Below are 56,766 nucleotides of genomic sequence, written 5' to 3'. Positions count from 1 at the left end.
TCTACGGCGCGCCGCGCGGCGATGCCAAGCTTGCCGACATCGAGGCCGCGGTCGACGCCGAGATCGCCCGCATCGCGAAGGACGGCGTCACCAGCGACGAGCTGGAAAAATCCAAGGACCGTTTCGTACGCTCGATGATCTTTGCCCGCGACAAACAGGAGGACATGGCCAACATCTACGGCTCGACGCTCGCCACTGGCGGTAACGTCCAGAACGTCCAGCAATGGCCGGACCGCATCCGCAAGGTCACCGCCGACCAGGTCAAGGCGGTCGCTGCCCGCTATCTCAATCTCGACCACGCAACGACCGGCTATCTTCTGCCGCAAACTCAAGCTGGGAATTGATTTGATGATGAGCCAGCATGGTCCCGCTCTGCCTTCTCCCCTCGTGGGCTCCTCCCCTTCTCCCCTTGTGGGAGAAGGTGGCCGAGCGAAGCTCGGTCGGATGAGGGGTGTTCCAGCTTGGCACCAACGGCACTCCGTCCAACACCCCTCAACCGTCTCGGCGCTTCGCGCCGATCCACCTTCTCCCACAAGGGGAGAAGGGAAGCGCCAGCACGCCCGCCCTCCTCTAGCAACCCTGTTCCTCTCCCTCGTCTTCCTCCTCCTGCCGGCGCTTTCCGCTCGCGCCGCCGTGAATATCCAGGAGGTGACCTCGTCGAAGGGCATCACCGCCTGGCTGGTGGAGGATTATTCGGTGCCGATCGTCGCCATCCGCTTCGTCTTCGATGGCGGCGCGACGCAGGATCCGCCCGGCAAGGAAGGGCTTGCCAATCTGATGAGCGGCCTGTTCGACGAAGGTGCCGGCAACCTCGACAGCGAGGCCTTCCAGATCAAGCTTGACGATGTCGGCGCCGAGATGAGCTTCGATGCGCAGCGCGACGGCATCTACGGCTCGATGCGCATGCTGGCCGAGCAGCGCGACGGCGCCTTCGACCTGTTGCGCGTGGCGATCAACCAGCCGCGCTTCGACCAGGCGCCGATCGACCGCATCCGCTCGCAAATCCTGTCCGGCATCATCGCCAACGAGCGCGATCCCGATACGCTCGCCCAACGCAAATGGCTGGACGCGATCTACGGCAGGCATCCCTATGCGCGGCCCGACCAGGGCACCAGGGAAAGCATCGCGACGATCACGCCTGCCGATCTCAGCGCCTTCCACAAGGCGAATTTCGCCCGTGACGGCCTGCATATCGCAGTGGTCGGCGCCATCGACGCCGAGACGCTGAAGCAGAAGCTCGACCTAGTGTTCGGCAGCCTGCCGGAAAAGCAGGCGCTCACGCCCGTTCCCGACATCGACCTGAAGCTCGGCCAGCAGCTCGAGGTCGTTTACGACCAGCCGCAGGCCTCGCTGCAACTCGCCTATCCCGGCGTGAAGCGGAATGCGCCGGATTTCTTCGCCGCCGTGCTGATGAACGAGATCCTCGGCGGCGGCACCTTCACCTCGCGGCTGTTCGACGAGGTGCGCGAGAAGCGCGGCCTGGCCTACAGCGTCAGCTCCGACCTCGTCGACCACCAGCATTCCGAGGCGCTGTCCATCACCACCTCGACCCGCGCCGATAGGGCGGCCGAGACGCTGGCCGTGGTGCGCGACGTGGTCAAGCGCATGGCCGATGAGGGGCCGACCGAAGCCGAGCTGGCGGCGACCAAGAAATACATGATCGGCGCCTATGCCATCAACAATCTGAATTCCTCCGGCGCGATCGCCTCAACGCTGCTCGAGATCCAGCTCGGCAAGCTCGGCATCGACTACATGCAGCGCCGCGCCGCCCTGATAAACGCGGTGACGCTGGACCAGGTGAAAGCGGTGGCGAAAAAGCTGCTGTCCGCCGAGCCGGCCGTCATGGTGGTCGGGCCGAAGCTCGGCGCGGCCAACAAGGGATGAGCCCTAGCTTCGGCATTGCCTTTGGCGGCGGCGGCGCGCGTGGGCTGGCGCATATCCATGTCATCGAGGCGCTGGACGAGCTGGGCATAAGGCCGGCAGCAATCGCCGGCTCGTCGATCGGCGCCATCATGGGCGCCGGCATGGCCTCGGGCATGACCGGCAAGGACATCCACGACTATACGCGCTCGATCCTCGGCCGCCGCGCCGAAGTGGCGACGCGCATGTGGCGGGCGCGGCCCGGCACTTTTGCCGAAGCGTTGCAGGGCGGCTTGCGGGTCAGCCAGTTCAATGTCGAGCGCATCCTCAAGGCGTTCCTGCCCGACGCCATTCCCGAAACCTTCGCCGAATTGAAGATACCGCTGAAGGTGACGGCAACGGACTTTTATGGCCACCAGCTCGCCGTGTTCGACGAAGGCGAGCTGCATTCGGCGCTGGCCGCTTCGGCAGCGATCCCGGCGGTGTTCCGCCCGGTGATGCGCGACGGCAGGCTGCTGATCGACGGCGGCATCTACAATCCCGTGCCGTTCGACCTGATCGAGCTCGACGCCGACATCATCATCGCTGTCGACGTGGTCGGCGCGCCGACCGAGGCGGGCCGCAAATTCCCGACCTCCGTCGACCTGATGTTCGGCGCCACGCAGCTGATGATGCAGTCGATCATCGCCAGCAAGCTGAACCAGAGCCGGCCCGACATTCTGATCCGGCCGGCCGTCTCGAAATACCGGGTGCTCGATTTCATGAAGGTCGAGGCGCTGATGGCAGAGACGGTGGCGATCAAGGACGAGCTGAAGCGCGAGATCGAAAAGGCGGTCGAGGCCCGCGCCAAAGCCGAAGCCAGCAAGCGCACCAACCGTCTCGGCGGATGACCGTAATCAAGCGTCCGGCGTCAGCGCCCGCTGGACCATGAGCGTATCCTTCGTAAGTGGCGCGGATCAGCTCGCGATTGGCGGCCATCTCAGCCCCACTTCATCTCGCCGGTGGCAACCTTGGAGCCGATGTCGAGCGCGACGCCCATGCCGAGGCCGGGGAAGCGGGCTTCCATGGCGCTCTTCAGTGCGGCCGCGTCCTTGGCCTTGGCCAGTTCTTCCTCGAAGGCGATGAGATAGGTCTTGGTGTGCTCGACGCCTGAAAGGTCCGTAGCGGCCTCAGGCGTCATGTGCCCGGGCACGACGATTGCCGGCTTGCGCGCCGCGATCTTTTCGAGATTGGCGAGCCAGGCGGCGCGCAGTTCCCTGGTCGGCGTGTCGGCGGTCCAGACATGCACGCCGGCAAAGATCATCACCCCGCCGAACACCGCATTCAGCGACGGCACGAAGAGATAGCGCCGGTTGGCGAGGCCTTCCGCGGCGACGATCTCGATGGTCTCGCCATCGACGCTGAGCGTCTTGCCGTCGAATGCTTCGGGGATGACGACGTCGGCCAGCGCCTGCGGGCCATTCTCCTTGAGCTGCGGCCCCCAGACGGCGAGCTTCTTTTCGACATTGCCGTTGATGGCGGCCACCGTCTCGGCTGCGGCGATCACCCGTGCCTGCGGGAACGCCTGCTTGATCGGCTTGAGGCCGAAATAATAGTCCGGGTCGGACTGGCTGACATAGATGGTGGTGAGCGTCTTGCCGGTCGCCTTGATCGCCTCGGCCACGGCCCGGCCGTCGGGGTAAGTGAAACCGCCATCGATCAGCACGGCTTCGGCGGCGCCGGAGACCAGCACCGGGGCGCGAAAGAAGCCGTTTTGCCCGGCGGGGAAATGTTTCCAGGAAAGCCCGCCTGCCGCATGGCCAAGCCCGGCGGGAGCAAAGACCGCGGCAGCGCCGGCGGCGAGGGTGGTTTTCATGATGCTTCTCCGTGTGAACATGGATGTCTCCTGGAATGCGGAACTCGGCGGCGGCCTCGATGCCCGCAAGATGGCAAAAGCGGAATGCGTATTGAAGGCCGACAAAATAGACGTAATGTATGCCATTGCCTGACAATGAGACTGCCTCCGCCATGAGCGAAGCATGAACCTGAACCGGCTGGCCTATTTCGCGGCGGTGGTCGACGCCGGCTCGTTCACGCGGGCCGCCGAGCGGCTGGGCATCACCAAGGCGGTGGTCAGCCAGCAGGTGGCGCGGCTGGAGCGCGATGTCGGAACGACGCTGCTGATCCGCACGACGCGGCGCGTCCATCCGACCGAGGCCGGCCGAACGTTCCATGCCCGCTGCCTGCAGGTCCTGCAGCAGGCCGAGGATGCATTCGACGAGCTCGCGTAGGCCGCCGCCGAGCCGACTGGCACGCTGCGCATCGCCGCGTCCAACGACTACGGCACATCGGCGGTGGTGCCGGTGGTCGCCGCCTTCAGCGCGCGCTATCCCGCCTGCCGGGTGGAGCTGACGCTGGGCGACGAGACGATCGACCTGGTTTCCGGCCACATCGACGTGGCCATCCGCGTCGGCTGGCTGGCCGATTCCAGCCTGCAGGCCCGGCGCATCGGCACCTTCCAACAATTCATGGTATGCGGCGCCGGCTTTGCAGGCCGGTTCACCGCCGGCGAACCGCAAGACCTCGCCGGGCTGCCCTTCGTCGCCAACATGGCGCTGCGCGAACCGCTGCTATGGCAATTTTCGCGCGGCGATGACGAGCAGCAGGCCGTGCGCATGCAGGCAACGATTTCGATCGACGCAACGCCGGCAGTCCTGGCAGCGGTCCGCGCCGGCGCCGGCCTGTCGGTGCTGCCGGACTTTTTGGTGCGGGACGAACTGGCCGCCGGGCGGCTGGTGCAGATCCTGCCCGAGTGGCGGCTGCCCTCCGGCGGCATCTACACAGTCTACCCCGCCGCCCGCTTCCGCCCGCCCAAGGTGACGAGGTTTGTCGAGATGCTGATCGCGGCCGAGCAGAAGCTGGAGGCAGGCGGGCGGGGGCGCTGATGGGCGAAGCTGCGATCTCCCCCTTGAGGGGGAGACGGCCGGCAGGCCAGAGGGGGTCGGTTCGACCGAGCGCGGCCTGCCTCTTGCGTCGGTGGGGGTTGGCGCATTACGCGAGACGCCCCCTCTGCCCTGCCGGGCATCTCCCCCTCAAGGGGGGAGATTGGCCGTCATCACGGCTTGCCCATCCCAGCCGCATACTCCAGCGCCACCACGCCGTTGCTGAATTGCGTGGCCGAAATCAGCTCGAGCGGCAATTGCGCGCCGGGCGGGAACAGCAGCTTGCCCTGGCCGACGGCACCGGGGTAGCTGAGCAGCCTGATGCGGTCGACCAGGCCGTGGCGCAGCAATTCCTGCGCGACGCTGAGGCTGCCATGCACATAGATGTTGCCGCCGCTGCCTTGCTTCAGCCCTCTGACGGCGTCCGGCAATGCGCCCTGCAGCAGCTCGGCCGGCTGCCAGTCGAGCGCCTGCAAGCTGGTCGAGGCGACATATTTCGGCAGCGCGTTGAACCGGTCGGCGAAGTCTCCGGTCTCCTTGGGCCACGAGCCGGCAAAGATCTCATAGGTCGTGCGCCCCAACAGCATGGCGCCACTGTCGGCAAGCTCGTCGTCCTTGAACTTTTGCATCTCATCGTTCCAGGCCACGCTCGGCAGCTTCTCGACCTCGGCAATGCCATCGACGCTGATGAATTCGGAGATGATGAGTTTTCTCATGGCGGGTTCCTTTCTGTCAGGGCCGAATGGCGCGGGCCTTATGCGACATGCGCAGTCAACTAGCGCGGCGCTTTTTCAGGGGGAGGGTTTTCCCTGTTCGCTTCCAAAGACCGATACCGTGGGAAAAGCTTCTCCGACCTGCCCATCGTTCGGTCATGCCACAAGGTCCGCATCGGAGGCCGGTCTTTTTTGCCGATTGGATCTGGGTCGTAGTCACGGGCTGGCTACAGGTGGGCAATACCGGCTTTCAGCAGTCCTTCGCGGACGTGCTGCACATCAGACTCCTGGGCAAAATGCAGGGTGGCGATAAATGAATCGAGGTCGAATTGGGGATCGAGCGTTCCGATCTTGCCTAGATGCGCCGCGGCCGCGATTTCGTCGCCGAGCCAGCCGTAGCAGGCAGCGGCGAAAGCGTGCTGAGCCGAGTCCATGGTTGACAGATGCATGAAAGCTTCGATCGCCTCGCCATACTGGCGCGCGGCGAAATGCGCCTTTCCCAGATGGCTCCAGAACCTCTCCGGGTGGTGCGGGTTCAACTGCATCGCCTTGCGGATCCATTCAATTCCCTCTTCCGGCCTCCCGAGCCACGTCAATAACTCGCCTTGCTGCACCACCACGAGGTCGTAATTGGGATTGAGGGCCAGCGCCCGCTCTTGATGGTAGCGCGCAGTGGTCAGCTCATTGTTGTTCACGTTCACTGCCGCGAGGATGCGATGGACATCGGCATCGTTGTTGTCCAGCGCCAGCGCCCTGTCCAGCGCTGCCATGATGTGGTTCCAGACGGCATCCCTGTCTTCGCACCAGTTATGGACCCAGGCCTGGCCAAGAATGCAGGCCCGCCAGGCATGGGCATGGGCATAATCGGGGTCGAGCGTGACGGCCCTTTCTATCAAGGTTTGCGCGCGTTCATTATCCGCAATCGTGCTTCGGTGATGCAGCACCTTGGCAGCAAGCACACATTCATACGCGGCCATGTTTGCGGGTTTCGCCCGCGCGAGCTGGTCCCGCTGAGCCGCCTCGACACGACCGGGCAGCGTGGCTGCGATCGCCGCGGTCACCTCATCCTGAATCGCGAATATGTCGTCCAGCTTCCGGTCATACTTGTCTGCCCAAATATGAGCGTCGTTCGCCGTGTCGATGAGCTGAACCGTCACGCGCACCCTGTCGCCGATCTTGCGGACGCTTCCCTCCACCAGGTATTGGACGGTGAGTTTCTCGGCCACCTCGCGCACATTCACGGCGCGGTTCTTGTAGACGAAGCTGGAATTGCGCGAGATGACGAACAGCTCATGGTGGCGGGACAGTTCGGTGATGATGTCCTCGGTCAGTCCGTCCGCGAAAAATTCCTGCTCAGGGTCGCCGCTCATGTTGGTGAACGGCAGCACCACTATCGAAGGTTTCGAGATGGATCGCTTTGCCTCGACTTCCGGCAGGGCAGGACTGTCAAACCCGACGCGATAGAGGCGAACCGGGCGGCTGATGTTCTTCAACGTCTTCTCGCCCAGGTCCTCCATGGCAATTTCGAGACGGTCGGCAATTTGGGTCGCCACCGCTGCGGTCACGCAGATACCGCCGACGTCGGCGAGTTGCTCGATGCGCGAGGCAATATTGACGCCGTCGCCGAAAATGTCCTCGTCGTCGAAAATGATATCGCCGAGATTTATGCCGATCCTGAATTCGATACGCCGTTCTTGCGGCACATCCGAATTGCGCCGTTTCATGCGCTGTTGGATTTCCACGGCGCATTTGACGGCATCGGTCACGCTCTGGAACTCAACGAGCATGCCGTCTCCGGTGGTCTTGATGATCCGGCCCTTGTTCTTCGCGATGGCGGGATCGACCAGTTCTATGCGATGGGTCCGAAGGCGTGCGAGCGTGCCGGATTCGTCGGCCTCCATTAGCCGACTGTAGCCCGCCATATCGGCAGCCAGAATTGCGGCTAGTCTCTGTTCCATCGCTTGAACCAAAAACCAAGCCTATCCTTCCTGGGCTGCCAAATCCAGCAATTTGGGCTTGTGGCTGAATCAAGACGTCTTCTACCGCAGCAGCAAGAAATGGCGGATCAGAACCTTCCGCCAGGTGGCTGCGAACTCGATCGCATCAATGGCGGGAGGGATCCGCGCGGCGTCAAGCTCGTCGAGGCGATATATTCAGCAGCGCGTTGAACCGGTCGGCGAACTCTCCGGTCTCCTTGGGCCATGAGCCGGCAAATATCTCATAGGTCGTGCGCCCCAAAAGCATGGCGCCGCTGTCGGCAAGCTCGTCGTCCTTGAATTTCTGCATCTCATCGTTCCAGGCAACGCTGGGCAGCTTCTCGACCTCGGCAATGCCGTCGACGCTGATGAATTCGGTGACGATGAGTTTTCTCATGGCGGGGCTCCTTTTGGCGGAGGGACGGGCCGAGCGGGGCTTCCGAGAACCGCGCCGTGAAAAACAAAATAGAGCAGCGCATTGTTGTTTTAAGGCGACGTCAGACACGAGCGTCGACCTTCGACGATCTGAGGCTTTGCGCCAACTCAAACCGGCAGCAGAAGCGCGAGGGCAAGCGGAAGCAATGTGGACGGCCGGTGCTTGTTTGTCCACGATGGCCGCTTTTGACCCGAAGCGGTCACCCGGATTTGCTCGCGCTACGGCGCAAGTTGGACCCAAACCCGTCCTTAGCATCGACACTACTAGCTTCACCGCATGCCATCATCTATAAGTTGAGTTGAACGGCATTTCAGGCTGAGTAAAATCCAACGGCAAAAGAGGCGAGGGGGATCCAACTATGGTTCTGCCGACAAGCATTCGAGTTGCGGCTAAGCCGGGCGAAACAGCAAATAAGACATTCTATTTAGGCGCGTTCCCAGGTCAAGTAACGTTAACCGCAAGAATCTCCGGCGGCGACTCCCTTATCCGGGTCGATGACTTCTACGCAAGCAAGAAAGTGTACATACCTTCTCCATATACGGACCCTTGGGACGATGGGCCTCCGACTGGAGGCGACGGCTCAGACCCCAGTGGTCACTACGAATTGCAGAGACTCGCGAGTGCTGGCGAGGGAGAGCCGCTTGTGGTAGAGGCGGGCGCCGATATTTCTGGAGGTATTCGGTTTATGGCGCCTGCCAACTCGCCGCACACCTGTCATTCAGCAACACTGGTCATCGAAGCTTCGGCCGACTCGCGCGTCGAGGTACCAATCCAGTTCATCATCGGCAGTATTATGGTGGAGGTCCTCGATACGCCGATCGAGGTCACGGTCGGCGAGAGCGTACCGTTCTCGGTTCGCGTGACTCCCTCTTGGCCCTTTGACGTCGAACTCACCCTCAGCGCTGATGCGCTCCACGTCGTCGTCCCGCCGCAATCACTCAAAGTCACCGACGGTAGTAGCGTCACGACGTCCCTGACGCTCCACGCGCGCAGGTTAATGGACCCGGGCCAATACACCGAGACCCTCTGGGTCAAGTGGTTCTCCGATATGGACTTCACTCTCCCCTTCGAAGTGCGGCTCAAGAAGCCGGTTCCGCCGCCGGAACTCGAGCCTGATCGCGCCATTGATCTGATACATCAGCACTACCTGCGCACGGGTGGTCGACTCGGGCCGCTTGGTTATCCGACATCTGAGGTGCGGGTTTCGAGTTATAAGGCAACTAGGCAGTATCGTGGCGGTCAAATTGAAGCTACATTGAACGCCCGCGATTCAATTGGGGTAATAACTCAGGCTCTCAAGACACAAGAGTCTCGGGTTACCTTCCTTGGCTTTAGATGCATCCGTGAATCGGAGCATGATGGACTATCGGGCACTGACGAACCTTACTTCGTGATTGCGGTTGACACCGGCAACGGTGTGCCACTAACGAAAAAATTCGGCCCCTTCGAAAATACTGAAACTGGAAGGGAGACTGGTGTTGGCGCTTTCCTAGTCAATGGCAACGCCCCCAACCCTCTGTCGATTAGGGTGGAAGCATACGAGCACGATCATGGCGATCCGGACGAGACCGCGAGAGCAATTCAAGAGCAGATGGTAGAATTGGCGCAGGCGGCGCAGTCCATCGCATCAGGGTCAGGTGCTGATGCGGCGGACGGACCCGGGATCGGGCCTGCCGCTACCGCAGGAGCCGTAGGACTTCTTGCTGGACCATTGGGAGCGCTATTGGCGGTCGGAGTCGTTTCTGTGCTTGGCCTCGGTGACGACTGGATCGGCCAGGGCGTCGCGCTCGCGTTCACCAGACCAGAACAGGCTAAAACTCCGCCTCCGCTGGGAACGTTCCAGGGCAACCCATTCAATGCTAAGATTGATATAAATGGCGGGCCAGAAGGACACTACGAACTCTTCTTTGACATACACGTTAAAGAAGTAGAACAAACTACGCTCTAGCGATAAGGCCGTTGATTCGGAGCTCACCGTGGCGCCGACGACGGGGTAATCTCCGGCGGCTGCTTATGGCGCAACCTTCCTTTTCGAGCACCGGAAAATTTGACCTGATGCAGACAGCGAGGCGGGTATTTTGGACATCCGCTCTTGCTCACATAACTGACAGATTACTCGGCAGGCACAGTCGTTCGGTCGTGTGCGCCTTCGCGGTATTCGCTCCAGGCCTGCCGCAGGATTTGCACCGATGAGGTTAGAAAGATACCGGCCATAAGTGCGGCGACCGCCAGATCCGGCCATGCGCTCGACGTACTCCAAACGCCGAGATCCGCGGCCATCACCACCATGTTGCCGATGGCGTCGTTGCGCGAGCAGCCAAACCGAGCGGACATTCGCGTCACCATCCTTGTAGGGCATCAGAAAACCAACGGAAGCGAGATTGGCGGCAAGGGCCAGAAAGCCGATGATGCCCATGACTTCCGCGCTGGGTACGCCGAGGATCAGCGTCTGATAGACGGTCGAGCCGAAAACCCAGAGCGCCATCAGGCTGAGCGACAGACCCTTGAACAGCGCAGCCGTTGCGCGTGTCCTCAGGCTCGCACCGATGACCGCGAGGCTCAGCCCATAGGTGACGGTGTCGGCGAGGAAATCAAGCGCGGCGCTCTAGTGTCTTAGTCTATCTCAGACACTAGCGTCGACCTCCGTCGACTTGATGCTCGGCGCCGATTGATGAGATCATCGCCAACACTGAAACAGTGCCGCCCGAACGCATCTGGAGGGTCGAAACACAGCCTGCTCGACTTGTTGAAGGTAGATGCCTTGCTGGCCGAGACGGCCGATATCAAGGACGAACTGAAGCGCGCGGTGGAGAGGGAGGTGGGAGGCGGAGGATTGGCGCTGCCAAGGCTAAGCGGAGCAAGGCTGTGGGCGGTGAGGGGCGGGGTTTTGCTGGTGGTGGAAGCTTGATGCTTGGTGCACTGAATCGAACAGCCGGCGGCAATCAAACCGGATCACGGTGTAAGCCCTTCGAGACGTCTGGTGCCATCTAGCACGTACGTTTGAAAACACGGGGAAATTGACTCTGTTGCCAGGCGGGTTTTGATTGCGCCTGGTCTCCTAGCCATCATCTTAGTGTCTCTATGACAGACAGACATACTCAAGAGCAGCGCAGCCACAATATGAGGAGGATTCGGGCCGTCGGAACGGCACCCGAACAACGCGTGCGTCGGATCGCACATGCCCTCGGGTTCCGCTTTCGTTTGCACCGCAAAGATCTTCCGGGCACGCCGGACCTGGTCTTCCCCCGCCATCGAAAAGCTGTCTTCGTGCACGGCTGCTTCTGGCATCAACATCCAGGTTGCCGTTACGCTTGCCTGCCTGCTACTCGTCAAGATTACTGGCTTCCCAAGCTTGCGCGCAACGCAGAGCGTGATGCTGAAGTTCGGACGGCACTCGAAGCCAATGGATGGCGAGTGCTCGAAATCTGGGAATGTCAGACCCGCGATTTAGAGCTTGTGCGTCAGCTACTGTGGCATTTTTTCAACACCCCGCCGCCCCTTCAATCGACAACGCTATGCGGTGGCTTTCCTGCTGCAGGGACCTACAAGAGCTGCTAGGGTAGATTGGTCCGATCGAAAGGTCGTGCACATATGGGCTCTTTCATCCCAGCTGGGGCTTCTGCACGAATCAGAATAAGTCCGGCCTAGGTGAACGGTCGGAGTGAACGAGTGAACTTGCCTCCAGAGAAATCACAAGTGTTGAATAACCTGCCGGGTTTCGCCGGTCGGCCCATCCGGTTCGGGACTCGGCAGAAATGAAGTGCGGCGCTCTGTTTTCGGGCATCGGCGGTTTCTGTTTAGGCTTTGAGAAGGCGGGCTTCAGCACTGCGTGGGCAGTTGAGTTGAACGAGCATGCGGCTGCGACCTATCGACAAAATCTTCCCGATGTTCGCCTTCTCACCAAGAGCGTTACCGAAGTTAGCGTCGAGGGCGACCGTCTTGAACCGGTGGATGTGCTTCACGCCGGCTTCCCGTGTCAAAGCTTCTCACAGGCTGGCGAGCGTCGCGGCTTTGAAGATCCCCGAGGGCAACTGTTCTACGAGATTATCCGTCTTATCAGTGAATTCGGCGCCGGCAAGCCAAAGGTTTTGGTGCTCGAGAATGCGCCGTTCCTTCGTTACGGCGAGGGTGGCGCCTGGTTTCTCGAACTTCAGCGTGCGATCCGCAAGGCGGGTTATTGGTTCCGGCCTGAAAACAGCTGTGAGCTGACTGCCAACGAGCTGACCGCCCTGCCGCAACAACGGACGCGGCTGTTCATGGTAGCACTATCTATGGACGCATTTCGTAGCGGCCGTTTCGAATTCCCAGCCGGGCGAGATCAAACTCCAAAAAACATGCGCAAATATATAGATTTCGACGGACACGCGGAAGATGAGTACTATCTTCCGAATGAGAATCGATATTTTAAGATGATAAGCAGTAGTGTTACAGACCGCGAATGTCTGTATCAATTAAGGAAATATGAAGTACGCGCCAAAGAGCCGGGGGTCTGTCCCACGCTGACTGCAAATATGGGCCTCGGCGGGCACAATGTTCCGTTCATCATGAACAGCCGCGGTCTCCGGAAACTGACCGAATATGAATGTCTGCGACTTCAAGGATTCCCCGACGATTTCGCTTTTCCTGACGATGTTCCGCGTGCCAAACGCTATGTTCAAGTCGGCAATGCAGTAACAGTTCCGGTAGCACACCTATTAGCTGAAAAGGTCCGGGACAGATTGGAAGAAGAGGGGGGCTAGATGGCCAAAATCGGATTCGAATTCCCGGTCGACAATTCAGATCAATGGGACGGCTTTAATGATCCAGGTATAGAGCATTTCACCGGAAACCGCTTACAACATCTCGGTCGCGAGGTGCCCCAGAACACGATTGATGCAAAAATTGGCTCACCCGCGCGCATTGCAGTCTCTGTGCGCAAGGTCCCGGTCAAAAGCTTGCCCGGGATTGACGATTTGAAGGTAGCAGTCGCTCGGTGTTCGCAGGCCGCGCTTGGTGAAGACAGTGAGAAAGCAGTTAAATTCTTTGCCGATGCTACTAAACTTGTAAATGGCAAAGACCTTTATGTCCTACAGCTCCGGGACTCGAACACAACTGGCCTTGAAGGCCCGTGCGTAAACGGCAAACCTTTTTTCGCGATGATGAAGGCTACCGGTCAGAGCAAAAAAGTTGGAACGTCAACTGGTTCGTTCGGGATTGGAAAATTTGCGCCGTTTACGGTTTCTGAGCTCCGCACGGTCTTTGTCAGCACGGTGTGGGCTGACAAGCACGGCAAACTTCACCACTACGTTCAAGGTAAGTCTGTGCTGATGTCGCATCTCGATGCCAGAGGCAAAACGCGGCGAGGTACAGGTTTCTGGGGCGTGCGTGACCAGTGTCAGCCTGTCGAAGGGTTCAGCGACGAGATTCCTGTTTGGCTGAGACTCGCGGATAAAAATGGTTCGCTCGATGGCCAGCAGGGCACGATGCTCAGCATCGTCGGCTTCACGCCAACTAAAGGCTGGCAGAATGTGCTCGCTGCCAACATTGTTGAAAATTTCTTTGGCTCTATCAGTCGCGGTGAACTTGAAGTGAGCATCGAAGGCGGTGCGACGATCAGCGCGACGACGCTTGGTGATCTGCTCGCCGATGTTGCTATTAAAACGTCGGTTAGCGACCAGGCCGGCGAGCCCGAAAAATTCGATAATGTCGCAAGCTATCTTCGTGCCTTGGAGGGCGGCACCGAGGTGAGCATAGAAAAGTCTGAAAGCTACCATTTGGGCGAATGTGAGCTCCGCATACTTGTCGGTGAGAATCTGCCACGCAAAGTGGCTGTCTTGCGAAACGGAATGCTCATCACCGAGACGCTACCCGGTCTTATCCGTTTCGGAGATTTCAAAGAATTTGCGGCTGTTCTTGAATGCCCGACCGAAAAGGGGTTGGAAATGCTTCGCGCGATGGAGCCGCCCCGCCATGACGCGTTCGAACCTGATCGGCTCCCACCAGATCGCCGTCAGCACGGCCGTACTGCTCTTCGCGAGCTTGCGGCATGGGTGAGGAAGATGCTCACGCGCCATGCGAAGGACCCGGTTGCCGAAGAGACCAGCCTGGATGAACTGGCGGTATTCTTCGGGGATGAAGACGACGAGGGCGTTGCCAAGCGAAAAGATGAGAATCCAAACGGTACGATCGTCATCAGAGCCCGTGCAATCAAGCCAAAGGCCGGGGGTGCAATACTCGGCGGTGGTGCTGCAAGCGTAGACGATGAGGAAGATGGCGCCGGAGATGGAAGCGGCGACGGCGATGGTGATGGCCCCGGTCAGGGGGGCGGCAACGGCGGTGGCGAAGGCGGCGAAAATGAGGGAGGGGGAGGCAATCAACCCAGTTCGGCCGGGGGAGCGTCGCAGCAACGGCGCACCCAGAGTTCAGGATTGCCGCTTCGCGACGTTCGGGCGGTTCCGTTGTCTGCCAATCGCCGCCGCGTTGCCTTTACCCCTTCTGAATCCGGGACATTCACAATCGAGCTACAGGATTCCGGCGCTGATACAAACTACCCGCTGGCAGTTCATACTGTAAGTGAGGGGGCCGTCAACGCTGGCCGGATCGAAGGCATTGTGGCTAAGGCTGGTACGCGTTGCGTTATCGAGGTGGAGCTTACCCAAGAATTTCAAGGTACGCTGAGAGTGGTCGCCAATGCAATTTGACCTGCTAAGAGCATTTCCGTATCCGGTGCTTCGGCCCGGTGTCGACGACTATAGGGATAGCGATATTCAGGCAACAGTCGATTTTGAGCAATCTGCAGATAGTGCGACGGTCACTGCCGAGGTCGATTTTGCGCTCAGTGTCGCTGAGATCAAGGCTCTCGTTGATCAGGGCAAAGCGGATTATGTAGTGGTTTTCGCCTGCCGAGATACCTATTTCCGCAAAGCTTCGATCAGCAAAGAACCGACCTTTACTGAAACCTTCTCGGCCGGCGAGTTACGCGGTGAGGTGCTTGTATATCCTTACATTATCGCTTCCGCCAACATTGACGATTTTCACTGCCCATGGATTAATGCAGAGTTCGGACCTGGCCCATTTGAGTTTCCAAATGGTGCCGTGCTAGCGCTCGACCAACCACAATCGATCTACATCGATCGTGATGCATTCAAGCCGATCAGCTCGTGTTTTCTGCTCGTCAAGAGTGACTCGGTCCCCGACAATGAATGGCAGGTTCGGGCGGACGGTGAGAAGGTGCAGATCGCAGTAAGTCCTTCGCTCAAGGCGCGCATCGACGCAGCTCGGAATACCAAAGAAAATCGAGCGATTTTAATAAACTCGGTTTATTTCGGGGCGGTAATGCAGTGTTTGAGTCTTCTAAGGCAAGGAGAGGACCACGATGATTTCCGTTGGGCGAACATTTTTAGGCAACGGATGATCGAGCAGAATATCGATCTAAACAAGCATCATGAAGCTTGGATTGCGCAGCAACTAATGCGTCACCCGATTAGCATTCTTGACAGCTACTTTTTCGGGGAGAAGGGGAATGAGTAAATTGCGGTTTCTTCGATCTGTTGCGCTCGAAGAATTGCGCAATGGTATTGCGCAAAATCTGGCTGCATATCGCATGGGTGATTTCAGCGAAATTTGCTACGATCCAGCATACTGGTTCGAACATAGCGTCGAGTTCGACGAAACGAGGATGACAGCTCTCCATGCGCCAACCGATGGCAAATACTTCGAAGTCGAAAACTGCGGCATCATCTATGGTGCACTCCAGGGGTTGAGCCCTTATGAAGCGCGAGATGAACGTCTTTGGACCTACCTCAGTCATACCGCTCTGCTCGAACATGCGCGTCAGCGCTGGCCGATTCCGGCTGACGACAAGGTTGCAGTCAGACATATCGCCAAGCATTTCTTCGCTCGTGACAAACGACAGGTAGAACGAGACAATGTCGGATCGCGCCTTTGGTGGATGGCGCATCTTTGCGACCGAATAACCTCTGTCGAACGGGAGCGAGCGCTCCAGGCTTTCCTATTCCGGTCCGATGTGCGCGCTAATTTGGTGGAACGCCCGACAACGTCTCAATGTTCGGAGCTTTTTGGCGCCATCTTGCATAAGCTTGCTTTATCGTTGGAAGGCGGAAAGCACCTCTTCGAACGACCGATTTTCCGAAAGCTTATGATGGAGATCAATTCGGTTGGAGGTTACAAACTCTTAGATTGTCTGTCTGGCCCACAGGTCGGGGCTATTCTGGATGATATTATCGACAACAAGTTAAAACTTTCGAGGTTGTGACGGTTTCTATTAGTCAGTGTTGGATTTCTGTCGTTTAGCCAACCGTATTTGCAGCTCGCTTGCGGTTTGTCGGATCATAAATAGTGGCGTACTCCTGAATCACCCTCCGCCACCTCGATCTCGTCCTCGGGGCGCACCGACGAGATGGCGATGCGTTTCCCTCCCGTCCAACAGATAAGGAACCTAGTCGCCAAGCCGATGCTCTCTGCGACATGATCGAAGGTTCAAGGCTCCATCCCACTTGCCTTCCCCCGCATCTTCGTTCTAATCTCCCTTTGAGAAAACCTTTTCCCAAATCGCCCTGCGCCAGCTGACATCACCATTCAGCACCCCGCCGGACCATAAGAGAAAAGCTTTTCCCACCTGGGAGGATCGATATCCAAATCATGGCGTCCGACGTCCAGCCAACGCCCGCCAAGCAGCCGGTCACCCTCCGTGAGGTGGCGGCACTCGCCGGCGTCAGCGTTGCCACCGCCTCGAAAGGGCTGAACGGGCAGGGGCGGATGACGGCCGAGACGCGCGAGCGCATTCGCGAGACGGCGCAGCGGCTTGGCTTTCGCCCGAACAGCCTGGCGCAGAGCCTGTTGCGGCGGCGCTCCTTTACCGTCGGCCTGTTGACCAACGACACCTATGGCCGCTTTTCGCTGCCGCTGATGGCCGGCGTTTCCGATGCGCTGGTCGATGCCGGCGTTTCGGTATTTTTGTGCAATGTCGAGGACGACCCGCGCCTTGCCCAGCTGCATGTCGATGCCATGCTCGACAAGCGCGTCGACGGCATCATCGCCACCGGCAAGCGCATCGACCGCCATCTGCCGGTCGACCTCGCCAATCTCGGCATTCCGGCGATCTACGCCTTCACCGAGCCCGATCCCGGCGCCATCGCTTTTGTGTCCGACGATGCCGGCGGCGCGCGGCTGGCGGTCGAGCACTTTTGCCGGCTCGGGCGCCGGCGCATCGCCCATGTCAGCGGTCCCGCGAGCTTTGCCGTGGTGCACGCCCGCGCCGAGGCTTATCGCGAGGTACTGGCCGAGAACGGCCTGCCGGTCATGGAGCCGCTGCTCGGCCCGTGGTCGGAGGCCTGGGGGCATGAGGCGGTGGCAAAACTGTTCGACGGCGAGGGGTTCGACGGCACGCGCGAAAAGCCCGATGCGGTGTTTTGCGGTAACGACCAGATCGCGCGCGGCGTCATCGACGCCTTGCGCGAGCGCGGTATTTGCGTGCCGGACGAGGTCGGCGTCATCGGCTTCGACAATTGGCAGATCGTCGCCGAGGCGACCCGCCCGCCGCTGACCTCGGTCGACATGAATCTGGCAGCACTAGGCCGCGAGGCCGGCCTTGCCCTGCTTTCGCTCGTCGGCGGCGAACCCGCTCTGCCGGGCATCAGAAAACTGCCGTGCCGGCTGGTGGTGCGTCAGTCATGCGGCCGTCCGCCGGACGGCTGAACGAAACGGGCCGTGTCGATAGTCACCCGCTTGGGGGCGCGGCTAAATGAGAACCATGTGGAGGAGAAGCATGAGAACCACCATTACCGGGCTCGCCATCGCCGCGAGCATTTTCGGCACGCTGGCGACGGTCGGCTCGGCCGCCGCCGACACCGCCAACATCTGGGTTCGCGCCGACGGCTCGAACTTCATGCCGCGCGTCGTCGATGCTTTCAACAAGGGGCATCAGAACCAGATCAAGCTCGACATCATCCCCAACGCCGAAATCATTCCGAAATATGGTGCTGCGGCTGCCGGCGGCACGGCACCCGATGCGCTGTCGCTCGACCTGATCTACACGCCGTCCTTCGCCGCCGCCGGCCAGCTGGAAGACATCACCGACTGGGCGAAATCGCTGCCCTATTTCGCCAGCCTGTCGCCGGCGCATGTCAAGACCGGCACCTATAAGGGCCGCATCTACGGGCTGCCGTTCTCGGCCGATAGCTCGGTGCTGATCTGGAACAAGAAGCTGTTCAAGCAGGCCGGCCTCGATCCGGAAAAGGGCCCGACCAACTGGGCCGAGATCGAAGCCGACGCCGAAAAGGTCAACGCGCTCGGCGGCGACATCAAGGGCTTCTACTTCTCCGGCAATTGCGGCGGCTGCAACATCTTCACCTTCACGCCGCTGATCTGGGCCTCGGGCGGCGACATCCTGACAGAGGACGGCTCCAAGGCGACGCTGGACACGCCGCAAATGCGCGGCGCCATCGACCTCTACCGTTCGATGGTCAAGAAGGACCTGGTACCATCAGGCGCGCAGACCGACACCGGCTCCAACTTCTTTGCCGCCTTCGCCACCGGCAATATCGGCATCTCGCCGTCCGGCGCCTTCGCCATCGGCGCGCTCAACACGCAATATCCCGATATCGACTACGGCATCACCTTCCTGCCTGGCAAGGACGGCAGCTGGTCGTCGTTTGCCGGCGGCGACAATTTCGTCGTCACCAAGGGCACCACCAAGGTCGCGGTGGTGAAGGAGTTCCTCGACTTCGCCTATTCGCTCGAAGGCCAGACCATCCTGGCGAAATACGGCAGCCTGCCGGTGCGCGGCGACATCGCCAATGAGGCGCTGAAAGACCTCGACCCGCGCTACAAGGTCGCCGCCGAAGCCATGGCCAAGGGCCGCACGCCCTATTCGGTGGTGTTCAACGACCTGATCAACTCGGCCAACGGTCCGTGGAACCAGATGATGAACGAGGTCTTCTTCGGCGAAGACGTCGACGGCGCCATCGCCAACGCGCAGGAGACCATGCAGTCGATCATCGATTCGGCGCCGCAGAAGTAGCGCCGGCGCCCACCTCCCCCTCGAGGGGAGGTCGGACCGAAGGTCCGGGTGGGGTCATCGCGGCAGTGCTCGACGCTCTTTTGATGTCGGCGCGCTTCGCGGAGGACCCCACCCCCGGCCTTCGGCCGGACCCTCCCCTCAAGGGGGAGGGGGACGTAGCGCTAACGGAAGACCACGGCATGACCACCATCACAGCAACCACCGCCGCGCCAGCGCGCGCATACAAACTGGTCGGCGCCGGCCGCCGGCAGTGGATCGGCCTGCTCTATGTCGCGCCGGCCGTCGCCCTTGTCGTCGTCTTCTTCATCGTGCCGCTTTGCATGACCGCCTGGATGTCGCTGCACAACTGGCCGCTGATGGGCGCGCATAGCTTCATCGGGCTCGACAATTACTGGGCGATCCTGCGCGACACCCGCTTCTGGAACGCGCTGAAGTTCACCGGCTACTACACGGTGGTGGTGACGATCGCGATCTTCGCCGTCGCCTTTCCGCTGGCGCTGTTCATCGAAAGGCCGCGGCAGCTGACCGGCTTCTACCGGACGTCCTTCTTCATGCCGGCGGTCATCGGTTTCGCCTCGGCGAGCCTTTTGTGGTCGTGGCTGCTCAATGTCGATTCCGGCCTGTTCAGCCCGGCCGCTTTCGAGCTCGGCTTGACCGAAAAAAAATTCAATCTGCTGGCGACTTTCCAGCCGGCCTTCTGGTCGATCATCGCCATGGTGGTGTGGAAAGTGGCGGGCTTCACCATGATCATCCTGATGACCGGCTTGCAATCGATCCCGCCGGACCTGCAGGAGGCGGCGATGATCGACGGGGCAGGGCCATTCGCGCGGTTCCGGGCGATTACCTTGCCCTTGATGCGCCGCACGCTGGCGCTGGCGCTGATCCTGTCGGTTGCCGGCTCGATCCTCGCCTTCGACCAGTTCTACATCATCCTGCGCGGCGGGCCGCGCAACCAGACGCTGACCGCCGTCTACTGGATCTTCAACCAGTCCTTCGTGTCGTTCAAGCTCGGCTATGGCGCAGCACTTTCGATGGTCCTGCTGGTCATCCTGGTGGCGCTCAGCCTTATCCAGCTGCGGCTGCTGCGCAATCCCGAGGGGGTCGACTGATGGCGCAGGCCCGCAGCCGCAAACGCCGCATCGGCATGCAGATCGCCGAGCACTCGACCGGCATCATCGCATCCCTACTGTTCCTGGCGCCGATCGCCTGGACGGTGCTTTCGGCCTTCAAGCCGGCGCAGGAGGCGCGCCAGCCGCCGCTGCCGCCGTGGCCGACGACGGGTTTTTCGCTCGAGAACTACGCCACGCTCAACACCTTTGGTGACGGCCTCTGGCTGCCGGCGCAAAACAGCATCTATGTCTCGGTCATGACGGTGGTGCTGTCGGTGATCGTCAGCGTGCTCGCCGGCTACGGTTTCTCGCGCTTCCGCTTTCCGCTGAAGAACCTGCTGTTCGTCGTCATCCTGTCGACGATCATGATCCCGTTCCAGTCGATCCTGACGCCGATCTTCCTGGTGCTGACAAAAATCGGCCTGCACAACACGCTGACCGGGCTGGTCTGCGTCTATGTCACGCTGCAGCTGCCGTTCTCGATCTTCATGATGCGCAACGCCTTCGACGCGGTGCCGCGCGAGATCGAGGAGGCCGCGCGCATGGACGGCGCCAACAACGTCACCATGCTGCTCAGGGTGATGCTGCCGCTGGTCTGGCCTGGCATCGTCACCATCGCGCTGTTCGCCTTCCTCGGCGCCTGGAACGAGTTTCTGGCGGCGCTGGTGCTGATGACCGACCAGTCGAAATTCACGCTGCCGATCATGATGACCGCGCTGCAGTCCGGCCGCTTCGGCGCCATCGACTGGGGCGCCGTGCAGGCCGGCGTCACCGTCATGATGGTGCCGTGCCTGGTGCTCTTCCTGCTGCTGCAGCGCTTCTACATCCGTGGCCTCATGGCAGGGGCCGTGAAGTGACCAACCGAACCGAACCGGAGTAAATTGATGACCGCATCGCAATCCGCCAGTCAGGGCGCCAAGCCGAAACTCGCCTTCCGCCCGCTGCCGGTGCCGCAGGTCGACGTGCGCGGCTTCTGGGGCGACCGCGTCGATGCCGTCGCCTCAAAAACCGCCGGCATCCTCTATGACCGCTGCGTCGAGGCGCGCATGCTCGAGCAGATCGACCCGGACCGGCCGTCGCCCGGCGTCGTCATTCCGTTCCACTCACCTTCACCTGACGAGGCGGCCACCGCCGGCAACGAGTTCACCGGATCGACGGTGACGACGCAGATGTTCTGGGACTCCGATTGGGGCAAGACCATCGAGACCGCCGCCTATTCGCTCTACCGCCGCCGCAACGACGAGCTGGAGAAGAAGATCGATGCCGTCATCGACATGTACGGCAAGCTGCAGCAGCCCGACGGCTATCTGTCGAGTTGGTACCAGCGCATCCAGCCCGGCCTGCGCTGGACCAATCTGCGCGATTGCCACGAGCTCTATTGCGCCGGCCACCTGATCGAAGGCGCGGTCGCCTATTACCAGGCCACGGGAAAACGCAAGCTGCTCGACATCATGTGCCGCTATGTCGATCACATCGCCGAGACGTTCGGTCCCGAGTCCGGCAAGAAGAAGGGCTATTGCGGCCATGAGGAGATCGAGCTGGCGCTGGTCAAGCTGGCACGGGTGACCGGCGAGCGCAAATACATGGAGCTTGCCAAATATTTCATCGACCAGCGCGGCCAGCAGCCGCATTATTTCGACGAGGAGGCGCGAGCCCGCGGCGCCGACCCCAAGGCCTATCATTTCAAGACTTACGAATACAACCAGTCGCACAAGCCGGTGCGCGAACAGGACAAAGTCGTCGGCCATGCGGTGCGGGCGATGTATCTCTATTCGGGCATGGCCGACATCGCCACCGAATATGGCGACGACACGCTGCGGGTGGCGCTCGATCGGCTGTGGGACGACCTCATGACCAAGAACCTCTACGTCACCGGCGGCCTCGGGCCGTCGTCGCACAATGAGGGTTTCACCGCCGATTACGACCTGCCCAACGACACCGCCTATGCCGAGACCTGTGCTTCGGTCGGCCTGGTGTTCTGGGCTAGCCGCATGCTCGGCATGGGCCCCAATGCGCGCTACGCCGACATCATGGAGCGGGCGCTCTACAACGGCTCGATCTCCGGCCTGTCGCTCGACGGCTCGCTGTTCTTCTACGAGAATCCGCTCGAAAGCCACGGCGCCCACCACCGCTGGAAATGGCACCGCTGCCCGTGCTGCCCGCCCAATGTCGGGCGCATGGTCGCCTCGATCGGCAGCTATTTCTACGGCCTGTCGGACGACGCACTGGCCGTCCACCTCTATGGAAACGGCACGGCTCGTTTCGATATTTCTGGGACGCAGATAGAGCTCACCCAAACGAGCAATTATCCCTGGGACGGCGCGGTCTCGATCTCTGTCGAACCGGAAGCTCCGACCGAGTTCGCTTTGCACCTGCGCCTGCCGGCCTGGTGCCGCAAGGCAGCGCTCAAGGTCAACGGCGCCGATGTCGATCTGGCTGCCATCAGCAGCGACGGCTATGCCGCGATCCGCCGCGAATGGCGCAAGGGCGACCGCGTCGAGCTCGACCTCGAAATGGCCGTCGACCGCCTCTACGCCAACCCGCAGGTGCGGCAGGATATCGGCCGCGTCGCACTGGCGCGCGGCCCGCTGATCTATTGCGTCGAGGAGACCGACAATTCCAGCCAGCTGCACCGCATCGCTCTGCCGCGCACGGCCGACATCGAGGCGCATCAGCAGCCGAACCTTCTGGGCGGCGTCGTGACACTTTCGGCGATTGCCAAAAAGGAGGCTTTCGAAAACTGGGAAGAGGGGCTCTACCGCACCGAACCGCCGGCGGTCGAGGACGCGAACATCACCGCCGTGCCGTATTTCGCCTGGGACAACCGCGACCCCGGCGAGATGCTGGTCTGGCTCAGGGACGAATGAAGCCCGACCGCAGCGCCCGACCGATCTCCTCGGCCACAAGTTCCTGCAACTGCCAGAGATTGCGGTCGCGGATGCCGCAAGCGTCGAGATGGCGAATGGTCTGGAACAGATATTCGGCGCCCGAACCCCAATGGCCGACGGCCGTGGCCAGGGTCGCCGCTATCGCTCGCTTTTCGAGCTTGCCGGCATAGCGCGGATTGGCGGGATCGACAACGAAACCAAGCGCTTGGCCCGTGCCGTCGCCCGTCCTGACCTGCAGCCAGCGCGGCACGTTGACGGCCGGCAGGATGGTCATCTCACGTCGCAGCAGCGTTTCGAGATTGGCCCCCACTGGCTCGGCGATCTCGAACACCATGCCCTGACATTGGCCGCCGCGGTCGAGCGCCATCATCAGGCCGGGCTGCTCGACGGTGCCCCTGAAGCGCTGCACCGTAAAACAGAACGAACGGTGCCAGCCCGTCGCCACGGCCCGTTCGCCACCCCTGACCTCGCCGGCCGGCTTCCACAGAAGCGAGCCATAGGCGAACAGCTTCACCGGCCCGCCCGGCGCGCCGGCCAGCACCTCGTCGCGAATGCGCGCGTAATCGGCATCGGTCATGTAGACCATGCCCGGCGTCGGCCCGGCATCCTCGACCGCACGCAAGGTGCGGGCGACCAGCGCCTCGGTCAGCGCCATCGGTGTCTTGCGCGGCGAACGCCGTGATGCGGCGGAAATGACCTTGCTCATCCTCATGCTCTCAGCCTTGCCGCCATGTTGCCGAAGGCTGAAGGATTCTCAAGGGCCGAGTACACCAGCGCGGTATCGGGATTCGAACTATCGTGTCCAACAGCTTGACTGGCTTAGTGCGGAGGCTGATCTGGCCGGACGGTGTCGTTGCAGCCGTCAACATAGGGATGAACCGACCACCGGGAGCCGGGCCGGGCCTGTTGCGCCTTGGTGAGCGGATCCTGGGACTGCGCGTAGCCGTCCTGGTAGCCCCGAACGATTTCGTCGATATCGTCGGGCCAGTCGCCGTCCCATGGCCGTCCCAGAATCTGGGCCTGTTGGACCGGATGCAGTTCGTTGTGGCCTTCATGAAAGCTGTCGTGGATGTGTCCGGCATCATAGACCCACCGGCCGGTCACCCCCAGGATTGTCGCTCCGGTTCCATCGCCTTTGTTGGTCTCGATGCTGGGCAGGCTGGCGTCACTCGGACTAGCGGTGTCCGAACTGCTGAAGGCCGCGCCGAGCAGCGAAGCGAGCAAGGCGAGAAGCGCCAATACGTAGGCGACGACCACGCCGACGCCCGACATGCATAGCGCCAGCGCTGCCAGGGCGGCGATCAGGGCGAGGATGTTGACGGTCTGCAGGTCATGGATCGATGCCCCTTCGAACTCCACATGCAGCGCCTCTGACTTTACTCCGGTCACCTTGTCCTCCGCCGGGTTCCCCGTGAACAGAAAGCCGTGCGAGGAGGTGATTGCGTTTTCGGCCATCAGATAGCCGAACGGGGCACTGGCGGCGGCAACGGCCTGGGAGACGCCCACCGGGTTGTTCGGCAGCAGCAAATTGAGGCTGTAGTCGGAGTCCAGGCTTCCTGGCCAGGTCTTCTCCGACGGCGGCTCGATGCTGATGACCATGCCGACGATACTCACCGGCTCGCCCAGGCAAACCAGCCGTTTGTTGAGCCACCAGTCGCAATAAGCGAGAATCCACACAATCTCAGTCACCACCAGCGCGATCGGTATGCACCACGGCTCGCCCATCGCGACCACCACCACGACCATCACGGCTGCGAATATGCCGCTGGTAATCGCCGCGCTGATGTACTGGTTGACCGAAATCACCTCGTCGGCGGTCGTGCACTTGGTCCAGGATTTGTCGTCGGTGGCCATCACGGCTCCAAGCTGCTGAGGACGGTCAAGGTGACGCCGCCGCTGGCGCGGTCACCCTCGTCAAATGCATTCAGATTGAGGGCTTGCCGGCCGGTCCAGCCGTCCGGCGGCGTGGCGACCGCCGTGATCGTCACCTGTTCGCCCGGCGCCAGCGACGGCAGGTCAGGCGAAATCTCGACCTTCCAGCCCGGCGGCAGGGGATGAGCCGACGGCAAGTGTGCCGCCAGCCGGCGCTTTTGCTCCGCCTTGGCGGTCTCTTCCGTTGGCTGCCGGTCGTCGCGACAGGGGCCGAGCGGCGGGATGGTGTAGGCATCGACGGTGAACCGGTACCGATGCGGTCGACGGGTAGCGTTGCGCAACTCGAATTGAAATGTTGCTGGCGACTGCGCCAGTCCGACATCGGTATTTTCTTGCCCGAGATTGTTGGCGAAGTTGGCGTCATCGGCCGGATCGAGCAAAGCTTGCAGGCAATAGTGACCTGCTTGCCGCGGCGTATGCCAGTCGAAGGAGACGAACCCAGGCTGGCTGGCGGATCCGATCACCCCGACCGAGACCGGCCTGGTGGCGATCGGATTCGACACGGTTCCGATGCCAAACGACAGATAGGACAGATGGACCGGCATCTTGACGACGACGGCATCCGTGGAGGCGTTCCAGACGCGAACCCGCACCTCGTAGTCGGTGTCCGCCTGCAACCTGCCGGCGGGAACGGGCACACCACCTTGGCGCAGCTCGATATCGGGATTATCCCAGGTGACCGCGAGACCAAGGCCGATCAGATAATACTGATCGTAGATCAGCGGGTCAGGCCGGCAGAAAGCAGGGTGATCGATCGGTACGCAATGCGCCCGGGACCCTTTCTGGTCGACCCGGCGATCACCCCCTAGCCGCCACCGGCGACAGAAACGGCGAGCCATCTCGATCAGTGCCGGAATCCAGGCGGAGAACAGTGCTCGCAGGATTGCCGCTATTCCTCGCATCGACTTCCCCTCTGAAGCTAACGCAGGGCAACGCTCTGATAACAACGAGATCGCGCGGCAACAGTGTATTGGAGTGTCAGACGACTGGTGCCGTTTGTACTCTGGTCAGACGAATAAAGCTGGGCTCGAACGGTACGCGGGCTATTTCCGCGCGAAGAAACCGCGCGCGAACTGCACGATGCGCTTGTGGAATGCGAGCGCCAATATTGCGACAACGGCAAGTATGTAGAGAGCTTCGGTCGATCCGTCGCCGCCGTCAGGTGAAATACCAAACCAACTCTCGATGAAATCCATGAACAGATTCCCTCCGCGCAAACTTGCGACCCATGTTCAGCATAGCTCTGCAGCTTGTCCCGGTGTCAAGTAGGGATGCATTGCCCATCCACATAAATCCAGCAAAGACCGTTTTGCCGAATTGTCTGCTGTCTGTCGATAAACCTGCGAATTTGCCTAAAGATTGGCTAAAAAATTGTCGCGGCTTATTGATGCACAACTGAAGGAAAGCTTTGTATCTCGGTCATTTCCGGGTCATTTTGTCGATCATGTGCGAACGATCCAGTCATGATGGTGTCGCCAAACAGGTCCGGACTTGTGCATGGACAGTACGCGGCCCGCCACGATCAGAAGCGCGGGGTAGCCTGAAAAGCAGCCCGGCATGGCTCATTGGACGCCATTCGGCGGTCGTCTGGCTGGTTTCAAATGTAGTCAGCTCTCGAACGTGCCCGGCGGCGTCGTCACGCTGTCGGCTATTGACAGGAAAGAGGCGTTTGAAAATCACCGGCGGTCGAGGAAGCAAAAGTCACCGTGCCGTATTTCGCCTGGGACACCACGATTCCGGCGAGATGCTGGTCTGGATCAGAGCGCCCTGACCGGCCGCCTTATCGTACCGGCCGAGCCTTAGCTGGCCCGCAACCGGTACGACACTTGCCGGCCTGGCCGGTCGCCGCCGTCAAGCAGCCGGCCGGATGTTTTGGTTCACCCGGAAGAGGTTGTTTGGGTCGTATTTCTTCTTCAGCGTAGCCAGGCGCTCATAGTTGTCGCCATAAGCCGCCTTGAGCCTTGCATCGCCCTCGTCATCCATCATGAAGTTCAGGTAGGCGCCACCCAGGTCGAACGGATGCACAGCCTCCCAGTAGGCCTTGGTCCAGCGTGTCACCGGCCCTGCTTTCTGTGGGTCCGGATCGATCCCGGCGATGACCATCGACCAGGTCGCATCACGGTAATTCCAGGGTGTCTCGTCTTTGCCGACGCGATGGACCGCACCATCGATCGGGTAGAGGTGCATGAGCGATAGCTCGCTCGGCGTCTTCGCCGCCTGCTCGAGATGGGCGTCGATCGCCTCGTCGGACAGCGTCTTGACGAAATCGCCCCGCCAGTACCACTGCATTCCCTTCGGGTAGAGCCCATCGAACATGCTCTGCACCGCGGGATAGGGCATCGTTCCCATCCAGTTGAACCAGGGCGCGGGCAGCGCATCGAGCAGCGGGGCCAGCGCCTCTCTGCCCTTTTCCTCCGGGCCGTTGTAGCAGCACATCAGCAGACACATCCGCTTTCCCCAAAACTCTTCCGGGAAGGGTGCGCTCGAGAGGACGGTCTTGAGCCCGAGAAAGATCCCGAGTTCTTCGGGCGCGTTTGGCAGGAACTCGCGATAATGCTGCATGATGGTGCGGGCGTGGCGCTGATCCCATGCGATCGGCCCCGCAAAGACCATGCTGACCTGGTGGAGCCTGAACACAAAGCTGGTGACGATGCCGAAATTGCCGCCGCCGCCGCGAAGCGCCCAGAACAGGTTGGGGTTCCGCTCCTTGCTGGCGGTGACGAAGCTTCCATCGGCAAGCACGACATCGGCCTCGATCAGATTATCGATGGTCAGGCCATATTTGCGCGTCAGATAGCCATGGCCGCCGCTCAGCGTCAGTCCGGCGACCCCGGTGGTCGAGATGATGCCCGCCGGTACGGCCAGGCCAAAGGCATGGGTGGCATGGTCGAGGTCGCCCTGAGTGCAGCCCGGGCCCACCCGCGCCGTGCGGGCATCCGGATCGACGCGCACGCCGTTCATCGCCGACAGGTCGATCACCAGACCGTCGTCGCAGCTCCCCAATCCTGGTCCGTTATGGCCGCCGCCACGTACCGCAACCAGCAAATTGTTGTCGCGGCCGAAATTCACCGCTGTGATTACGTCGGCGACGTCGACGCAGCGGGCGATGATCAGCGGCCGCTTGTCGATCATGCCGTTGTAGAGCTTGCGGGCCTCGTCATAGCGGGCGTCGCCGGCGCGGATGACTTCGCCTCGCAGGCTTGCTGCGAATTTGGTGATGTCTTCATCGTTCATGACATTCCTCCCTGTTATTGGACCTGTCGGCCGGCCGATGAAACGCTAATCCCGTCCGCTGTTCCCGCAAATGTCACATCGTCCATTTCTGTTGCCCGATCGTTCAGAGTAGGATTAGACCGGATGGATAGTTGCTCGGGCGGCCATATTGCCGGATAGTTCGAGATGCCTGGCGGAAAAACTCGTTGTCAAAGGGAGTAGCCGATCGTTTCCGGAGGTGTAGTGCATGGATGTCCTTTCCGATGTGCTCCGAGCCGTTCGCCTCACCGGTGCGATCTATTTCGACGTCGACGCCAGCTCTCCCTGGGTTGGCGAGTCGCCGGGCACGGCCGACATTGCCGCCGCCGTCATGCCGGAGGCAGAGCACATCATTTCTTTTCATGCCGTGATGTCGGGCTCGTGCTGGGCCGCGCTGGGAGACGATTCGGTGCCGCCGGTGCTCGTGAACGCCGGTGATGTCGTTGTCTTCCCCGGTGGTGTTCCGAACGTGTTGAGCTCCTCGCCGGGGGCGCGGGGCGAACCCAATATGGCGATGTATTATCGGCCGATAGACGAGAGCCTGCCGTTCGCGGTGATCCATGGTGGCGGCGGAGACGAGCGGACCCGGTTCATTTGCGGGTATCTTGGCTGCGATGCGCGTCCCTTCAATCCTCTCCTCGCCGCATTGCCGGCCATCCTGTGTGCCCGCAAGCCCGCCGATGGAAGCAGTTGGGTTATCGACCTTTTTCGGCTGGCGCTGGCCGAAGGTGGCAGTGGGCGGGCGGGCTGTGAAACGATACTCGCCAAGCTGAGCGAGCTGATGTTTGTCGAGATCATCCGCCGCCATCTCGAGACCCTCCCCGACGATTCGCGCGGCTGGCTGTCAGGCCTACGGGATCCACATGTCGGCGAGGCGCTCGGGCTCATCCACGCTCGCCCCAGGGAGGAATGGACATTGGACCGGCTCGCCCGCGAAGTAGGGCTCTCGCGCACGGCGTTTGCGAGCCGCTTTACCCACTATGTCGAGGTCTCGCCCATGCACTATCTTGCTCGCTGGCGTCTGCAACTGGCAGGACGCTTGCTCGAACGGCCCGAAATGAGCATCGCGCAAGCGGGTGCCGAGGTCGGCTACGAGTCGGAAGCCGCCTTCAATCGCGCCTTCAAAAAGTTCGTCGGCATTCCACCTGGCACCTGGCGAAAGGGACGGTCGGCGTTGCTCGAGGCTCAGAGATTGCCCGCTGGCGTCGTGCAATAGGAAAGAACTGGCAGGGCGTTGACGCTTCGGTCTGCGTGCCGCGTCCCAATGCTCGAAAGCCCCTGGCACAAAGCGGTAGACGATGACCGGCCGCCGCGACGCTTTCGGCGAGGCGTGTCAGACTTCGCGCCTCAATCCTTCGCGCGCTCGACATAGGCGCCATCGGCCGTCATCACCACCACGCGGGTGCCGGCGCTGATGTGTGGCGGCACCAGGGTACGCACGCCGTTGGACAGCGTTGCCGGCTTGTAGGACGAGGACGCCGTCTGGCCCTTGGTCACCGGCTCGGTCTCGACCACCTCGAAAGTGGCGCGCTGCGGCAGTACCAGCGAGATGGCGATGCTGTTGTATTGCGAGATCTGCACCGGCATGCCTTCCACCAGATAAGGCGCCATGTCGCCGACCACGCTTTCCGGCACCGCGACCTGGTCGTAAGTCTCCGGATTCATGAAGTGAAAGCCTTCGCCGTCACGGTAGAGGAACGTGTGCTCGCGCTCCTCGACATAGGCGCGCTCGACCTGCTCGGTGGTGCGGTAACGCTCGGAAACCTTTACCCCGTCGGAGATACGCCGCATGTCGAGCTGGGTGACCGGCGTACCCTTGCCAGGATGAATGTTTTCGGCAAAGAGGATCACATAAAGCTTGCCGTCCTTTTCGACGACGTTGCCTTTGCGTAAGGAGCTGGCGATGACCTTCACGGGTTTCCATCCTGATAAAATTTGTTGGCGCAAATCGGCTGGAGAGGCCGTTGCGTGCGGCCTAGCGCATCTTGGCCGCAATCGCCAGCCCTCTGTGCAATTCCCCTGAAGCCGATGACCGCCGCCTCGCCGTGGTGGACGCCGCATGTCCACGCCGACCGCCGGCCGCGGCTGATCCTGCGCAATGCCATTGCCGCCGGGATGCGCGACTGGTTCGCCCGCCGCGACTTCGTCGAGGTGGAGACATCGGCCCTGCAGGTCTCGCCCGGCAATGAAGCGCACCTGTCGGCCTTTGCCACCGAGGCGATCGGGCCGGACGGGCAGCGCCAGCCGCTCTACCTCCACACGTCGCCGGAATTCGCCTGCAAGAAGCTGCTTGCCGCCGGCGAGGAGCGCATCTTCAGTCTCGGGGCTGTCTGGCGCAACCGCGAGCGCGGCCCCTTGCACCATCCTGAGTTCACCATGCTCGAATGGTACCGCGTCGGCGAGACCTATGAGAGCCTGATGCGCGATTGCGCCGAGCTCGTAGCGCTGGCGGCCGAACGGGCCGGAGCGAAGCGTTTTAGCTTCCGCGGCCGTGAAGCCGATCCGTTCGCCGAGACGGAACGGTTGAGCGTCGACGAAGCTTTCATGCGCCATGCCGGCATCGATCTGCTGGCGACGGTTGCAGCCGATGGCAGCACCGACCGCGCGGGGTTGCATGCCGCCCTGGTCCAGGCCGGATTGCGGACCGCGCCCGACGACAATTGGGCCGACCTGTTCAGCCGGGTGATGGTCGAAAAAATCGAGCCGGCGCTGGGGCAGGGGCGCAACACCATTCTTTTCGGATATCCGATCTCGGAGGCGGCATTGGCCCGGCCGAGCGCCGACGATCCGCGCACCGCCGAGCGCTTCGAGCTCTATTGCTGCGGCGTCGAACTCGCCAACGCCTTTGGCGAATTGACCGATCCGGCCGAGCAGCGCCTGCGCTTTGCCGCCGAAATGGATGAGAAGCAGCGTGTCTATGGCGAACGCTACCCGATCGACGAGGACTTCCTCGCCGCGCTCGCCATCATGCCGCAGGCGAGCGGCGCCGCGCTCGGCTTCGACCGGCTGGTGATGCTCGCCACCGGCGCGCTCAGGATCGACGACGTGATCTGGACGCCGGTGGCCGCTTCCTGAGGGGTTGTCGATCTCACTCGCCGTTCATCCGCCTGCGGCCTGCAGTCCTGTTTGGGCGCTTGATGCACCCGGTTTGCCCGCTTCTCCCATTGCAGAAGCGGCATCGGGACAATAGATGGTGCAGCAGCGGCTGCCCTTCAGCCGGCCGGAAATAACAGGATTATGCGAATGACCGATACGCTCGACGCAGCGAAACTGACCGATCGCGTCGCGGCCCTGGTCGAGGCTGCCAAACGGGCCGGCGCCGATGCCGCCGATGCCGTTGCGGTACGCGGCCGTTCGACCGGCGTGTCGGTGCGGCTTGGCAAGGTCGAAGGCACAGAGGCGTCCGAGAGCGAGGACGTCTCGCTGCGCGTCTTCGTCGGCAAGCGGGTAGCGAGCGTTTCGGCAACGGCGGCATCCGACCCCAATATGCTGGCCGAGCGCGCGCTCGCCATGGCCAAGGTGTCCCCCGAGGATCCCTATCAGGGCCTCGCCGACCCGGCCTTGCTGGTCAAGAAACCGCGCGACCTCGATCTGTTCGACGCCACCGAGGTGTCGGCGGACCAGTTGAAGGAAGCAGCGCTTGCCGCCGAAGCGGCGGCGCTTGCCGTCAAGGGCGTCACCAATTCGGCCGGCAGTGGCGCCAGTGCCGGGCTCGGCGGCCTGGTGCTCGCCACCTCGCACGGCTTCGTCGGCCATTACGTCGCCTCGCGTTTTTCACGCTCGACCAGCGTGATCGCCGGCGAGGGCACCGGCATGGAGCGCGACTACGAATTCTCCTCGCGCCAGCATTTTTCCGATCTCGACGCGCCGGAAGACATCGGCCGCAAGGCCGGTGAGCGCGCCGTACGCCGCATTGGCGCGCGCAAGGCGGCGACCGGGCCTGTCGACGTGGTGTTCGATCCGCGTGTGGCGCGCGGCATTGCCGGCCACCTTGCCGGTGCCATCAATGGCGCCGCGGTCGCGCGCAAGACCAGCTTTCTCCGCGACATGATGGGCAAGAAGGTGGCTTCGGCCGCAATCACCGTCACCGACGAGCCGCTCCGGCGCCGTGGACAGGCCTCGCGCCCGTTCGACGGCGAAGGCGTCGAGGGCGAAAAACTGTTCATGGTCGACAAGGGCGTGCTCAACCACTGGTTCCTGTCGACTTCGGCGGCTCGGGAACTCGGCCTCGTCACCAATGGGCGCGGCTCGCGCAGCGGCTCGTCGGTCTCGCCGTCGTCGACCAATCTCGCCATCGAGCCCGGGGAAAATACGCCGGAAGAGCTGATCAAGTCGCTCAAGACCGGCTTCTACGTCACCGAAGTGTTCGGCCAGGGCGTCGACATGGTGACGGGCGAATATAGCCGCGGCGCTTCCGGCTTCTGGATCGAAAATGGCGAGCTGGCCTATCCCGTCGCCGAGGTGACCATCGCCTCCAATCTGAAGACGATGTTCCTCAACATGGTTCCGGCGAGCGATCTCGACCGCAATTTCGGCACTGCCGCGCCCACGCTTTTGATCGAAGGAATGACCCTTGCCGGAGCTTGACCCGGCCGTCTCGGCCGGCGCTACTGAAGACCTGCAGCTGTTGCGCGATGCCGCCCGCGAGGCGGGGCTCATCGCCATGCAGTACTTCAATAACAATCCGCAAGTGTGGATGAAGGGCGGCACCTCGCCGGTCAGCGAAGCCGATCACGCCGCCGACAAATATCTGCGCGAGACCTTGCTGGCGGCCCGGCCGGATTATGGCTGGCTGTCGGAGGAAACCGTCGACGACCCGGTAAGGCTCGTCGCGCGCCGCACCTTTGTCGTCGATCCGATCGACGGCACGCGCGGCTTCCTCGAAGGGCTGCCCACATGGTGCGTCAGCGTCGCTGTGGTCGAGAACGGCCGAACGCTTGCCGGCGTGCTCGACTGCCCGGCGAAGGGCGAAATCTATTGGGCGCTGCCCGGCGAGGGCGCGTTCCTGAATGGCAGGCGCATCAGCGTGCGTGCGCCGTCGGAAACGGCCGAAATCGCCGGACCGAAGGCGATGATCGACCTGATGCCGGCGAAATGGCACAAACGGCTGAAGCGCGTGCTCTATATTCCTTCGCTCGCCTACCGGCTGGCGATGATCGCCGGCGGCCAGCTCGATGCCACCTTCGTCAAGGCCAACGCGCATGACTGGGACATCGCCGCGGCCGATCTCATCCTGCGCGAGGCAGGCGGCGCCTTGCTCGATCGGCACGGCCGCGCGCCGCTCTATGCCGGCGAAGTGATCCGTCACGGACCGCTCGCCGCCGGCAGCGGCGAACTCCTCGCCGTGCTCGCCGGCGTCATCGCCGGGCTGGACAATTGACCACTATCAATAGTTCCAAAGTCGGCGGCTTTGGTCTAGACCTGTCCCAAACTCACGATATGTGAAGGATCGACATGGCCGCTGAAGACGGAAAGAAACAGCTTTTGCACCTGGTGTTCGGCGGCGAACTCAAGAAGCTGGGCGGCACCGAATTCCGCGATCTCGACGCGCTCGATATTGTCGGCATCTATCCGGACTATCAATCGGCGCACGCCGTCTGGAAGGCCAAGGCGCAAGCTAGCGTCGACAATGCCCATATGCGCTATTTCGTCGTTCACCTGCACCGCCTGCTCGACCCCGAAAACAAGGCTGTCGGTTGACATCGATGAACCATGAAGCGGTCAAGCGATCAGCCCCGCGGTCGGCGGTCAGACGTCGCAAGCCGAAGACGTTCTGGCGCAAGATCCGCGAACCGCTGGCGCAGTCGCGATTCGTCAAGAATGCGCTTGCCGCGCTGTTTGCGTATTTCGTCCGCCTTGTCCGCTTGACCAACCGCATGGTCGACGGATCGGCCAAGTTTTCCGGCGGCGCCTATGCGCAGCTCGAGCCTGGCATCATCGCGCTCTGGCACGGCCAGCACCTGCTGACCCCGGCCTACTATCCCAAGGGACGGCCGCTGGTTGCCATGGTATCGCGCAGCGCCGATGCCGAGCTCAACGCGCTGATGGTCGAGAAATTCGGCATCGAGGCGGTGCGCGGCTCTGGCGGGCGCGAAAGCGCAAGGCATCTCGACAAGGGCGGGGCCAAGGCGCTCATCGCCCTCAAAAAGTCGCTCGCCACCGGCAAGAATGTCGCCATGATTGCTGATATTCCCCACGGCACGCCGCGCGATGCGGGGCTCGGCGTCGTCCTTCTGGCGCGGCTGTCCGGCCGGCCGATCCTGCCTGCCGCGATAGCCACCAGCCGCCGCAAGGTGATCGAGGGCAGCTGGGACAAGACGACGATCAACTTGCCCTTCGGCCGCTCCTCGATTGTCGTCGGCACGCCTGTCTTCGTGCCGGCCAACGCCGACGCCGCGGAAATGGAACGCAAGCGCCAGGAGGTCACGGCCTCGCTCAATGCCGCGACCGCCGAGGCCTATCGCCTTGTGGACGGTTCGAAATGAGTATGCGCTGGGCCCGCGCCTTCCTGACGGCCTACCGCTTCGCCGGGGCCGCCGCTTACCCGCTGGTCGGACCTTACGTCGCCTGGCGCACTTCCAGAGGCAAGGAGGACCGCATTCGCCGGCGTGAACGCTACGGCGTCGCCGGACGCGAGCGTCCCGAAGGCCCGGTGATCTGGATCCATGCAGCCAGCGTCGGCGAGACCATCGCCGTCGTGCCGCTGGTCGAGAGCATTCTCGATTACGGCGTCAACATCGTGCTGACGACGGGCACGGTCACCTCGGCGCAGGTCGCCGAAGAACGGCTGGGCGACCGCATCATCCACCAATATGTGCCGCTCGACCTCAAGCCGGCGGTCAGCCGCTTCCTCGACCATTGGCAGCCGGACCTCGCGATCATCGCCGAATCGGAGATCTGGCCGATGACCATCCTGGAACTCGGCGCCCGCCGCGTGCCGCAGGTTCTGGTCAACGGCAGGCTGTCCGACCGCTCCTTCAAGTCCTGGAAGAAGCGCGCCAACATTGCCGAAGCATTGTTCGAAAATCTTGCCCATGTCGTCGCCCAGTCGGATCTCGATGGCGAGCGCTTCCTGTCGCTCGGCGCCCGGCCGGTCACCGTATCCGGCAATCTCAAGGTCGACACCGCGCCGCCGCCGGCCGACGAGCGGGCGTTGGCGGCGCTGAAACGCCAGATCGGCGGTCGCCCGACCTGGGCGGCGACCTCGACCCATGACGGCGAAGAGGCGGTCGCCGCCGAAGTTCACGCCATGCTGCACAAGCGCCACCACGGGCTTTTGACGATCATCGTGCCGCGCCATCCCGATCGCGCCGGGCAGCTGGCCGCCCAGATTTCCGGCATGGGCCTGAAGCTGGCGCAGCGCAGCAAGGGCGACAGGATCACCGCCGACACCGATATTCTGCTCGGCGACACGATCGGCGAGATGGGGCTTTATCTGAGGCTGACGGAAATCGCCTTTGTCGGCCGTTCGCTGACTTCCGAGGGCGGCCAGAACCCGCTGGAACCAGCCATGCTGGAGACAGCGGTGCTTGCCGGCCGCAACGTCCAGAATTTTCGCGAGGCCTATCAGCGCCTGCTCGATAGCGGCGGCGCCAAGCTGGTGCGCGACCGCGATATGCTGGCCGGCGCCGTTAATTTCCTTTTGACCAACGAGGCGGCCCGCCATGAGATGATGGCGGCGGGTGCGGCGACGGTCGACGAGATGCGCGGTGCGCTGGCGCATACGCTCAGGTCGCTCGAGCCCTATATCCAGCCGCTGGTCGTCAAGTCGCGCCTGAAGGGCGCGAACGGGCGCTGACGTGACCTCGGAAGCGCCGCCCTTCTGGTGGGAGGAGCCCGATTGGCGGGTCACGGCGCTGTCGCCGCTCTCCGCCGTCTATGCGCTTGTCGCCGGTCGCCGCATGCGGCACGCGCCGCGCGAAAAGGTTGAGGCGCCGGTGCTTTGCGTCGGCAACTTCACCGTCGGCGGCACCGGCAAGACGCCGGTGGCGATCGCGCTGGCCGAGCAGGCCAGGCGCATGCAGCTCAATCCGGGTTTCCTGTCGCGCGGCCATGGCGGCTCCTTCGCGCAGCCGCATATCGTCGATCCGCACCACGACGCCGCCAAGCATGTCGGCGACGAGCCGCTGCTTCTGGCCGAACACGCGCCGGTCGCGGTGACGCCGAACCGGGCCGCGGGCGCCAGGCTTCTGCTGGAGAAGCTCGGCTGCGATTTCTTGATCATGGATGACGGTTTTCAGAGCGCGCGCATCCACATCGACTATGCGCTGGTCGTTGTCGATGCGCGCCATGGCATCGGCAATGGCCGCGTCATCCCCGGCGGGCCCCTGCGGGCAAACATCGTCGACCAACTGGTCTTCACCAGCGCCTTGCTGAAGATGGGCGAGGGCACCGCGGCCGACACGGTCGTGCGCCAGGCAGCGCGCGCCGGCAGGCCGATCTTCGAGGCGCACACTGCCCCGAGCAGCAAGGTGACGCTGGCCGGCAGGCGGTTCCTGGCGTTCGCCGGCATTGGCCATCCCGACAGGTTTTTCGACACCGTAAGCGAGGCCGGGGGCGAGCTTGCGCTGACCCGACCGTTTCCTGACCATCATTTCTACAGTGCGGACGAGCTTGCCGAATTGGCGGCGACAGCACGTAAAGCCGGGCTTGGCCTCATTACCACCGCCAAGGACGCTGCCCGCCTGCGTCACGGCGCAGCACCGCCGGAATTCCTCGACGGGCTCGATGTGCTGAAGATCGACACTGTGTTCGAGCTTGACCACGTGCCGCAGCGCATCATCGACGAGACGCTGGATGCCTGGCGGCAGCGCCGGCTTAAAGGCTGACCAGAAGCTTGAGCACCGAGGCAATGCGGGACTGGAATTTGCAGCTTTCCGCCGGTCGAGCGTATTTTGTTCTTGCTTTGTGCCGGCAGCTATGCTACTAATTTGGGTATGGTGATGATTCGCCGGTGGCCCGCCTCGAGCCTGAGGCGGGTTTTTTATTTCAAGATAATCTCTGAGGTTTCGGTGTAGCCGGTTTGACGCCGCGGCAGAGGGCGCAGGATCGCAACGGGGCGGCTTCCATTTGCGCTGGACTAGCGTCGGCGGCGCAGTTCCGGATGCGCTTCGATCTCGCGGCGCAGCGAGGCGGCGGCGTTCACATAGGGTTCCTGCCTGGCGACACTCCAGTATTTGAGCTCGTCGAGCGGGATGCTCTCGCCGGTCACCGCGCAGCGCACGAAGGCGCCGGGGCTGGTCACCTGGAAGTCGCCGTCGAGATAGCGGATGCGGGCTTCCTTGCCGCCGGGTCCTTCGAAACGGTTCATCATGGGGTGGTGCCGAAATTCATGACGATGTCATCGCCACAAATTGCGGCGAGGTCAAGCTCGGTTGGCCTTGCCTGGTTCTGTTTCTGGTGGCACTTGCTCGAACAAGCCGGCAAACCGGATGCCAATGCATGTCGCGCAAAAGTGTGCAGCGGTTTTGCGATAACGACATGCATAAACACAAGAACCTGAAGCACGTCGCATGAGGCCGGTCGAACGCGACGCGCCTTAGGCATCTCATTCTTCGGCGATGATAAACTCTTCGATCTTCTCCGCTGGCAGCCCTGCCTGGACGGCGATGCGCCGGGCAAGCTCGGCGGCGGCAGCGCGCGGGCGCCCCAGCGGCCGGTCGAGCCAGTAGGATATCGGGCTCAGCGCACTGTGTTCGTCTACGGCGACGATGCGGCCCGATTTCAATTGGTCCACCGTCAACGGCGGACGTGCCAGCGCAATACCGAGCCCGTGCGCGGCGGCGTCGAGCACGAGGTTGTAGTCCTCGAAACGGCGGTCGTGCGGCCGCGGCCGATAGTCCATCTCCTGCGCCGCAAACCAGGCGCGCCAGGCCGAAGCGTCGGAATCATTGATCACCGGAAATTCGAGCAGCCGGGCGGGATCTCCGCGGCCGATCTCCCTGGCCAATTCCGGCGAGGCGACAGGGAACACATATTCTTCGAAAAGCTGCACCGAGATCCGGCCCGGAATGCGACCGCGCCCGCAGCGGATCGACAGGTCGATGCCCTCGTCGGCAAGATCGCCCTGGCGGATGTCGACGTCGAGCACGATACGCAGCTTGGACGGGTGGTTCTCCAGCGCCGCCATGCGCGGCATCAGCCACAGCCCGCTGACCGAGGGGATCGAGGTCAGCCGCACCACCGCCGTGCCGCGCGGCTCGACCCAACGGTCCGAATTGCTGGCGATCAGGGCAAAGGCTTCGGTGGTGCGCAGATGCAGCCGGTTGCCCTCGATGGTCAGCGAGACGCCGCGCGCGCCGCGATCGAAGACTTTCAGCCCGAGCCAACCCTCGAGCTTGGCGATCTGCCGGCTGACGGCTCCGTGGGTGATGTTGAGCTTCTCGGCCGCCGCCGAAAAGCTGCCGGTCCGAGCCGCGGCGTCGAAGGCGCGCAGCGTTTCGAGCGGCAGCATCGGGTCTAAGCTGTGATCCATAGTCACAGGTGATCCTCGATTTGTTCGTTTGTCAACCGACCCGCAATAGCGTTTCTCTACTTCATGGCATTGGATCGCGAGGACACCCAGATGAGCGCTTACACCGGCACGTTGAATACGACACAGCGCATGGATGCCACGGCTGCCATCGCGGTGGCGCTGACGGTGGTCGGCTGGGCCTCCGCCTTTCCGGCGATCCGCGCCGGCCTTGCCGCTTTCGGGCCGCTGGAACTTGGCGCGCTGCGCTTTGCCATCGCCGCGGTTCCGGCGGCGATCTTCCTCGCGGTCAAGCGGCCGGCGCTGCCCAGGCTCGATGAACTCTGGCGCTTTGTCTTCGGTGGTGCCGTCTTCGTCGCGCTCTACACGGTGATGCTCAATTTTGGCGAACTGACCGTTTCGGCCGGTGCGGCCGGCTTCATCATCAATGTCAGCCCGATCTTCACCGCCATCATGGCCATGGCGCTGCTCGGCGAACGCTTCTCGGGCCTCGCCTGGGCCGGCACGTTCCTGTCCTTCGCCGGTATCGGGATCATCGCCATGGGCGAAGGGCAAGGCTTGCATTTCAACAATGGTGCGCTGCTTGTCCTCGGCTCGGCGCTGTGCTCGGCCGTCAACACCATCGTCCAGAAGCCGCTGTTTGGTCGCCACCACCCGCTGACGATCTCGGCCTCGAACATGGTGCTTGGCGCGCTCTGCCTGTCGCCGTTCCTGCCGAGCGGTCTGGCGCAGGCGGCGGTCGCCGATACGGCCGGGCTCGGCGCCGTCATCTTTCTCGGCATCGTGCCCAGCCTCATCGCCTACGCTGCCTGGGCAACAGCACTTTCGCGACTGCCCGCGGCGCGTGCCTCGAACTTCCTCTATCTGGTGTCGCCGGTGGCGACGCTGATCGGCTTCTTCTGGCTGGGCGAGGTGCCGACGCTGCTTGGCATCTTCGGCGGCGCGCTGGCGCTGGGCGGCGTCATTGTGGTGAATTTGAAGAGATGAGCAAAGGGTTTGGGGCTGTGCCTGACTCGAAAAGAGCCGCTGTACAGCGGCTCTTTTCGTACCCCCACCCCGCTGCTTCGCAGCGACCCTCCCCACAAGGGGGAGGGTAAGCTCCTCGCGAGGCGTCGGCGGGTAGGCTCCCTACCTCCCCCTTGTGGGGAGGTCGGACCGAAGGTCCGGGAGGGGCTGCGCCCTGCGAGTTTCTCACCGCCGCCCGAACAACCGCTCAATATCCGCGAGCTTGAGCTCGATATAGGTCGGGCGGCCATGGTTGCAGGTGCCGGAGCCCGGCGTCGCCTCCATTTGCCGCAGCAGCGCGTTCATCTCTTCCGGCTTGAGCAGCCGCCCGGAGCGCACCGAGCCGTGGCAGGCCATGGTCGCGGCTATACTGTCCAGCCGCTCCTTCAGCGTGTCGACCGTGTCGTTGTCGGCGATCTCGTCGGCGAGATCGCGCACCAGCTGCTGGACGTTGGTCTCGCCGAGCATCGACGGCGTCTCGCGCACCGCGACGGCACCGGGGCCGAAGCGCTCGATGCCGAGGCCGAAGCGGGCCAGCGTCTCGGAATGCCTGGCAAGCCGCTCGGCATCCTCTTCCGACAGATCGACAATCTCGGGCAACAGCAGCATCTGCGACGGCACCGCGCGTGAGTGGAGGGCGTTCTTCAAGGCCTCGTAGACCAGCCGCTCATGCGCCGCATGCTGGTCGACGATGACAAGCGAATCCCTGGTCTGGGCGACGATATAATTCTCGTGCACTTGCGCGCGCGCCGCGCCCAGCGCCGTGCCGAGCAGCGTTTCCGCCGCTTCGTTTTGCCCGGCGCGCGCATCGGCGCTGTGCAGCGGCTCCGCGTCGAAGGCCGCCTGCTCGTCCTCGCCGAACCCGTCGCCCATATCGAGCGGCCGCTGCGGCGAACGGGCAGGATCGAACCCGGCAAAGCCCGATGCCCGATAGGCGGCCTCGTAGCTGCGGTGACCGTTGGCCGGGCCGCCATGCGCATAGGATGCGGTGCCTGGCCGGAACGCCGCCATCATGCCGGCGGCCCCGGTGGTGGCGGCGCGGATGCCGGCATTGGCCAGCGCTTCGCGGATAGCGCCGACGATCAGCCCGCGCACCAGCCCCGGGTCGCGGAAGCGCACGTCTGCCTTGGCCGGATGAACATTGACGTCGACGATCGCCGGATCGAGCGTCAGGAACAGCACGGTGACGGCATGGCGGTCGCGCGGCAGCACGTCGGCGAAGGCGCCGCGAATGGCGCCGGCGATCAGTTTGTCACGCACCGGACGGCCGTTGACATAGGCGTATTGCTGCAGCGCGTTGGCGCGGGTGAAGGAGGGGACCGAGACATGGCCGGCGAGATGCACGCCGTCCCGCATCGCGTCGATGGCGATCGCATTGTCCGGAAAGTCGGCGCCCATCACCTGCGCCACCCGGCGCAGCCGGCCTTCCGGGCTGTCGTCGGTCGCCGGCAGTTCCAGCGTCGAGCGGTCCGGGCCGGCCAGGGTGAAGCGCACGGCGGGAAAGGCGATGGCGATGCGCTTGACCACGTCGCCGATGGCCGAGCTTTCGGCGCGCTCGCCCTTCATGAATTTGAGCCTGGCGGGCGTGGCGAAGAACAGGTCGCGCACCTCGACCGTCGTGCCGCGATTGGCCGCCGCCGGCCTGACCGCGGAGACGCGGCCGCCGTCGATGCCGATCTCGGCGGCGTTTTCACTGGACGCGGTGCGCGAGCGGATCGACAGCCGCGCCACCGAGCCGATTGACGGCAAAGCCTCGCCGCGAAAGCCGAGCGAGCGGATGTCGTGAATGTCGTCGGCGAGCTTGGAGGTGCAATGGCGCGCAATCGCCAGCGCCAGTTCCTTTTCCGGAATGCCCGAGCCGTCGTCGCTGACGCGGATCAGGTTCAGCCCGCCGCCGGCGGTGACGATCTCGACTCTGGTAGCGCCTGCATCCAGCGCGTTCTCGACCAGTTCCTTGACCACGCTTGCCGGACGCTCGATGACTTCGCCGGCGGCGATCTGGTTGATCATCGTTTCGGAAAGCTGGCGGATCGGCATGGGGCACTATAGGCGGATTCGTGGTCGATGCGGGAGGGCGGAATTGAGGAAATCCACGCAGCCGACCGCGGCCGTGCACTTCAAGTCATGAGCTTGGGCAGCGCTGCCGACAGTGCATCGACGGCAAGGCGGACTTTCATCGGCAGATGAGGCGTCTGCAACCACAGGGCATGAACGTCATAGAGAAACCGGGATTGTTCCGGCAACAGCGGGACAAGTGCGCCGGCCTGGATGCGCTGGCGAACCATCCAGTATGGCAACCAGGCGAGCCCCATGCCGGCGGCCGCGGCATCGGCGATGGCATCAAGGTCGTCGAGCCGCAATCTGCTGACGGGCCTGACCTCAATCGCGGGGTGGCCATTGCGCGGAAACAGCCACGGCTGAACGGCACGCCCGGAACGGCGGTAGATGATCGCGTGATGGCTGCCGAGGTCATCTATTTCATGTGGCTCGCCGTGCCTGTCGAGATAGGGCGGCGACGCGCAGACGACCATGTGCTGGCGCGCGATGCGACGCGCCATCACCCCGGTCTGGTCCTCCAGATCGCCCGTTCTAATGGCAAGGTCGCAGCCATCCTCTGCCAGATCGGCGATGGCATCGCTGAACGATAGGTCAAGTTCCAGCGCCGGATATTGCTGCGCAAGCCCGAACAGGATCGGGGCAACGCAGCGCCGGCCGAAATGCACCGGCATGAGGACACGCAGCTTTCCGCGCGGTTCGGCAAGCTGGTCGGCGGCGAGTGCATCCGCGGCCTCCGCTTCGGCAAGCACCAACCGGCAGCGTTCATAATAGGCGCGCCCGAAATCGGTCAGGCTTTGGCGGCGCGTGGTCCGGTTGATGAGGCGCACGCTCAGGCGCTCCTCGAGAAACCGGACATGCTTGCCGACCATCGGCCCGGACAGATCGAGAGCCGCCGCCGCGGCTGCGAACGAGCCCAGGTCGACGGCTTTGACGAACACGGCCATGCTCGTAAGGCGATCCATATTCAAAACCTACAGTTTCTGCTGATCTACTCAAGCGGCTATTTATCCGCCTGATGAACGCTGGCATAGCTGATTCAGTTCAAATATTTTGGAGTTGTGACCGATGGCACGTGTCGTTCGCTTTCATGAGCTCGGTGGTCCCGAGGTCCTGCGCATCGAGAATGTTGACACGCCTGCGCCCGCGAGCGGTGAGATTCAGATCCGCGTCAAGGCGTTGGGTATAAACCGCGCCGAGGCGCTGCTGCGTTCGGGGACCTACATCCAGACCGCGCCGTTGCCTTCCGGTCTTGGGCTCGAGGCGGCGGGTATCGTCGAGATCGTCGGCGAAGGCGTGGACGGGTTTGCGCCTGGCGATGCCGTCAGCATCGTGCCGCCATTGTCGATGGCCCGCTGGCCTGCCTATGGTGAGATTGCCACATATCCCGCCGAGCTCGTCGTCAAGCATCCACCATCGCTGAGTTGGGAAGAAGCCGCCGCAGCGTGGATGCAATATCTCACCGCCTACGGTGCGCTGATCGACATTGCCAACCTCCAAAGCGAGGACTTTATTGTCATTACCGCGGCCTCGAGCAGCGTCGGACTTGCGGCGATCCAGATCGCCAACATGGTTGGCGCGACCCCGATCGCGGTCACACGGACATCCGCCAAGAAGCGGGCTTTGCTTGAGTTCGGCGCGGCCCACGTCATCGCCTCGGCAGAGGAGGACCTGGAAGCCAGGCTGAAGCGAATCGCCGGCCCGGACGGCGTGCGCGTGGTGTTCGATGCCGTCGGCGGCCCGATTTTCAAGCCTCTGACGGCAGCGATGGCACTGGGTGGCATTCTCATCGAATATGGCGGCTTGAGCCTCGACCCGACACCCTTTCCGCTACCTGCGGTGCTGGCCAAGACACTGACGCTGCGCGGTTATCTCGTCCATGAGATCGTTCGCGATCCGCTCCGGCTGCAGGCCGCCAAGGCGTTCATCCTTGACGGACTGAGCTCGGGTTCGCTGAAGCCGGCAATCGCCAGAACCTTTCCGTTCGACCAGATCGTCGAGGCGCACCGCTATCTCGAATCGAACGAGCAATTCGGCAAGATCGTCGTGACCGTTTGACCGGGCATTTATCGGCCTCATGCCTGCGCCGCCAGCCAATCCCGCACCTTGCGGGCGTTGTCGCTGAGTTCGCGGTTCTTCGACCAGATGACATGAAAGCCCTTGCCGGTCGTCATCGTGTGGCCGGTGACGCGCACCAGCAGCCCTGATGCCAGCAGCCGCTCGGCGAGGTGACCCCAGCCGAGCGCGATGCCTTGCCCTTCCATGACGGCCTGGATCACCAACGCATAGTCGTTGATGCGCAAGCCGCGTCCGGCATCGGCGATGTCGACACCGGCCGAGGCGAACCACTCGTCCCAACTGGCGGCCTCGCGAAACGGCTCTTCGAGATGGATGAGGCGGTGCGATTGAAGGTCCGCGACACGCTCCGGCAGCCCGAACCGTGCCACATAACTAACGCCGGCAACGGGGAATATCACCTCATCGGCCAGCGGCAGCGAATGATAATCCGTCCATTCCCTGGGCTCGCCGCCGCGGACGCCGAGCGGGATGTCTTCGGCGATGATGTCGAGATCGCGGTCGGCGGTCTGGATGCGCAGGTCGATGCCCGGCAATTCGTCGCGAAACTGCTGCAGGCGCGGCATCATCCAGAACGAGGCGAAGGCGGTCGAGGCCGCGAGCGTCACATGCGCGCCGACGGCGATCTGGCGCAGATCCTCCGCCGACTTGCGAATGTGCGACAGGCCTAGCGAGACGTCGGCATGGAAGCGGTCGCCGGCCTCGGTCAGGCTGACTTGCCGGTGGCGGCGCTGGAAGAGTTTGGCGCCGAGCTGCTCTTCGAGCCCACGGATCGCATAGGAGACGGCAGCCTGCGTCATGCCGAGCTCGCGCCCAGCGGCGGTAAAGCTCGACAGCCGCCCGGCGGCCTCGAAAACGATCAGGCTGCCGGCCGACGGCAGCAGGTGGCGCAAGCTTCGCATAAGTTGAGCTTATACAAGAGATCAGGATTTTCCAGCGTCACAGCCGCATTTTGTCTGGCTAGATTGGTCGAGACAGGAAGATGGAGCCTCCATGAACGCACCGGCCGTTGAAGTGAGCGAACACACCAACCGCCGCAGCGGCGGCCGCCTGGGGCGCAAGGCGCTGCGGGGCGCACCCATAGCGTCGTTTCCAACTCTGGTCCGCCAGATTCCCGTCTATCAGATGGTTCCGGACGAGGCGGTGGAGCTGATCCACCAGGAGTCGCTCTCCATCCTCGAAGAAGTCGGATGCGAGTTCCGCGACGACGAGGCGATCGCAATGTGGAAGGCGGCGGGCGCCGATGTCTCGGAGACAAGGGTCCGGATCGACCGCGCCCTGCTGATGGAGCTCATCTCGAAGGTCCCGTCGGAGTTCACGCTCAATGCGAGGAATCCCCAGCGTTCCGTACGTGTGGGTGGCAACAACTCCATCTTCGTGCCGATGTACGGGGCGCCTTACGTGCGCGACCTCGACAACAACAGGCGCTACGGCACACTCGCCGACCTCAACAATTTCCACAAGCTCGCCTACATGGCGCCGGCGCTGCATTCGTCGAGCTCGATCATCTGCGAGCCGATGGAAATCGCGGTGCCGAAACGTCACCTCCACATCATCCATTCGGCGCTGAAGCACTCCGACAAGCCGTTCATGGGCATCGTGACCTCCAGGGATCGAGCCGAAGACACGATGGCGATGGCAGGCATCGTGTTCGGCGAGGACTATGTCCGCGACAACCCGGTCCTGGTGGCCATCACCAACTGCAATTCGCCGCTGGTGTGGGACGCCACCATGCTGGACGCTATGAAAGTCTATGCGCGCCACAACCAGCCGCTGATCCTCGCCCCCTTCGCCCTTTGCGGCGCCTCGACTTCGGCCTCTGCCGTCGGTGCGGTCGCGCAGGTCAATGCCGAAGCGCTGGCGGGCGTCGCGTTCACACAGCTCCTGCGTCCGGGTTCGCCGCAGATCTACGGACAGTTCATGGTGACGGTCGACATGAAGACCGGCGCTCCCATGGGCGGCACGCCGGAGGCGGCCCAGATGATGTATCTCATGGGCGCGCTGGCGCGGAAGTATCGTCTGCCGTGGCGCACGTCCGGTTTCCATGTTGGCTCGAAGCTGAACGACGCCCAGGCGGGCTACGAGGCGAACATGCTGATGCATGCCGCCATCCTTGCCGGCGCCAACTACATCTGGCACTCTGCCGGTTGGCTCGAGGCCGGCCTGACCTGCGGCTATTCGAAATTTGCCACCGACTGCGAGCAGCTTGTCGGCTGGTACAAATATGCTGGCGGGCTGCCATTCGACGATTTCAAGGAGGCTATGGCGGCTATCCGCGAGGTCGGACCACAGGGCCATTTCCTCGGCACCCAGCACACGCTTGAACATTTCGAGTCCGCCTTCTTCATACCGAGCATCATGGACTTCAATTCGTTCGAACAGTGGAAGGCGGAAGGAGCAAAGGACCACGACACCCGCGGCCGCGAGAAAGCGCGCAACATGCTCGCCGATTATGAGGAGCCGAAGCTCGATGAGGGCATCGCCGATGGTCTCAAAGATTTGATTGCGCGGCGCGAGGAGAAACTGCCGGACAGCGTTAGTTGATCACGGGCGAAGACCCGATGCGAACCATAAGGGAGGAAAAAATGACACTCTTCAGAAGCAACGGCGATCGCGTACCGAGCGCCATCGAAGCAATGGCCAGCGAGGCGCGCGCAGGTCGCGTCGACCGGCGCGAGTTTCTGGCCCTGGCGAGCGCTTTCGGCGCATCGACGGCCCTTGCCTACGGCATGATTGGACTTGCCGTGCCGGAGCGGGCTTTGGCTGAAGAGCCGAAGAAAGGCGGAACGCTGCACGTTTCGATGTCGGTGAAGGCGCAAAAGGACACGCGCACCTACGACTGGGTGGAACTTGCGAACATTTCACGCTGCTGGCTCGAGCCGCTTGTCCGCTACACCCGCCAGTTCACATTCGAGCCGGTTCTGCTCGAAAGCTGGGAGGTCAACGACGACGCCACCGAATACGTGCTGCATGTGCGCAAGGGAATCGCCTGGAACAACGGCGATGCTTTCAACGCCGATGACGTGGCCTACAATCTGACGCGCTGGTGCGAGAAGGCTGCCGCCGGCAATTCGATGGCCGCGCGCGTCGGTGCGCTGATCGATGCAAAGACCGGCAAGGCCAGGGAAGGGGCGATCACCAAGGTCGACGACAACACGGTGAAGCTGAAGCTGAACGAACCGGACATCTCGCTGATCCCGAACTTCACCGACTATCCGGCGCTGGTGGTCCATCGCAACTTCGACGCCGACGGCGCCAATCCGATCGAGAAGCCGATTGGCACCGGGCCGTTCCAACTGGTGTCTTATGCGGTCGGCCAGAAAGCGGTCGTCAAGCGTCGTGAGAATGGCAAATGGTGGGGCGGTGAAGCGCTTCTCGACGGCGTCGAATTCATCGACTACGGAACCGATTTCAACGCCTCGATAAATGCATTCGACTCCGGCGAAATCGACCTCAACTTCGAGACGCCGGCCGACTTCATAGACATTCTCGACAAGATGGGGCTGGTCAAATCGGAGGTCGCGACAGCCACCACGCTCGTCGCCCGGACCAACATCACGAACAAGCCCTATGACGACAAGCGGGTTCGCAACGCCCTCCAGATGGCCGTCGACAACAAAGCGGTGCTCGAACTTGGCTACGCCGGGCGAGGCACTGTTGGTGAAAACCACCACGTCAGCCCGATTCATCCGGAATACTACGCGCTGCCCAAGAAGACACGCGACGCCGCGGGCGCCAAGAAGCTTATGGCCGATGCCGGGCAGGACGACTTCGAGCATGAACTGATCACCGTCGAGGACGATTGGCAAAAGAACACCGGCGACGCTATTGCCGGCCAGTTGCGCGATGCCGGGATCAAAGTGAAGCGCACCGTGCTGCCGGGATCGACCTTCTGGAACGACTGGACGAAATACCCCTATTCGATGACCATCTGGTACATGCGCCCGCTTGGCGTACAGGTGTTGGCGCTCGGCTATCGCACCGGCGAGGCCTGGAACGAAACCGGCTACTCGAACCCTGATTTCGACGCCAAGCTCAAGCAGGCTCTTTCGCTCATCGACGTCGAAAAGCGCCGCGAGGTCATGAAGGACATCGAGCAGATCCTGCAGGATTCGGGCGTCATCATTCAACCGTTTTGGCAGAAGCTGTTCAGCCACATGAACGAGAAGGTGAAGAACTACGGTGTCCACCAAACCTTCGAGATGGATCTCCAGGACGTCTGGCTGAACGCCTGAGTTGCCAACAGACGAGACGTTGCAGGATTTCATGGACCGCAAGAAAGCCGACGGGCAAGATGCGTGGTACTGATAGCTTCCGTCAGTGAACAATCGGGGACACCCATGAAACTGCCACTTTTTGTTGCCGCGCTTTCGATGGCCGTGCCGGCGGCCGCGTTTGCCGGCCCTGCTGCCAACGCCGTGAAGTTCTTTTATGTCCCGTCGGTCAAATTCGAGGCCGATGCGCAATATCGCGACCGCTTCACCGCACCGGTGACGAAACTGTTCGAACTGAACGACAATGCGGCAAAGAACCATCCGGATGAAGTTCCCTGCATCGACTTCGCCCCTGGTCTCGATGCGCAGGACTATGACGAGAAGACCGTGGCCAAGACGCTGACGCTGGCCGAAACGCTGGATGGCGACAGCGCCGAGGTGACGGCGACGTTCAACCTTTTTCCGGAAGGCGATGATTCCAAACGCGAAATGGTCTGGTCGTTGAAGAAGATCGACGGCCAGTGGAAGGTCGCCGACATTACCTCGAAGACCAGCGGCTGGACGCTGAGTGCGCTCGAATGCCTTGCCGGGCAGTCGCCGGAGTGATGCCGTGCTCCGCTGCCGTCCCTGGGTTCTGGCGACTGCGTGCCTGCTGGCCGGATTGAGCAGCGCCGCCGCTCAGGGCCTGTTAGGCGCGCCGCCCGCAAACGCGCCGGCCGACAGTGCGGCACCTCCGCCGGCAGTTTCGCCGCCGGCAGAAAACGCGCCGGCCGCAGCCGTGCAGCCGGGCTCGCCGACCGCGGTGGTGAAGCCGTTCTACGAGCATGCCGGGCTCGAGGTCGATCCGGCTCAGCGGGGCCATTTCACCGACCCGGCAAAGTCGGTGCTGGACAAGAGCGACGCGCTGCGGAAGTCGGGGCAGGGCGAGTGCCTCGATCCCAACATGGCACTCGACAATTCCGAATACGACAAGGCGGAGATCGACAAGAGCCTGAAGACCATCGAAGCGGTCAAGGGCGACGAGGCCAAGGTCGTCGTCGCCTTCGTCGTCGCCGGCAATCCGCACCGGCTGGAATGGAAGTTCAAAAAGATCGATGGCGACTGGAAGATATCCGACCTGCTCTCGGTGACCGGCGAATGGGCGCTAAGCCAATACCAGTGCGAGTGAGAACGGAACCGATGAAGATCACCAACATCCGCGTCACCCACGTCAACGTCCCGCTCGATGCTCCGTTCTGGTGGACGGCTGGTCTCTACGGCGGCGCCTCGAAATCGATCATCGAGGTCGAGACGGACGAAGGCGTGGTCGGACTGGGCGAGGCGCCATGGTGGCATTTCGGCGAGGTGATCAAGGCCGAGATCGCGCCGGCGCTGATTGGCGCCGATCCGCTCGACATCGCCGACTGCGAGGCGCGCTGCGTGCCGCCCTGGCAGATTACCGCCAACACCGGCGAGAATGCAGCCACGGTGGCGTTCGGCGCCGTCGAACTGGCGCTGTGGGATATAAGAAGCAAGGTCTTCGGTATGCCGCTCTATAAGCTGCTCGGCGGCGCGGTGCGCAAGGACATTCCGTTTTCGGAATATTTCGCCTTTCGCCCCGCTCAAGGCGGAGCCGGCGGCGAGATGACCGCCGAAGCGATCGTCGACTACTGTCTCGGCATGCGAGAACAGCACGGCTCGACGATCTTCGAGGGCAAGCTGATCATGGGCGATCCCGAGCTCGAGATCAGGACAGTGCGCATGCTGCGCGAGGCGCTTGGCGATAAAGCGCAGATCAAACTCGATTCCAACATGCAGTGGTCGCTGACCACAGCGCGCTGGGTGCTGCGCGAGATCGAGCCGTTCAACATCCGTAATTACGAGGATCCGGTCGCGACCTTCGAGGAGATGGCTGCGCTGCGCCAGCATTCGCGCATTCCGTTCTCGACGCACATCCCGGATCTCAGACGGGCAGTCGCGCTCGGTGCGCCGGATTACTTCGTCTGCAATTTCGCAGCACTCGGCGGATTGTCGAAAACCCTGAAATTCATCGCCGCCTGTGAGGCGATGGGCAAGGGGTTCTGGTGCTATTCGAACGATCTCGGCATCATGACATCGGCTTATCTGCACGTCGTGGCGGCAACGCCATGGATCACCGAGGCGTCGCAATCCCTGTTTCGCTGGCAGATCGGCGACGTCATCAAGGACGGCCCGTTCAAACAGATCGCCAACACGGTGCGCGTGCCGGAAGGTGACGGGCTGGGTGTCGAGCTCGCCCCGGCGGCAATGAAACGCTGGTCAGCGCACTTTGCCGAACACGGGCCGATGCACCATTTCAGCGACCCGAACAACCCCAGCCGCTACCGGCGGCTGCCGCTCAACTGATGCGAAGTGCACGTGACCGATCGATGAGAAGAGGTCCTGTCGTGGTTGCTTTATTCGCGGCGGTTTGCGTCCTGGCCTGCGCTGTCACCTGGGAGGCAGGAAGCCGCGCGGTGGCCCGCGTGCCTCAGCAAAGCTTCACGCTGCCTGTGGGGTTACCGGTGGAGCGCATCGTTCTGAAGCAGGAGGGCGCGCCCGATCTTGCCGGTTGGGTGGCGGATCGGCAGGACAGTTGCGGAACAATCGTGCTGTTACACGGACGCGGTTCAAACAAGCTGGCCATGGTTCCAAGAGCGAAGCTGCTTTTCGAAAGCGGCTACTCGATCGTGCTGTTCGATCTGTCGGGACATGGCGAAAGCGGCGGCGATATCAGAGGCTTTGGTTACATCGAACGGCAGGACGCCAGCCGCATCCTCGCCTTTGCGCGGCAACGCTTCGCCGGTCGCAAGGTGGCGGCCATCGGCTCGTCGCTCGGTGCGGCTGCTTTTGTATTTGGCGCTCAGCAGGAGCATGCCGATGCCTATGTCCTGGAGCAGCTCTACGCGACTTTGCTGGAAACCACGGCGTTGCGAGCGCCCTTGCCTATGTTGCGCGACGTACAGGCGACCGTCCTCTTGGCGCAGATGCAGCTCCGCCTTGGCTTCGGGGTAGATGATGTCAGGCCGATCGATCGCATCGGCGCGATTGATCGGCCGATATTGCTGCTAGCAGGCAATTCGGATCCGTTTGTCGCTCGCAGCCAGACACTGGCGTTGAAAGATGCGGCAGGCGCTGACGCAAAGCTGGTCTGGTTCGACGGCGCGCGGCATGTTGATCTCTATCGCTATGACCAACAGCGGTACCGCGACGCGGTGATGCCTTTCCTGGAGACCAACCTGTGCCGGACCGGGATCAGGTGAGCCGCTCCGTCCGATTAGCCGCGCCCGCGATAGGGGGCGACGCCGGTGTCGGGCAGCCACACACCTTCCGGCGGCGCGCCGGTCTGCCAGAACACGTCGATCGGAATGCCGCCGCGCGGATACCAGTAGCCGCCGATGCGCAACCACAATGGCTTGGTCGCGGCGATGATGCGGCGGCCGATCATGACGGTGCATTCTTCGTGGAAGGCGCCATGGTTGCGAAACGAGGTCATGAACAGCTTGAGCGACTTCGATTCCACCAGCAGCGCATCGGGTGCATAGTCGATGACGATATGGGCGAAGTCCGGCTGGCCGGTGACCGGGCAGAGCGAAGTGAATTCCGGGCAGGTGAAGCGAACGATGGCCGGCGGGCCGTCGCCGCGCGAAAACGGCACGGTTTCCAGGACTGCCGCTTCAGGGCTCTGTGGCGCCTCGACGTTGGTGCCGAGCTGGGTGAGGTTCTTCGTATCGGTCATGAGCAGGTTCCTTGCTGCATGTCGCCCAAAACTGCGCAGCGATTTTGGGACAGCGACATGCGTAAAAACAAAAATTTGCCGCTCATTAGCACAATTTGAAACAGCAGGAAGACGATGACTAGCAACGACCCGCTCCTCCAGCCCTATCGGCTCAAGCATCTGACGCTGAAGAACCGGGTGATGTCGACCAGCCATGAGCCGGCCTATTCCGAGGACGGCATGCCGAAGGAACGCTATCGGCTCTACCATGCCGAAAAGGCCAAGGGCGGCATGGCGCTGACCATGACCGCCGGTTCGGCGATCGTTTCGCGCGACAGCCCGGCCGCTTTTGGCAATCTGCATGTCTATGACGACCGCATCGTGCCATGGCTCGCCGAGCTTACCGATGCCTGCCACGAGCACGATTGCAAGGTGATGATACAGATCACCCATCTCGGCCGCCGCACCGGTTGGAACAAGGCCGACTGGCTGCCCGTCCTGTCGGCTTCGCCGGTGCGCGAACCGGCCCATCGCGCCTTTCCCAAGACTATCGAGGACTGGGATATCGAGCGCATCGTCGCCGACTATGCGGCGGCCGCGCAGCGCTGCCAGGCTGCCGGCCTCGACGGCATCGAGTTCGAAGCCTACGGCCATCTGATGGACGGTTTCTGGTCGCCGGCCACCAACCAGCGCGACGACGATTTCGGCGGCTCGCTCGACAACCGGCTGCGCTTCACCGGAATGGTGCTCGACGCAGTGCGTGCCGCGGTCGGCGAAAAGTTCGTCGTCGGCATCCGCATGGTCGCCGACGAGGATTTCGAGAAAGGCCTGTCGAAACAGGAGGGCGTCGAAATCGCCAGGCGGCTGGCCGGCTCTGGCAAGGTCGATTTCCTCAACATCATCCGTGGCTCGATCGAGACCGATGCGGCGCTGACCAAGGTCATCCCGGTGACCGGCATGCGCTCGTCACCGCATCTCGACTTCGCAGGGGAGGTGAGAGCGGCGACGAAATTCCCGACCTTCCATGCGGCGCGGATTTCCGACGTCGCCACCGCGCGTCACGCCATCGCCACCGGCAAGCTCGACATGGTCGGCATGACGCGTGCCCACATTGCCGACCCGTATATCGTCAAAAAAGTGATGGAGGGCCGCGAGCACGAGATCCGGCCTTGCGTCGGCGCCACCTATTGCCTCGACCGCATCTATGAGGGCGGCGAGGCGCTGTGCATCCACAATGCGGCGACGGGCCGCGAGGCTGATATCCCGCATATTATTCCGAAAACCGAGGGACCGAAGCGGAAGGTGGTCGTCGTCGGCGCCGGCGCCGGCGGGCTGGAGGCGGCGCGCGTCGCCGCCGAGCGCGGGCACCAGGTGACGGTGCTGGAAGCATCGAGCCAGGCCGGCGGCCAGGTGCGGCTGGCAACGCAGAACCCGCGCCGCAAGGAATTGATCGGCATCATCGACTGGCGCCTGGCCGAACTCGACCGGCTCGGCGTCGAGATCCGCTACGACAACTGGGCGGAGACGGACGACGTGCTGGCGCTGTCGCCGGACGTGGTGGTGGTCGCCACCGGCGGCCTGCCGCAGAACCCGCCTCTGACGGCGGGCGACAATCTCGTCACCTCGAGCTGGGACATCATGGCCGGCAGCGTCAAGCCGGCCGAGAACGTGCTGCTCTATGACGACAACGGCGGCCATCAGGGCATGGGTGCCGCCGAACTGATCGCCAATAGCGGCGCCAGGCTGGAGCTGGTTTCACCAGAGCGCTTCTTCGCCCCGGAAATGGGCGGCATGAATCATGTGCCCTACATGCGCGCCTTCCAGGAAAAGGGTGTCACGGTGACCATCAACACACGGCTACGTTCTGTGCGGCGCGAAGGCAACCAGCTGATCGCCGAGCTCGCGTCCGACTTCGCCGATGGCTGGCGCGGCGAGCGGCGCGTCGACCAGGTGGTGGTCGAGCATGGCACGCTGCCGCTCGACGATCTCTATCTGGCGCTGAAGCCGCTGTCGAAGAACGCCGGCGCGATCGATTACGAAAAACTGGTCAATGCCGGCGACATCTTTCCGGTGCGCAATCCGCAGAGTGGCTTCGTGCTCTTCCGCATCGGCGACGCAGTTGCCTCGCGTAACATCCATGCCGCAATCTATGACGGCATCAGGTTCGGCTTGCGGATCTGAGGAATATTTTGGATTGATTGGTGGCGCGCAGCCGAACCTCCGTACGGAGAGCCACCACGGTACTTTGGTCCGGTCTGCGCGCCGCGCACGCCGCCGGCCATCGCCGGGCACCGTACGATCTTGCGATTGCGGCAGGACGTTCAAAACATCCTGGCGGTGGCCATGCAGAACACGGTGATAACCAGCAGGCCGCCAGCGATACGTTCGCCTTTTGTCATCTTGGCGCGCAATTGGGTTTGCTTCGCCGCATCAGCGCCGGCCAACTGCCTGCTGGCGGAACCCACCAGCGCGCCCTGAACCCCGGCGGCGATTAACGCCGTCAAGATGCCCAGCGCCAAGACCTTCTCCATCGAGCCGAAAGAGCCGTTGTGGAAGAAATACCACAGCAGCAAGCCCGTGAGGAAAACCACGCCGGCTGCGCCCATTTGCGGCCGGAAGAAACGTTCCGCCCTGATCTCCGGTTCGCGGGCGACCGCGACGGTGGTGCCGGCCCAGAACACGCCCGCCATGACGTGAAGGCCGAGGACGATGATGTAGACATATTGCATGACCGCATTTCCTCTCTTGCCCACCGCTAGGCATATTGATAGATATCAAATGATTAGATGTCAACGCATAAGCTCGAGCCGGTTCCATAGGCTTTGCCCTTGTTCTAGTGTCGGATCATGACGCCCTTTGACCGCCCGCCGATCGGGATGAATCTCGCGCGCACCGCCAAGCTGGTTGCGCAGGCTTTCGACGCTGCCTTGGTCGAGGCAGGCGGCACGCTGCCGGTCTGGGTCACGTTGCTGTCGGTCAAGTCGCGGGAGCTGGCCAACCAACGCGAGCTCGCCGGCATGATCGGCATCAGGGGCGCAACGCTGACCCACCACCTCAATGCCATGGAGACGCAAGGCCTGCTGATGCGCCGCCGCGATCCCGAGAACCGCCGGGTTCACCAGGTGGAGCTGACCCAAGCCGGAGAAACGCTGTTCCTGAAATTGCGCACCGCCGCGTTAGCCTTCGACAAGCGGCTGCGGAAAGGACTGTCCGACGACAGGCTGGCAGAGTTTGCACAGGTGCTGGCGGCGTTGCGGGCCAATGTTGAGGGTTAGAAATTAGGATAGGAAACTCCATGCGCGAAATTTCGCTGAAGGATCCCGGGCTACACTCTCGGCGCTGCTCGATCAGGTCGTCGCGGGAGAACCGGCCATCATCACCCGGCACGGCCGCAAGCAGGCGGTCATTTTGTCGTTCAGGACTACGAAAGACTGGCGCGTGTGCCCAGCTTTGGACAATTGCTGGCAGGATTTCCTGGTGATGAGGATGACCTTCCGGCTCGGCAGATCAGGTCGGTTCGCAAGGCCGAACCATGACGGATCTACGCCCGGCAGCCCTGCAGCACCGTCAGCCTGGCCTTCTTGGGCGTTCGCGCCACCAGCCATTCGCGCACGCTGTCCGGCGGCATCGGGAAAGCGATGGAATAGCCTTGCACCTGGTCGCAGCCGATCGCCATCAGCGAGTCGAGCTCGGCTTCGGTTTCAGCGCCCTCGGCAACGATCGAGATGCCGAGACCGCGGGCGAGTTCTATGAGGGCACGCACGATCTTGGTGTTGCCGCTGTTCTCGTTGATGTTCTGGACGAAACGGCGATCGATCTTCAGCCGATCGATCTCGTTTGGATTGACATGGCTGAGCGATGCGTAGCCGGTGCCAAAATCATCGAGCTCGAGATGGATGCCGGCGGCGCGAATGTGCCGCAGCTTTGCCGCGATACCGGTCTTCTCGTCGTCGAGGATGACGGATTCGACGATCTCCAGCGACAGTTTGTGCGCTGGCAGGCCAGCCCTCTCCAGCATGTCGAACAGGAAGACTTCGAAATCTGTCTCGCGCAGCTCCGAGCCGGATACATTGACGGCGATCCGCCCGAAGGCGATGCCTGCGCGGTTCCATTCGGCTGCTTCGTCGATCGCCTTGGCAATGACGATGCGGCCGATCTCGGGCATGAGACCGCATTTTTCCGCGATCGGAATGAACTCGCCCGGCGCGATCATGCCGCGCTCGGCATGTCTCCAGCGAACCAGAGCCTCGATGCCGCTGATGCCGCCGTCCGACAGCGAGACTTGCGGCTGGAAATAGACTTCGAACGCCTTCTCCGAGATAGCGGTCCTGATATCGAGCTCGAGCTGCTTGCGATAATCGAGTTCGTGCCTCAGCTCCTCGGAGAAGAACGACAAGCTGCCGCCGCCCTGCTTCTTGGCGGAATACAGCGCCAGATCGGCATGGACGAGCAGATCCTGCGCATTGTCGGCGTCGACAGGGTAGACCGCAATCCCGGCACTTACGCCCGGATGGATTGTCGTGCCTCGAAAGACGATCGGCTTGTTGAGCTTGGTCAGGATGCGCCGGGCGACGGTATCGATGTCCTCGGTGCTGCCGGCACCGTTGAGAATCATGACGAATTCATCGCCGCCGAGCCGCACGTTGAGATCCGACGTACGGCACGAATCACGCATGCGCTGCGCAGCCGCCACCAGCACATAATCGCCGGCGGCGTGGCCGAACGTGTCGTTGATCTGCTTGAACCGGTCGAGATCGAACTGCACCACGGCAACCCGTTCACGCCGTCGCTGCGCGGCATTGATCAGCGTATCGAAATGCTCGGTCAAGAAGGTGCGGTTGTGCAGGCCGGTCAGCCCGTCATGCACGGCGATAAAGGCCATGGAATTGCGCGCATCGACCAGCTCGCGCGTCCTGCGCAGGATGGCATTCGACATTGGCCTGAAAATGAAAAGCGCCACCAGCACGATGACGCCGATGGTCGAGTAGAACAATGTGCGGTTAAGATCGAGAAGTGTTTCGGATCGCTGGTCTGCAAAGGCGCTGATGCGCTGGCCAAGTGCGGCATAGCCCGACAATGTTGCGTTGGCAACGGAAGCGTTCAGGTTGACGCGCTCCTCTCCG

51 protein-coding genes and 3 pseudogenes (2 of these 54 only partly in view) are annotated in these 56,766 nt (G+C 62.5%); 35 read left to right on the top strand and 19 right to left on the bottom strand.

Annotated features, from left to right (window positions below; translation table 11 throughout):
• From NKI18_RS11860 to NKI18_RS11850, 3 genes are all read left to right on the top strand, one after another.
• Positions 1 to 344: the end of a M16 family metallopeptidase gene (locus NKI18_RS11860; protein ID WP_352616874.1), read on the top strand. Its footprint begins 1,021 nt before the window's first position; only the last 344 of its 1,365 coding nucleotides appear in the window; its start codon lies off the left edge, out of view; its stop codon occupies positions 342 to 344.
• 289 nt (positions 345 to 633) lie between these two features.
• On the top strand, positions 634 to 1,884 hold the full coding sequence (locus tag NKI18_RS11855) for a M16 family metallopeptidase (RefSeq protein WP_502900688.1): 1,251 nt from the start codon (positions 634 to 636) through the stop codon (positions 1,882 to 1,884).
• Complete coding sequence (locus tag NKI18_RS11850; protein ID WP_352569779.1) at positions 1,881 to 2,750, top strand: patatin-like phospholipase family protein; 870 nt, start codon at positions 1,881 to 1,883, stop codon at positions 2,748 to 2,750. Before NKI18_RS11855 ends, NKI18_RS11850 begins: the two co-directional genes overlap by 4 nt.
• Before the next feature lie 89 nt (positions 2,751 to 2,839).
• Here NKI18_RS11850 and NKI18_RS11845 read toward each other — a convergent pair whose 3' ends face one another.
• Positions 2,840 to 3,736: an MBL fold metallo-hydrolase gene (locus tag NKI18_RS11845; protein ID WP_352474998.1), complete on the bottom strand. Its 897-nt coding sequence runs from the start codon at positions 3,734 to 3,736 to the stop codon at positions 2,840 to 2,842.
• On the opposite strand from NKI18_RS11845, the gene NKI18_RS11840 reads away from it, so the two are divergent.
• Positions 3,714 to 3,848 (top strand): hypothetical protein, encoded by a 135-nt coding sequence (locus tag NKI18_RS11840; RefSeq protein ID WP_352617027.1) that lies wholly within the window; start codon positions 3,714 to 3,716, stop codon positions 3,846 to 3,848. The two genes, NKI18_RS11845 and NKI18_RS11840, sit on opposite strands and share 23 nt — an antisense overlap.
• A 30-nt stretch (positions 3,849 to 3,878) precedes the next feature.
• Positions 3,879 to 4,784, top strand: a pseudogene (locus NKI18_RS11835) (LysR family transcriptional regulator).
• Positions 4,785 to 4,954: 170 nt separating this feature from the next.
• Here the strand turns inward: NKI18_RS11835 and NKI18_RS11830 are convergent.
• The 3 genes from NKI18_RS11830 to NKI18_RS11820 form a co-directional block, all read right to left on the bottom strand.
• Complete coding sequence (locus NKI18_RS11830) at positions 4,955 to 5,497, bottom strand: dihydrofolate reductase family protein (RefSeq protein WP_352616879.1); 543 nt, start codon at positions 5,495 to 5,497, stop codon at positions 4,955 to 4,957.
• Between the two features lie 224 nt (positions 5,498 to 5,721).
• Entirely contained in the window at positions 5,722 to 7,452 is a 1,731-nt protein-coding gene (locus tag NKI18_RS11825) for an adenylate/guanylate cyclase domain-containing protein (RefSeq protein WP_352616881.1), read from the bottom strand.
• A gap of 172 nt (positions 7,453 to 7,624) precedes the next feature.
• Positions 7,625 to 7,867 (bottom strand): dihydrofolate reductase family protein, encoded by a 243-nt coding sequence (locus NKI18_RS11820; protein ID WP_352616884.1) that lies wholly within the window; start codon positions 7,865 to 7,867, stop codon positions 7,625 to 7,627.
• A 682-nt stretch (positions 7,868 to 8,549) separates the two neighbouring features.
• Here NKI18_RS11820 and NKI18_RS11815 point away from each other — a divergent pair.
• On the top strand, positions 8,550 to 9,854 hold the full coding sequence (locus NKI18_RS11815) for a COG1470 family protein (protein ID WP_352616885.1): 1,305 nt from the start codon (positions 8,550 to 8,552) through the stop codon (positions 9,852 to 9,854).
• Between the two features lie 164 nt (positions 9,855 to 10,018).
• Here NKI18_RS11815 and NKI18_RS11810 read toward each other — a convergent pair.
• Positions 10,019 to 10,505, bottom strand: a pseudogene (locus tag NKI18_RS11810) (cation efflux transmembrane domain-containing protein); the annotation flags it as partial.
• A gap of 482 nt (positions 10,506 to 10,987) precedes the next feature.
• Between NKI18_RS11810 and NKI18_RS11805 the strand changes: the two are divergent.
• The 10 genes from NKI18_RS11805 to NKI18_RS11760 all read left to right on the top strand — a co-directional run bounded on the left by NKI18_RS11805 (position 10,988) and on the right by NKI18_RS11760 (position 22,902).
• Positions 10,988 to 11,464 carry a very short patch repair endonuclease gene (locus tag NKI18_RS11805; protein WP_352616890.1) on the top strand — a complete coding sequence of 159 codons (477 nt, stop codon included), beginning with the start codon at positions 10,988 to 10,990 and terminating at the stop codon, positions 11,462 to 11,464.
• 197 nt (positions 11,465 to 11,661) lie between these two features.
• Positions 11,662 to 12,645, top strand: a complete 984-nt coding sequence (locus NKI18_RS11800; protein WP_352616893.1) for a DNA cytosine methyltransferase — start codon at positions 11,662 to 11,664, stop codon at positions 12,643 to 12,645.
• A complete protein-coding gene (locus NKI18_RS11795; protein WP_352616895.1) occupies positions 12,646 to 14,586 on the top strand; it encodes a hypothetical protein in 1,941 nt (646 codons plus the stop codon). It begins immediately after the preceding gene.
• Entirely contained in the window at positions 14,576 to 15,415 is an 840-nt protein-coding gene (locus NKI18_RS11790) for a hypothetical protein (protein ID WP_352616898.1), read from the top strand. Before NKI18_RS11795 ends, NKI18_RS11790 begins: the two co-directional genes overlap by 11 nt.
• Positions 15,408 to 16,160, top strand: coding sequence for a DUF6339 family protein (locus tag NKI18_RS11785; protein WP_353019763.1), 753 nt, complete (start codon positions 15,408 to 15,410; stop codon positions 16,158 to 16,160). The genes NKI18_RS11790 and NKI18_RS11785 overlap by 8 nt, the downstream gene beginning before the upstream one ends.
• A 386-nt stretch (positions 16,161 to 16,546) precedes the next feature.
• Positions 16,547 to 17,602, top strand: a complete 1,056-nt coding sequence (locus tag NKI18_RS11780; RefSeq protein ID WP_352616904.1) for a LacI family DNA-binding transcriptional regulator — start codon at positions 16,547 to 16,549, stop codon at positions 17,600 to 17,602.
• A 70-nt stretch (positions 17,603 to 17,672) separates the two neighbouring features.
• Positions 17,673 to 18,926, top strand: a complete 1,254-nt coding sequence (locus NKI18_RS11775) for an ABC transporter substrate-binding protein (RefSeq protein ID WP_352616907.1) — start codon at positions 17,673 to 17,675, stop codon at positions 18,924 to 18,926.
• 179 nt (positions 18,927 to 19,105) lie between these two features.
• A complete protein-coding gene (locus NKI18_RS11770; protein WP_352452309.1) occupies positions 19,106 to 20,035 on the top strand; it encodes a carbohydrate ABC transporter permease in 930 nt (309 codons plus the stop codon).
• The gene (locus NKI18_RS11765; RefSeq protein WP_352593071.1) at positions 20,035 to 20,892 is read left to right on the top strand and encodes a carbohydrate ABC transporter permease; all 858 of its coding nucleotides are present in this window, start codon (positions 20,035 to 20,037) and stop codon (positions 20,890 to 20,892) included. The genes NKI18_RS11770 and NKI18_RS11765 overlap by 1 nt, the downstream gene beginning before the upstream one ends.
• A 27-nt stretch (positions 20,893 to 20,919) precedes the next feature.
• Positions 20,920 to 22,902 carry a glycoside hydrolase family 127 protein gene (locus NKI18_RS11760; protein ID WP_352616910.1) on the top strand — a complete coding sequence of 661 codons (1,983 nt, stop codon included), beginning with the start codon at positions 20,920 to 20,922 and terminating at the stop codon, positions 22,900 to 22,902.
• Here NKI18_RS11760 and NKI18_RS11755 read toward each other — a convergent pair.
• The 5 genes from NKI18_RS11755 to NKI18_RS11735 all read right to left on the bottom strand — a co-directional run bounded on the left by NKI18_RS11755 (position 22,889) and on the right by NKI18_RS11735 (position 28,089).
• Positions 22,889 to 23,629, bottom strand: coding sequence for a gamma-glutamylcyclotransferase (locus NKI18_RS11755; RefSeq protein ID WP_352616912.1), 741 nt, complete (start codon positions 23,627 to 23,629; stop codon positions 22,889 to 22,891). The genes NKI18_RS11760 and NKI18_RS11755 overlap by 14 nt on opposite strands.
• 113 nt (positions 23,630 to 23,742) lie before the next feature.
• The gene (locus NKI18_RS11750) at positions 23,743 to 24,777 is read right to left on the bottom strand and encodes a hypothetical protein (RefSeq protein WP_352616914.1); all 1,035 of its coding nucleotides are present in this window, start codon (positions 24,775 to 24,777) and stop codon (positions 23,743 to 23,745) included.
• A complete protein-coding gene (locus NKI18_RS11745; RefSeq protein ID WP_352616916.1) occupies positions 24,777 to 25,757 on the bottom strand; it encodes a hypothetical protein in 981 nt (326 codons plus the stop codon). The genes NKI18_RS11750 and NKI18_RS11745 overlap by 1 nt, the downstream gene beginning before the upstream one ends.
• A gap of 141 nt (positions 25,758 to 25,898) precedes the next feature.
• Positions 25,899 to 26,051: a hypothetical protein gene (locus tag NKI18_RS11740; protein ID WP_352578310.1), complete on the bottom strand. Its 153-nt coding sequence runs from the start codon at positions 26,049 to 26,051 to the stop codon at positions 25,899 to 25,901.
• 655 nt (positions 26,052 to 26,706) lie between these two features.
• Complete coding sequence (locus NKI18_RS11735; protein WP_352616919.1) at positions 26,707 to 28,089, bottom strand: FAD-binding oxidoreductase; 1,383 nt, start codon at positions 28,087 to 28,089, stop codon at positions 26,707 to 26,709.
• 226 nt (positions 28,090 to 28,315) lie between these two features.
• Between NKI18_RS11735 and NKI18_RS11730 the strand changes: the two genes are divergently transcribed.
• Positions 28,316 to 29,323 (top strand): AraC family transcriptional regulator, encoded by a 1,008-nt coding sequence (locus NKI18_RS11730; RefSeq protein ID WP_352616922.1) that lies wholly within the window; start codon positions 28,316 to 28,318, stop codon positions 29,321 to 29,323.
• 131 nt (positions 29,324 to 29,454) lie between these two features.
• Here NKI18_RS11730 and efp read toward each other — a convergent pair whose 3' ends face one another.
• Complete coding sequence (gene efp / locus NKI18_RS11725; protein ID WP_352457103.1) at positions 29,455 to 30,021, bottom strand: elongation factor P; 567 nt, start codon at positions 30,019 to 30,021, stop codon at positions 29,455 to 29,457.
• Positions 30,022 to 30,135: 114 nt separating this feature from the next.
• Between efp and epmA the strand changes: the two genes are divergently transcribed.
• The 7 genes from epmA (at position 30,136) to lpxK (ending at position 36,935) form a co-directional block, all read left to right on the top strand.
• Positions 30,136 to 31,182 carry an EF-P lysine aminoacylase EpmA gene (gene epmA, locus NKI18_RS11720; RefSeq protein ID WP_352616925.1) on the top strand — a complete coding sequence of 349 codons (1,047 nt, stop codon included), beginning with the start codon at positions 30,136 to 30,138 and terminating at the stop codon, positions 31,180 to 31,182.
• 168 nt (positions 31,183 to 31,350) lie between these two features.
• Positions 31,351 to 32,694, top strand: coding sequence for a TldD/PmbA family protein (locus tag NKI18_RS11715; protein WP_353019758.1), 1,344 nt, complete (start codon positions 31,351 to 31,353; stop codon positions 32,692 to 32,694).
• On the top strand, positions 32,681 to 33,487 hold the full coding sequence (locus tag NKI18_RS11710; RefSeq protein WP_352616928.1) for a 3'(2'),5'-bisphosphate nucleotidase CysQ: 807 nt from the start codon (positions 32,681 to 32,683) through the stop codon (positions 33,485 to 33,487). Before NKI18_RS11715 ends, NKI18_RS11710 begins: the two co-directional genes overlap by 14 nt.
• 74 nt (positions 33,488 to 33,561) lie before the next feature.
• On the top strand, positions 33,562 to 33,807 hold the full coding sequence (locus tag NKI18_RS11705) for a DUF4170 domain-containing protein (protein ID WP_023674378.1): 246 nt from the start codon (positions 33,562 to 33,564) through the stop codon (positions 33,805 to 33,807).
• 5 nt (positions 33,808 to 33,812) lie between these two features.
• Entirely contained in the window at positions 33,813 to 34,592 is a 780-nt protein-coding gene (locus tag NKI18_RS11700) for a lysophospholipid acyltransferase family protein (RefSeq protein WP_023717166.1), read from the top strand.
• Positions 34,589 to 35,905, top strand: a complete 1,317-nt coding sequence (gene waaA / locus NKI18_RS11695; protein ID WP_352616932.1) for a lipid IV(A) 3-deoxy-D-manno-octulosonic acid transferase — start codon at positions 34,589 to 34,591, stop codon at positions 35,903 to 35,905. Before NKI18_RS11700 ends, waaA begins: the two co-directional genes overlap by 4 nt.
• A 1-nt stretch (position 35,906) precedes the next feature.
• Entirely contained in the window at positions 35,907 to 36,935 is a 1,029-nt protein-coding gene (gene lpxK, locus NKI18_RS11690) for a tetraacyldisaccharide 4'-kinase (RefSeq protein ID WP_352616934.1), read from the top strand.
• A 251-nt stretch (positions 36,936 to 37,186) separates the two neighbouring features.
• Here the strand turns inward: lpxK and NKI18_RS11685 are convergent, their stop codons facing one another.
• Together NKI18_RS11685 and NKI18_RS11680 are read right to left on the bottom strand one after the other, a co-directional pair.
• Positions 37,187 to 37,420: a DUF2093 domain-containing protein gene (locus NKI18_RS11685; protein ID WP_031211156.1), complete on the bottom strand. Its 234-nt coding sequence runs from the start codon at positions 37,418 to 37,420 to the stop codon at positions 37,187 to 37,189.
• A 234-nt stretch (positions 37,421 to 37,654) separates the two neighbouring features.
• A complete protein-coding gene (locus tag NKI18_RS11680) occupies positions 37,655 to 38,581 on the bottom strand; it encodes a LysR family transcriptional regulator (protein WP_352616936.1) in 927 nt (308 codons plus the stop codon).
• 90 nt (positions 38,582 to 38,671) lie between these two features.
• Here NKI18_RS11680 and NKI18_RS11675 point away from each other — a divergent pair, with 90 nt between their 5' ends.
• Entirely contained in the window at positions 38,672 to 39,565 is an 894-nt protein-coding gene (locus tag NKI18_RS11675; protein ID WP_352616938.1) for a DMT family transporter, read from the top strand.
• A gap of 204 nt (positions 39,566 to 39,769) precedes the next feature.
• Here NKI18_RS11675 and mutL read toward each other — a convergent pair whose 3' ends face one another.
• Positions 39,770 to 41,620 (bottom strand): DNA mismatch repair endonuclease MutL, encoded by a 1,851-nt coding sequence (gene mutL / locus NKI18_RS11670; protein ID WP_352616940.1) that lies wholly within the window; start codon positions 41,618 to 41,620, stop codon positions 39,770 to 39,772.
• 80 nt (positions 41,621 to 41,700) lie between these two features.
• Positions 41,701 to 42,603 carry a LysR family transcriptional regulator gene (locus NKI18_RS11665; protein WP_352616943.1) on the bottom strand — a complete coding sequence of 301 codons (903 nt, stop codon included), beginning with the start codon at positions 42,601 to 42,603 and terminating at the stop codon, positions 41,701 to 41,703.
• Between the two features lie 103 nt (positions 42,604 to 42,706).
• On the opposite strand from NKI18_RS11665, the gene NKI18_RS11660 reads away from it, so the two are divergent.
• Positions 42,707 to 43,696 carry a zinc-dependent alcohol dehydrogenase family protein gene (locus tag NKI18_RS11660; protein ID WP_352616946.1) on the top strand — a complete coding sequence of 330 codons (990 nt, stop codon included), beginning with the start codon at positions 42,707 to 42,709 and terminating at the stop codon, positions 43,694 to 43,696.
• Between the two features lie 17 nt (positions 43,697 to 43,713).
• Here NKI18_RS11660 and NKI18_RS11655 read toward each other — a convergent pair whose 3' ends face one another.
• Positions 43,714 to 44,616, bottom strand: a complete 903-nt coding sequence (locus NKI18_RS11655; RefSeq protein ID WP_352616948.1) for a LysR substrate-binding domain-containing protein — start codon at positions 44,614 to 44,616, stop codon at positions 43,714 to 43,716.
• A gap of 91 nt (positions 44,617 to 44,707) precedes the next feature.
• On the opposite strand from NKI18_RS11655, the gene NKI18_RS11650 reads away from it, so the two are divergent.
• From NKI18_RS11650 to NKI18_RS11625, 6 genes are all read left to right on the top strand, one after another.
• Entirely contained in the window at positions 44,708 to 46,258 is a 1,551-nt protein-coding gene (locus NKI18_RS11650; protein WP_352616951.1) for a trimethylamine methyltransferase family protein, read from the top strand.
• A gap of 41 nt (positions 46,259 to 46,299) precedes the next feature.
• Positions 46,300 to 47,949, top strand: a complete 1,650-nt coding sequence (locus NKI18_RS11645; protein ID WP_352616953.1) for an ABC transporter substrate-binding protein — start codon at positions 46,300 to 46,302, stop codon at positions 47,947 to 47,949.
• Between the two features lie 105 nt (positions 47,950 to 48,054).
• Complete coding sequence (locus NKI18_RS11640; protein ID WP_352616955.1) at positions 48,055 to 48,534, top strand: DUF3828 domain-containing protein; 480 nt, start codon at positions 48,055 to 48,057, stop codon at positions 48,532 to 48,534.
• A gap of 4 nt (positions 48,535 to 48,538) precedes the next feature.
• Positions 48,539 to 49,096: a hypothetical protein gene (locus NKI18_RS11635; protein ID WP_352616957.1), complete on the top strand. Its 558-nt coding sequence runs from the start codon at positions 48,539 to 48,541 to the stop codon at positions 49,094 to 49,096.
• Between the two features lie 11 nt (positions 49,097 to 49,107).
• A complete protein-coding gene (locus NKI18_RS11630; RefSeq protein WP_352616959.1) occupies positions 49,108 to 50,292 on the top strand; it encodes a mandelate racemase/muconate lactonizing enzyme family protein in 1,185 nt (394 codons plus the stop codon).
• 110 nt (positions 50,293 to 50,402) lie between these two features.
• Entirely contained in the window at positions 50,403 to 51,188 is a 786-nt protein-coding gene (locus tag NKI18_RS11625) for an alpha/beta hydrolase (protein ID WP_352616961.1), read from the top strand.
• A 14-nt stretch (positions 51,189 to 51,202) separates the two neighbouring features.
• On the opposite strand, the gene queF is transcribed toward NKI18_RS11625, so the two are convergent.
• Positions 51,203 to 51,664: a preQ(1) synthase gene (queF, locus tag NKI18_RS11620; protein ID WP_023674394.1), complete on the bottom strand. Its 462-nt coding sequence runs from the start codon at positions 51,662 to 51,664 to the stop codon at positions 51,203 to 51,205.
• Between the two features lie 114 nt (positions 51,665 to 51,778).
• Here queF and NKI18_RS11615 point away from each other — a divergent pair, with 114 nt between their 5' ends.
• Positions 51,779 to 53,824 carry an oxidoreductase gene (locus NKI18_RS11615; RefSeq protein ID WP_353019751.1) on the top strand — a complete coding sequence of 682 codons (2,046 nt, stop codon included), beginning with the start codon at positions 51,779 to 51,781 and terminating at the stop codon, positions 53,822 to 53,824.
• Positions 53,825 to 53,964: 140 nt separating this feature from the next.
• Here NKI18_RS11615 and NKI18_RS11610 read toward each other — a convergent pair whose 3' ends face one another.
• Positions 53,965 to 54,372, bottom strand: a complete 408-nt coding sequence (locus NKI18_RS11610; RefSeq protein WP_352616966.1) for a hypothetical protein — start codon at positions 54,370 to 54,372, stop codon at positions 53,965 to 53,967.
• Between the two features lie 117 nt (positions 54,373 to 54,489).
• On the opposite strand from NKI18_RS11610, the gene NKI18_RS11605 reads away from it, so the two are divergent.
• A complete protein-coding gene (locus NKI18_RS11605; RefSeq protein ID WP_352616969.1) occupies positions 54,490 to 54,918 on the top strand; it encodes a MarR family winged helix-turn-helix transcriptional regulator in 429 nt (142 codons plus the stop codon).
• Between the two features lie 20 nt (positions 54,919 to 54,938).
• Positions 54,939 to 55,179 (top strand): annotated as a pseudogene (locus NKI18_RS11600) (type II toxin-antitoxin system Phd/YefM family antitoxin).
• Positions 55,180 to 55,184: 5 nt separating this feature from the next.
• Here the strand turns inward: NKI18_RS11600 and NKI18_RS11595 are convergent.
• Positions 55,185 to 56,766: the 3' portion of a putative bifunctional diguanylate cyclase/phosphodiesterase gene (locus tag NKI18_RS11595; RefSeq protein ID WP_352616971.1), read on the bottom strand. Its footprint extends 491 nt past the window's final position; only the last 1,582 of its 2,073 coding nucleotides appear in the window; its start codon lies beyond the right edge, outside the window — the gene reads right to left on this strand; it ends in the stop codon at positions 55,185 to 55,187.

Origin of the sequence: Mesorhizobium sp. M0800 (assembly GCF_040320095.1) — a bacterium.
Classification (GTDB): Bacteria; Pseudomonadota; Alphaproteobacteria; order Rhizobiales; family Rhizobiaceae; genus Mesorhizobium.
This window is presented reverse-complemented; position numbering and strand designations above follow the sequence as displayed.

Excerpts from the sequence above, each read along its gene's own strand:
- NKI18_RS11830 (WP_352616879.1), bottom strand. The coding sequence starts at position 5,497 with ATGAGAAAACTCATCATCTCCGAATTCATCAGCGTCGATGGCATTGCC.
- NKI18_RS11610 (WP_352616966.1), bottom strand. The coding sequence starts at position 54,372 with ATGCAATATGTCTACATCATCGTCCTCGGCCTTCACGTCATGGCGGGC.
- NKI18_RS11770 (WP_352452309.1), top strand. The coding sequence starts at position 19,106 with ATGACCACCATCACAGCAACCACCGCCGCGCCAGCGCGCGCATACAAA.
- NKI18_RS11705 (WP_023674378.1), top strand. The coding sequence starts at position 33,562 with ATGGCCGCTGAAGACGGAAAGAAACAGCTTTTGCACCTGGTGTTCGGC.
- NKI18_RS11760 (WP_352616910.1), top strand. The coding sequence starts at position 20,920 with ATGACCGCATCGCAATCCGCCAGTCAGGGCGCCAAGCCGAAACTCGCC.
- NKI18_RS11795 (WP_352616895.1), top strand. The coding sequence starts at position 12,646 with ATGGCCAAAATCGGATTCGAATTCCCGGTCGACAATTCAGATCAATGG.
- NKI18_RS11715 (WP_353019758.1), top strand. The coding sequence starts at position 31,351 with ATGACCGATACGCTCGACGCAGCGAAACTGACCGATCGCGTCGCGGCC.
- NKI18_RS11805 (WP_352616890.1), top strand. The coding sequence starts at position 10,988 with ATGACAGACAGACATACTCAAGAGCAGCGCAGCCACAATATGAGGAGG.
- NKI18_RS11785 (WP_353019763.1), top strand. The coding sequence starts at position 15,408 with ATGAGTAAATTGCGGTTTCTTCGATCTGTTGCGCTCGAAGAATTGCGC.
- NKI18_RS11615 (WP_353019751.1), top strand. The coding sequence starts at position 51,779 with ATGACTAGCAACGACCCGCTCCTCCAGCCCTATCGGCTCAAGCATCTG.
- NKI18_RS11850 (WP_352569779.1), top strand. The coding sequence starts at position 1,881 with ATGAGCCCTAGCTTCGGCATTGCCTTTGGCGGCGGCGGCGCGCGTGGG.
- mutL (WP_352616940.1), bottom strand. The coding sequence starts at position 41,620 with ATGCCGATCCGCCAGCTTTCCGAAACGATGATCAACCAGATCGCCGCC.
- NKI18_RS11640 (WP_352616955.1), top strand. The coding sequence starts at position 48,055 with ATGAAACTGCCACTTTTTGTTGCCGCGCTTTCGATGGCCGTGCCGGCG.
- queF (WP_023674394.1), bottom strand. The coding sequence starts at position 51,664 with ATGACCGATACGAAGAACCTCACCCAGCTCGGCACCAACGTCGAGGCG.
- waaA (WP_352616932.1), top strand. The coding sequence starts at position 34,589 with ATGAGTATGCGCTGGGCCCGCGCCTTCCTGACGGCCTACCGCTTCGCC.
- NKI18_RS11735 (WP_352616919.1), bottom strand. The coding sequence starts at position 28,089 with ATGAACGATGAAGACATCACCAAATTCGCAGCAAGCCTGCGAGGCGAA.
- NKI18_RS11765 (WP_352593071.1), top strand. The coding sequence starts at position 20,035 with ATGGCGCAGGCCCGCAGCCGCAAACGCCGCATCGGCATGCAGATCGCC.
- NKI18_RS11840 (WP_352617027.1), top strand. The coding sequence starts at position 3,714 with ATGATGCTTCTCCGTGTGAACATGGATGTCTCCTGGAATGCGGAACTC.
- NKI18_RS11630 (WP_352616959.1), top strand. The coding sequence starts at position 49,108 with ATGAAGATCACCAACATCCGCGTCACCCACGTCAACGTCCCGCTCGAT.
- NKI18_RS11780 (WP_352616904.1), top strand. The coding sequence starts at position 16,547 with ATGGCGTCCGACGTCCAGCCAACGCCCGCCAAGCAGCCGGTCACCCTC.
- NKI18_RS11800 (WP_352616893.1), top strand. The coding sequence starts at position 11,662 with ATGAAGTGCGGCGCTCTGTTTTCGGGCATCGGCGGTTTCTGTTTAGGC.
- NKI18_RS11790 (WP_352616898.1), top strand. The coding sequence starts at position 14,576 with ATGCAATTTGACCTGCTAAGAGCATTTCCGTATCCGGTGCTTCGGCCC.
- NKI18_RS11745 (WP_352616916.1), bottom strand. The coding sequence starts at position 25,757 with ATGCGAGGAATAGCGGCAATCCTGCGAGCACTGTTCTCCGCCTGGATT.
- NKI18_RS11740 (WP_352578310.1), bottom strand. The coding sequence starts at position 26,051 with ATGGATTTCATCGAGAGTTGGTTTGGTATTTCACCTGACGGCGGCGAC.
- NKI18_RS11730 (WP_352616922.1), top strand. The coding sequence starts at position 28,316 with ATGGATGTCCTTTCCGATGTGCTCCGAGCCGTTCGCCTCACCGGTGCG.
- NKI18_RS11700 (WP_023717166.1), top strand. The coding sequence starts at position 33,813 with ATGAACCATGAAGCGGTCAAGCGATCAGCCCCGCGGTCGGCGGTCAGA.
- NKI18_RS11655 (WP_352616948.1), bottom strand. The coding sequence starts at position 44,616 with ATGCGAAGCTTGCGCCACCTGCTGCCGTCGGCCGGCAGCCTGATCGTT.
- NKI18_RS11775 (WP_352616907.1), top strand. The coding sequence starts at position 17,673 with ATGAGAACCACCATTACCGGGCTCGCCATCGCCGCGAGCATTTTCGGC.
- NKI18_RS11845 (WP_352474998.1), bottom strand. The coding sequence starts at position 3,736 with ATGTTCACACGGAGAAGCATCATGAAAACCACCCTCGCCGCCGGCGCT.
- NKI18_RS11680 (WP_352616936.1), bottom strand. The coding sequence starts at position 38,581 with ATGGATCACAGCTTAGACCCGATGCTGCCGCTCGAAACGCTGCGCGCC.
- NKI18_RS11650 (WP_352616951.1), top strand. The coding sequence starts at position 44,708 with ATGAACGCACCGGCCGTTGAAGTGAGCGAACACACCAACCGCCGCAGC.
- NKI18_RS11675 (WP_352616938.1), top strand. The coding sequence starts at position 38,672 with ATGAGCGCTTACACCGGCACGTTGAATACGACACAGCGCATGGATGCC.
- NKI18_RS11750 (WP_352616914.1), bottom strand. The coding sequence starts at position 24,777 with ATGGCCACCGACGACAAATCCTGGACCAAGTGCACGACCGCCGACGAG.
- NKI18_RS11660 (WP_352616946.1), top strand. The coding sequence starts at position 42,707 with ATGGCACGTGTCGTTCGCTTTCATGAGCTCGGTGGTCCCGAGGTCCTG.
- NKI18_RS11665 (WP_352616943.1), bottom strand. The coding sequence starts at position 42,603 with ATGGATCGCCTTACGAGCATGGCCGTGTTCGTCAAAGCCGTCGACCTG.
- NKI18_RS11685 (WP_031211156.1), bottom strand. The coding sequence starts at position 37,420 with ATGATGAACCGTTTCGAAGGACCCGGCGGCAAGGAAGCCCGCATCCGC.
- epmA (WP_352616925.1), top strand. The coding sequence starts at position 30,136 with ATGACCGCCGCCTCGCCGTGGTGGACGCCGCATGTCCACGCCGACCGC.
- NKI18_RS11605 (WP_352616969.1), top strand. The coding sequence starts at position 54,490 with ATGACGCCCTTTGACCGCCCGCCGATCGGGATGAATCTCGCGCGCACC.
- NKI18_RS11755 (WP_352616912.1), bottom strand. The coding sequence starts at position 23,629 with ATGAGCAAGGTCATTTCCGCCGCATCACGGCGTTCGCCGCGCAAGACA.
- NKI18_RS11820 (WP_352616884.1), bottom strand. The coding sequence starts at position 7,867 with ATGAGAAAACTCATCGTCACCGAATTCATCAGCGTCGACGGCATTGCC.
- NKI18_RS11825 (WP_352616881.1), bottom strand. The coding sequence starts at position 7,452 with ATGGAACAGAGACTAGCCGCAATTCTGGCTGCCGATATGGCGGGCTAC.
- NKI18_RS11645 (WP_352616953.1), top strand. The coding sequence starts at position 46,300 with ATGACACTCTTCAGAAGCAACGGCGATCGCGTACCGAGCGCCATCGAA.